Raw genomic sequence first — 57671 nt, 5'->3', positions numbered from 1 at the left:
CCTTCTCTGCCATCAAAAAATCAACGCCGTAATTCTTCTGGCAAAAGCTGGCAATTACCTCTTCAGTACCCGGTTCCTGGCCCCCGAACTGATTGCAGGGAAAACCGATAATCACCAAGCCCTTCTGGCCCAATTCTTTGTGCAGTTCCTGCAAACCTTCGTACTGCGGCGTGAAACCACACTTGCTGGCCGTGTTCACAATCAACAGAACCTTGCCTTGAAAATCCGCGAGGCTCAGCGGCTTACCGTCGAGGGTTTTGCTTGAAAACTCGTACACATTGCTTGCCATGGGAATTGCCTCTCAAGGGTTTGTTGAAAAGCAAGTTTACCTGCAAACCCAAATTGCTCAAGGCTGGTTCGAGCCCGAAATCACACTCATCGCCACTTCTCGAGTAATCCTTCCAGTCATCAAAAGCCGTTGCACCGCCTGCTCCATGGTCTGCATGCCATGCTGAGAACCTGTTTGAATGGACGACAGCATTTGCGCCACCTTGCCTTCACGAATCAAATTTCGAATCGGCGGCGTGGCCATCATGATTTCATGCGCAGCAACTCGCCCGCCCCCCTGCTTTTTCAGCAGGGTTTGACAAATTACGGCACGCAGCGATTCCGACAACATGGCGCGCACCATGCTTTTGTCAGCCGATGGGAATGCATCAATAATACGGTCAATGGTTTTGGGTGCAGAGGAAGTGTGCAAGGTGGCAAAAACCAGGTGCCCGGTTTCAGCTGCAGTCAAGGCCAGTTGAATGGTTTCAAGATCACGCATTTCGCCAACCAGAATTACATCTGGGTCCTCTCGCAGGGCAGAACGCAAAGCTGCACCAAATGAATGGGTGTGCTCACCCAACTCGCGTTGGTTAATCACACAGTTCATCGGTGTGTGCGTAAATTCAATTGGGTCCTCAATGGTCAGAATATGCGCCTTCTGGTTGCGGTTTACATCATCCACCATCGCTGCCAAGGTGGTACTTTTGCCCGAGCCGGTGGGACCGGTAACCAGTACCAGACCATTGGGTTCACGCGCAATTTGACGGAACACGGCGGGTGCCTCCAGTTCCTCCAGCGTTTTTACTCGGCTGGGCACCACCCGAAATGCCGCCGATGCACCCCTGCTCTGCATGAATGCGTTTACCCGAAAACGCGACAAACCATCCACTGAAAAACTGTAATCACATTCATGCGACTGTTCCCAGCCTTGCCATTGCGCTTCTGTCATCGACCCCTGAATCAGTCGATAAATCTCACGGTGTCCCAACACAGATTCACTCAGTTTGCGCATTTCACCGTTTACACGGATCATCGGTGGCATGTCTGCCGACAAATGCAAATCCGATGCATGCTCTTCAACAGCCCAGGTTAACAACTCGGTTAGTGTCATGTGGCTATAATCTCCCTTTAAGCATTGAATTGATGCACCATGAGCCGAGCCACACAATTGGCTGAAATTCAAAACCGAATCACAGCCGCATGCCACAAAGCGGGTCGACCGGGTTCAGCGGTCAAGCTGCTAGCGGTCAGTAAAACTTTTCCCTTGAGCGATATCCTTGAGTTTTACAGCTGCGGGCAAACAGCCTTTGGTGAAAATTACCTGCAGGAAGCGCTGGACAAAATCACCCAGCTGGCTGATCACCCCAATGCGCAAACAATGAATGCCAACCTTGAATGGCATTTCATCGGGCCCATACAAAGCAATAAAACCAAACCAATTGCAGAAAACTTCTCCTGGGTGCACAGCGTTGACCGCTTGAAAATTGCGCAACGCTTGTCAGATCAACGCCCAGAAAACCTCCCACCCTTGAATGTGCTGGTACAAATCAATACCTCGGGCGAAGACAGCAAATCCGGCCTCAGTCCAGCGCTCGCGATTGACTTGTGCCATCAAATTCATGGCATGAAAAACATGGCGTTGCGCGGCCTCATGACCATTCCCAGCAACACAGACAACACCGATCAATTGAAATCTGAATTTTTAAAATGCAAGTCGGTTTTCGATTCGCTCAATTCAAACGGCCTGAGCCTGGACACGCTTTCAATGGGCATGTCCGCAGACCTGGAGTTGGCGATTGAATGCGGCTCAAGCTGCGTGCGCGTGGGTTCAGCCCTGTTTGGTGCACGCGACTATTCAAAATAAACACACGGAATCACTATGCAGAACACTCTATTCATTGGCGGCGGCAACATGGCATTTGCCATTCTTGGCGGATTGATTGGCAGTGGCATACCTGCCAGCACATTTCATGTGATTGATCCCAGCCCGGAAGCAGCCTCAAAAATGTCCACTTTGAATATTCAGTGCACCACCGATTGGCCGAGCAACTTCACCCCGGCAATCGTGGTGCTCGCCGTAAAACCTCAATTGATGCAAAGCGTACTGAACAGCCAAGCAGCCCATTTGAAACAGGTGTTGATGGTCAGCATTGCCGCGGGTGTCAGCGTGGCTCAAATACGGGACTGGAGCCAGCAGAACGATGCACGCGTGGTGCGCTGCATGCCCAACACCCCCGCCTTGGTCTCGCAGGGTATCTCTGGCCTGTTTTTCACCGCGAATTGTTCTGCAGAAGATCGCAGTATTGCCCAGCAAATTTTCAGTAGTTGTGGCGAAGTGCTGGTGCTGAACCAAGAAGATGAAATCAATGCTGTAACAGCCATTTCAGGCAGTGGTCCTGGCTATGTGTTTTTTATGATGGAAGCCTTGGCCATGGCCGCGAAAAACCTGGGATTCAATGAAACGCAGGCCAACTTGTTGGTGAGCCAAACTTTTTTGGGTGCCGCCACGCTGGCCAGGCAGTCGGATGATTCGTTTGCCACCCTGCGGGAGAAAGTCACCAGCAAAGGGGGCACCACCTTTGCCGGTCTTGAACAGTTGCGCGCGCGCGGCGTGCAGGAAGCCATAGTTAGCGCAGCCAAAGCCGCATGTGAACGTGCAGTCGAACTGCAAAAGGGTTCCAGCTAAGCAAGCACACCACAATAGGCAAGCCGCGCTTACAAATATTGAAGTACCAAGCCCGCAAACAATGCGGCGCCCAACCAGTTGTTGTGAAGGAAAGCTTTGAAGCACAGCGCACGGTCGCGATTGCGAATCAGCATGAAGTGATACGCCGCAATACCCACGGCACATACCCAGCCCAACCAAAAAGCCGGGCCAAAGGCCAGTGAAGTAGCCACCCACGCCCAAATCGAAAGGCTGACTGCGTAGCACACCACAATGCCCACTACATCATATCGGCCCAGGGTAATTGCGGCGGTTTTAATGTTGAGTTTCAAATCGTCGGGTTTGTCGACCAAGGCGTATTCCGTGTCGTAAGCCACCGTCCAAAATACATTGGCTACAAACACAAGCCAGGCGTGCAGGGGCACACTGCCCTGCACCGCCACAAAAGCCATTGGAATCGAAAAACCAAAAGCAATGCCAAGGTAGGCCTGTGGCATGGGAAAAAAGCGTTTGGTAAACGGGTAGCTGCCCGCCAGGAAGGCGGCGGGAATACTCATCAAAATAACAGGCCACCCCAGGGGCAAGGTAATCAGCAAAGCCAAAACAGCCAAGCCAGCGGCCAGCAAGAGAGCCTCTTTTTCACCGATCCGGCCACTGGTCAAAGGCCTGTTGCGCGTGCGCTCCACATGCAGATCAATATCGCGATCTGCATAATCGTTAATCGCACAACCCGCAGATCGCATCAACACCACGCCAGCGACAAATATCAGAAGCACATGCCAAGGCGGCACGCCCTCGGCTGCCATCCACAAGCCCCATAGCGTGGGCCACATCAACAGCAAAATCCCGATGGGCTTGTCCAAACGCAGAAGCAGGTAATAGTCTCGCAGGCGCGCCTTACTCAGAACTGCCATCGATTAACGCACCATTTGGGGTGCATCCAGAAACTCCACACCGTTCAGGTCGCATTCCATGATTGCATCGCGCAAGGCCTCCAAGGCCTCACGTCGCCCAAAGCTCTTGCGCCACACCAGTGCAACCGTGCGTCGCGTGTCGTCGTCGGCCAGCGGAATGTAAGTCAACAAACTTTCCTTGGGAACGGGGTTTGGCACAGAACTTGACGGTAACACGGTAATTCCCACACCCGAGGCAACCATGTGGCGAATCGTCTCTAGCGAACTGCCCTCGAAGGTACGTTGAATGCCTTCAGACGATTGCGAGAATCGGGACAGTTCCGGGCACACACCCAAGACCTGGTCCCTGAAACAGTGCCCAGTGCCAAGCAACAGCATGTTCTCGCTGCGAAGGTCATCCGACTTGATCGCTTTTTCGTTGGCCCAACGGTGAGACTTCGGCAAAGCCACCATGAAGGGCTCATCGTACAAAGGCTGAATCACAAAACCCGATTCATTGATCGGCAAGGCCAACACCGCCACATCGATTTCGCCCTGTTTCAACAACTCAAGCAGGCGCACCGTGAAATTTTCTTGCAACACCAGCGGCATGGAAGGTACTCGCTGAATCATGCTGGACACCAGGCCTGGCAACAAATAGGGGCCAATCGTGTAAATGACACCGACCCGAAGCGGGCCTGCCAACGGGTCCATCCCCTGCTGTGCAATGCTCTTGATGGCAGAAGCCTCTTCAAGCACACGCTGCGCCTGAACCACAATGCGCTCACCCACTGGTGTCAACGACACCTCGTTGGAACCCCTTTCAAACAGGGACACACTCAGTTCTTCTTCCAGTTTTTTGATGGCCACAGACAAGGTGGGCTGGCTGACAAAACAGGCGTCCGCAGCGCGGCCGAAATGCTTTTCGCGGGCCAAAGCGACTATGTACTTGAGTTCGGTGAGGGTCATTTAATTTTGCTATCAAAACTGCGAGTGTAATTATTATTGCAAACACGGCCCTATCAAGCAACAGATCTTTTGTTGTAAACCCTAAAGCCGCATGGGCAAAATCACCATTTGCTGGCCTGCATTGTGCAAACGGCGTTGAAGTTCCAACGCAGCCTGGTTGTGCAAAAAGCGGGTCAGAATATTTTCATTTTCAAATACGAGTTTGCTGGTGAAGAAAATTGCGTTGGGGTGATTATCGGCCACTACTTTCGCCAAGTTCGTCAACTCTTCAACCGCATCCGTTCCAAACGAAAGGTAGCTCTTGGCGCGCAAGCCATGGCTGCGGCAAAAATTAACAAAGTAATTCAAAGAAACTGACGCATCCACACGCATGGCCTCCAGCGCCTCTCGTCCTCCGTAAGCCTTGGAATCAACAGTGCGAGCGTTCATGAACACAAAATTCTGAAAGTGGTTGGGAAACATGCGCTGCACCCAAAGCAAAGCATGCAAGCCACCCCCGCGGCTATTGCCCACAATGAATACCGCCGTGTTGCCATCAGGAATCAACTCGGGTGGCGAATGTGCCGAGCCATATTGCGCCATGGCAAACACCTCATCTATCTTCGCGATTTTTTCCTTGGTGTCCCGATAGTGATTGCGCACCCACAAGCACACCAACACCACCACCGTGGTGATCAGCATGGTGATCCATCCACCCTGAAAAAACTGGGTAATGATGGTGCCCAACAAAATGGATGCGGAAACAGCAAAGCCGAGCGAGGCCGACAAAATGCCTTTGATGAAACGTTTCTCGTGGCGATTTTTAAGCCAGTAAACGCACAGCCCCAACATGGACAGGCTGAATACAATAAACACATTGATGGAAAACAGCACCACCAACAAATCGACATTCGCATCGCTCAGGTAAATGGCCACCAAGGCCAAACCACCCATCAGCATGATGCCGTTCTTGGTCACAAAACGGTTGGACAAATAACGAAACTGGTGGGGCAACCAGGAATCAATCGCCATGGTCGACAACACCCGCGGCCCCACCGCAAATGCCACATGGGCAGCCAGCAACAGCACTGCCGTTTCAAGGCCCAGCATCACCAGCAAACCCAAAATAACGTACGGCCAGTCCCAGCCAAGGTCGGTGAATACCCTTTCAAACAGCACGCCATTCAAAGCCATGGTGGGTTCAAGGTTCACGTCCCACAGTGAATACAAGGCTGCAAGACTTGCGGCAGCAAAGGCCAGGGCACAGGCGACATAGGCCAGCATTTTTCTGCGGTTCTCGCTGCTTTGCCTGTAGCGGCTTAACTGCACCGTATCGGAGGCGGCCTCAATACCGGTGTATGTGCCACCACCCAGAAAAAATCCGCGTGCAAAAATTGCCAACACGGGCAACCAACCCAAAGTACTTAAATCGGACTCGGTGGTTTCAATGCTGCGTTTTACAACCCCGCCAATGTCCTGAAAGTGATCCGAGAAACCCACCAGAATAAAAACCAGATGAGTTAACAGAAAAGCCACAAACAAGTACTTGAAAGGTTTCAGGTTCAAGTGCCGCCCCTGAATGTGGAAATTCATCAAGGCAAGCATTAAGGCCATTGAGACCCACACGCGGTACTCGTAAAAATAGGGCGGCAAAAAGCTGAACATCAAGTGGGTTGATGCGCTGATGCCCAAGGCCACCATCAACACATAGTCCACCAAGAGTGCCGCACCCGCAATCAAACCCACTTTTGGGCCAAGCAAATTGGTGGCCATGGCATAGCCGCCACCGCCTTTCGGGAAAAGCTCAGTGACACGGAAATAGGTGAGAGAAACGAGGAGAATGGACAGGGCTGTCAACAAGCCCAAAAACAACAGCAAATGGCGCGATTCGCCCAGTGCCTTGAATGACTCTTCGGGGCCGAAAGCCACTGACGCCAAACCACAGGCCCCTACTGCAACCCACGCGTATTTCTCGGAGAAAATATCATCGCGGTCATCCGCGGCAAGGGAGGTTGACGCCGAGCGCGGCACAGCAGATTGTTTACCAAGCGTGGCGTTGGCCTTGCCTGACTTCGGGGGTTGACTCATGCGTACATTGCAGCGCAACAAACAAGTCGAGTATGGTATACCGTCCCCATGAGCAACACAATGCACCTCTCGGCGTTATCATGGCAACTGAGCGAATTTAGATCCATTTACCCAAACATTAACTGCACTCAAAATGACACAAGCTACTGTTGTTTCCACCTCCAAAGCCCCCGCCGCAATCGGCCCGTACAGCCAAGCCATCAAGCTCGGTAACCTCGTATTCACCTCGGGCCAAATTGGCCTGAACCCCGCCACCGGCGACTTGGTCGGCCCCGGCACCGAAGAGCAGGCACGCCAGGCATTCAGCAACTTGAAAGCAGTGGCCGAAGAGGCAGGCGGCAGCCTGGCCAACGTGGTGAAATTCACCTTGTTTCTGACCGACCTCAGTGAATTCGCCCAAGTCAACGCCATCATGCAAGAGTACGTATCTGCCCCATTTCCCGCCCGGTCTACGGTGGGGGTGGCCAGCCTGCCCAAGGGTGCACGTTTTGAAGTTGAAGCCATTTTGGCCCTGTAACAGCCTACTCAAGTCAAACACTTGACCGCAGCAGCCCCCCAACAACCAACCTGCTTCGAGGAGCTGCTGCCGCTGCCCGTGTCTGTTGCAGACGCGGTGGGCAGCCTGCTGACAGCCCCGCACTGGATGGGACTGGCCTTGCACCTGCCACTTCGTTTTGAAGACAAGGCCTCGATCACGGCCATGGACTCACTTCAGCTTGGGCAAAAGGTGAACTTGCTGGCCACCGTGGTTGGCACTGAAGTGCAATACCACCCACGCAAACAACTGCGGGTTTGGGTTGAAGACGGCGACACCAGCTTGCTATTGCGTTGGCTTCATTTCTACCCCGGGCTGCAGCAAAAACTCAGCGAAGGCACCCGAATTCAAATCAGCGGTCAAATCCGGCAAGGCTACGGCACATTCGAGATGGTGCACCCCACCGTGAAAATTGCCCCGCCCGGATCCCTTGACCAAACACTTAATCCAAAAATCCAGCCAACAAGCGCCAACGCTGTTTTGGAACCGGTTTACCCCAGTACCGGGCAATTGAAACAAAGCGACTGGCACCGCTGGATGAAAAAGCTGCCGGCAGCTTGTTTCATCGATACCTTGCCCACCAAGCTGTGCAAAAAATACAAGTTGCTATCTTGGTCAACTGCCCTGCAAACCTTGCATGGCCAGGCCAAACCCGAAGAACTCTATGACCTGAATTTGCGCACCCATCCTGCCTGGACACGTGTGAAGGTAGATGAACTTCTGGCCCAACAACTGTTGCTTCGTGAATACCGCCAACAGCGCACCCAGGAAAAAGCAAGTCCGCTGAAAGCCTTGAAAACCTCAAAAACCAGCTTGGTCCGGCAGTTCATGGCCCAACTGCCTTTCAAACTGACAGGCGCTCAGGAACGAGCCTGCCAGGAAATTTTCGAAGACCTCGCCAACCCCTATCCCATGCAACGTTTGCTTCAGGGCGACGTGGGAAGTGGCAAAACACTGGTGGCTGCGTTGGCCTGTTTGCGAGCCATCGAGAACGGAAAACAGGCTGCGATTCTGGCCCCTACCGAAGTGTTGGCAGCACAGCATCACCACAAGCTAACGCCATTGTTTGAAGCGGTGGGCGTGCGCTGCGCGAAACTTCAGAGTGCCATGAAAAAAAGCGAAAAAGACCGCACCCTGAGTGCACTTGCTACGGGAGAAATCGACGTCGTTATTGGCACACATGCCCTGGTTCAAGACCATGTCGAGTTCCATGCACTGGCACTGGTTGTAGTCGATGAACAGCACCGCTTTGGCGTGGCCCAACGCCTGTCGCTCATTGCCAAGGCAAGTAATGGGCACTTGGCCCACCAACTCATGATGAGTGCAACACCCATTCCACGTACACTGGCGCAAACCTATTTATCCGACCTTGCGGTGTCCAACCTCGATGAAAAACCACCCGGCAGAAAACCCATCATCACCAAACTTTTTTCCCAGAAAAAACGGGAGCAACTCATTTCAGCCATTGAAGGTGAAATTGACAAAGGCCAGCAAGTGTATTGGGTGTGCCCACTGATCGAAGAAAGCGAAACACTCGACTTACAGGCGGCACAAGCCACCTACACCGACCTGTGCGAACAACTTCCCACCAGGCGAATTGGTCTGCTACACGGCAAACAAGACGCCAAACTGAAGCAAGCCACCATGGCTGCATTTGCAGCAGGTGAACTTGATTTGCTGGTGTCCACTACAGTGATTGAAGTGGGTGTAGATGTGGGCAATGCCAGCCTGATGGTGATCGACCAAGCCGAACGTTTTGGCTTGGCACAGCTTCACCAACTGCGCGGACGCGTGGGGCGAGGCAGCGTGCAAAGTGTGTGCGTGCTGCTCTATGGCGGGGCTTTATCAAACACCTCCAAGTTGCGCTTGAAAGCCATGCACGAAAGCGACGATGGATTTTATCTGGCTGAAAAAGACCTTGAAATTCGAGGCCCTGGCGAGTTACTGGGCAAGAGGCAATCGGGTTTGCCGATGATGCGCTACGCCGACCCATTGACCGACAAAGACTTGCTGGAATTGGCGAGAACCTTGGCTCAACAAATGCCAGCAGATGCAGAGAACACACGCCGACACATACAACGGTGGATTGAAGAAACACCTTGGTGGTTGAGTTAAAAATCAGCTAAACCTGCGTGGGTGGGCGTGTAGAAAACAAAAAGCCAGTTCAGAAAGAACTGGCTTTTTGTTTTACCTGGCTATGTTTTAGCCAGGGTATGCCACCAAGGCGAGTGACAATCAAATGCTTATTCAGCAGATTGCTTGTTCACGCGGTTGGGCAACTTTTCCTTGATACGTGCGGACTTGCCTGAACGATCACGCAGGTAATACAGCTTGGCGCGACGAACATCACCGCGACGCTTCACTTCAATCTTTTCGATGGAAGGTGAATAAAGCTGGAATGTACGCTCTACGCCTTCGCCAGATGAAATCTTGCGAACGATAAAAGACGAATTCAAACCACGGTTACGACGGGCGATGACCACACCTTCGTAAGCCTGCAGGCGTGAACGTGTGCCTTCGATGACGCGAACACTCACGATTACGGTATCGCCGGGGGCGAACTCGGGAATTTCTTTAGCCAAGCGAGCAATTTCTTCTTGCTCAAGTTGTTGAATCAAATTCATTGATAGCTCCAGGTCATCATTCACGGGCTTTTTTGACTCAATGAATTGAGTATGCACCGCCAGAGGATGAAAAAATTAAAAGGTGTCTGCCTGTAAATTGAATACGAGCAATCCACCAACCTAAACCTTCTTGCCAGCCTTGCCTGTTTGATTGTTTGAATCAGAATCAGGGTTACCCAGCAATTCAGGTCGAAAGCGTTCTGTGTAAACTTTCGCTTGCTCAAAACGCCAACTCTCTATTTTGGCATGATTTCCAGACAAAAGCACGTCCGGAACTGCTTTATTTTCAAAAACTTCCGGGCGAGTGTAGTGCGGGCAATCCAGTAAACCCGCCTCAAATGAATCTTGGGTGGCCGACAAGACATGGTTCAACACATCGGGCAGCAAACGTACCCAAGCGTCAACAAAGCAGGCCACAGCCAGCTCACCACCGGAAAGTACAAAGTCACCCAAACAGTAAGTTTGTTCAACATACTCGTCGATAAAGCGTTGGTCCACGCCCTCGTAACGGCCGCACAGTAAAATTGCGCCCGCACCTTGGTCGCTGAAAGCCCGAATGTTTTCCTGTTTCAACAACGGACCATGCGGTGTTAAAAAAACCAAAGGTGCACTGTCACCGCGCGCTTCGCGAATCGCCTTGACGCAACGCACCAAGGGCTCCGCCAGCATCACCATGCCCGGGCCACCGCCGTATGGCCTGTCGTCAATGGTGCGATGGGGGTCATCTGTGAAATCGCGGGGATTCCAGCAGTTCAGTTCAAACAACTGCTTTTTCAAGGCCCTGCCCACCACACCCAACTCAACCAAACTCGGAAACTGGTCAGGAAAAAGGGTGATCACATCAAAGCGAGGGCCCGGCATCAATAATCTTCCTGCCAATCGGCTTGAATCTGTTTGGCCTGCGTGTCCACATTCACAATATACGCGGCAACAAATGGAATCAGCATGTCCTGCTCAGCATCACCCTTGACAGACAAAATGGGGTGAGCCCCATGGTCAACAACCTGAGTGACTGTGCCCAACACCTTACCTTCCAGATTGCTTACCTGGCATCCGACCAAATCGACCCAGTAGTATTCACCTTCAGCGGGTGCAGGAAAGCGTGCGCGAGATACATAAACCCGACGCCCCTTGAACTGGGCAGCCAGTTCGGGCTGCTCTATACCCTCAAGGTGCGCAACAATTCGACTGGAGTGCGGCTTGCTTTGCAAAACACGAAACGGCTCAAACACCAGGTCTTCGAATTTCGGCTGTGCTGTGCGACGCACAGCCGCGCCTTCAGAAGCTGGCAAACGTGAAACCCACCATTGCTTGCTTTTCAACAAGACATCCGGCTCTTCAGATGAAGGCAACACATTTACCCAGCCCTTCAGACCGTAGGGTTCACCAATTCGCCCCAGTTCTACCAAATCGTCGGGTACATTCATGCTCGGTGTCCAAAAATGGGCAAACCACAAAACCAAAAGCAAAAGTCCGCGAACGTAGCATCCACGGACTTTGTGTAACAACCTGCTTTTCGACCTGCGTTTGTTCCAAAATTAACCGGATCAAACTCGCCGGTGTTAAAGCTTGCAGGATTTAGCAGCTTGATTAAGCTGCTTGCTTGGCGTTGTATTCACCAACCAGGCGTTCTACTGTAGAAGAGCATTGTGCACCAACGCTTTTCCAGTAGGTCAGGCGATCCATGGCAATGCGCAGGCCTTCAGAGCCGGCAGGGGCTACCGGGTTGTAAAAACCAATGCGCTCGATGAAACGGCCATCGCGACGGTTGCGTGAATCAGCAGCCACCAGGCTATAAAATGGGCGCTTTTTAGAACCACCACGTGCGAGTCGAATGACGACCATAATTTCCTCTATTAAATTAGTGCCTGCAGCACAAACCTTGGCCACTGCAAACGAATGAATCATTGGGATTTCGACACACGAAATCCGATAACCCGCTATTATAGCCAGCGTAATCCAATCTAACAAGCAGTGTTTTAAAAAATGAATGCATCACCTCAAGAACCCTTCAAATCCAAGCTTTTGTTCTGCTGGCTTGCCCTGCTGACAGGTGCCATCGGCGGTCACTGGATCTATGCTGGCAAAAAACGTTTTTGGTTCTACATGCTGACATTCCCGCTGTCAGCGTTTGCCGGCTGGATAGACACCATGCGCTACGGCCTGATGAAAGACGAACAATTCAATGCATTGCTGAACCCGGAATACCCCGTGGACACACGACAAACCACGGGAGCAGTGGTGGTTTCCGTGGCTTTGTCACTGGCTTTTGGAATGACCGCGCTAATGGCCACCTTGGCCATGGTGTTCCAATGGTATTTCAGCGGCGTAGTAAGCTGAATTGCGAGTTGAGCACTTAAGCAAAGCCACCTGAACAAGCCACGCAAAAAAAAGCCCGCTTTAAAAAGCGGGCTTAACAGGGCTTGAGGAGACAGAGACACTTGCTTGGTCGCAAAGCTCGCCCCTAAGGGGAGTATGCGATTCCACAAGCAGTTGGCCTACCCTTAAAACGTGGGGGAACCCCAACGGTTTACAGGCGACTCGGTTCAAGAGGCCGAATCAACCAACATTAATAAGTGTCAAAGCCACCACTTTAGTTTCATGGTTTCAGGTATTTTTTAATCAACCGGCCCACATAACGCGCCACGCCTTCCTCTACGCTGTAAAAACTGCCGGTGTAACCCGCTGCGCGCAAGTTGCTCAAATCAGCTTGGGTATAGCTTTGGTACTTGCCTTTGAGCGCATCCGGAAACTCGATGTACTCAATAAAGCCACCCTTCACCGCCTCTTGTAAGCTCAGGGCAGCACTGCCCTGACTTTCACGAAGTGTATTCAAGGTAGTCAGGGCCACATCGTTGAATGTTTGGGCACGCCCTGTACCCAGGTTATACACACCGGAAGGTGCGTTACTGGCCTGCTCGAAGAAATACATGTTCACCTTGACTACGTCTTCAATCGAGACAAAATCTCGCTGCTGGCAGCCAGCCTCATAACCACCGTATGGGCCGAATAGCTTGACTGAACCGCCCTCGCGAAACTGGTTGAAGTTGTGAAACGCCACTGAAGCCATACGCCCTTTGTGTTGCTCGCGATCGCCGTACACATTGAAGTATCGAAAGCCGAATACTGGTGCCTTCAGACCAGTTTTCATTTGCCGACGCAACACCTGGTCGAACAAAAACTTGGAGTAGCCATACACGTTAAGCGGTTTTTCAACCTCACGGTTCTCGACGAATTCGGTGCTGCCACCATAAACTGCCGCCGATGACGCATAGAGAAATGGAGTACCCGTACGCTGCGCCCACTCAAACAAGGTTTGGGTGTAGCGAAAATTGTTGGCCATCATGTAGTTGCCGTTGTGCTCCATGGTGTCGGAGCAGGCACCTTCATGAAAAATCGCATCGAACTTGCCAAACTCGCCACGCTCAATGCGCGCGAGAAAATCGGCTTTGTCCAGGTAATCGGAAATTTCACAATCCACCAGGTTCAAAAACTTGTCACCTTTGGTCAAGTTGTCTACGGCCAACACATCGGTAACACCGCGCTCGTTCAGCGCCTTCACCAAATTGCTGCCGATTAAACCAGCGGCACCGGTCACAATCACTTTCATCATCAAATCCTTTAATTTAGCTCTTCCGGCAATATCACCGCTGTGCCCAATTTACCAACGACCACACCACCGGCCTTGTTGGCCAAGGCCACACTGTCCGGCAAGCTCATTCCTGAACCCACCGCACATGCCATAGTGGCGATCACCGTGTCACCAGCGCCCGACACATCAAACACTTCACGGGCCTGCGCGGGCACATGAAAACTCCCGTCAGCTGTAAATAGCGTCATGCCTTCTTCGGAGCGAGTCAGCAACAAGGCACCCAAACTCAGGCGCTCACGCAGGGTTTGCGCTTTTTCAATCAACTGGGCCTCAGTTTTCCAGCTTCCCATAACCTGTTTGAATTCAGACCTGTTCGGCGTAAGAACCGAGGCACCAGCATACTTGCCGTAATCATCCCCCTTGGGATCCACCAAGGTAGTTTTGCCCGCCTTTTTGCACAAGGCAATCATTTCCGCCACATGCTCCAGGCTGCCCTTGCCGTAGTCAGAAAACAGCACCACATCGTGATTGGCGTATTCTTGCTCAAACAACTCCATTTTGGTGGTCAGTTGCTCGGGCGAAGGCCGCTCTTCAAAATCGATTCGAACCAGCTGTTGCTGCCGGGCAATGACACGCAACTTCACCGTGGTGGGGAAATTCGGATCTTTCAGCAAACGGGAACGTACACCACTTTTCTGGAGCAAGGCCTCGACCGTGTGGCCAGGTTCGTCGTTACCCACCACGCCCATCAAGCAAAGCTGTGCACCTAGAGAACTGGCATTGATTGCCACATTGGCTGCACCACCCAAGCGTTCATCTTTGGTACCCACCAGCACCACAGGCACGGGAGCCTCAGGGGAAATACGCTCTACATCCCCAAACCAATAGCGGTCCAGCATGACATCGCCGACCACCAGAATTTTTGCGTCTTTGAATTGGGACCTGTCGACCATTGTTCAGCCTGTTTTAATGGGTGTGAGCTGGGGTATGTGCTGCCTTCTTGGCAGACACAGGATAAAAATCAAGTTCTTCTGCACGACGCGGCACAATTGAATCCCAATTGGCACAGCCAGGGCATTGCCAGTAAAACTTCTTGGCCTGAAAGCCGCAAGACTGGCAACGGTAGCGCTCAAGGCGCTGCGTATGTTTGGAAATCAACTCACGTGTCAGACGCAGGTCTTGCATGCGGTCATCATCAAGCTTGCCTCGCAACTGGTGCTCCAGCAACTTGTCCAGGCCCAGCAGGCTGGGGCGGGCACGCACCTGTTCACGCAACAATTCGAATGCTGCGAACGGCCCTTTGGTTTCTTCAACAGCCTGCGCCAATACAAGCAGCAAATCAATTGAAGGGTACATGGTGCAATATTCCAGCAATGCTGCAATGCCCTCTTCTTCACGCTCAAGCTTCTTGAATGCAGCCCACATATTTGGCCCGACCAAGGGCAAATACCAGGGGTTCTGCCGCTCGGCAGCGCGCCACTGACCAATGGCTTCCTCAAACTGGTTTTGGGTGAAATAGATATCACCCAGCAACAGGGAGGCGCGCACATTTTGTGCATCAGTCAGCAAAGCATTTTGCAACTCGGCCTTGGCTTTGGGTAAATCTCCCGCATCGATAAACTGGGCTGCCAGTTCGCAATAAAAATGCGCGATATCGCCAGCAGGCACGTCCGCGCCATATTCACGAAGCTTGTGAGCTTGGGCAATGGCCTTATCCCATGCTTTTTCCAGTTCATACAGTTCAAGCAACTGGCGCGAGGCCTCGGCTTTCATGTCCGAGCCCGACAAACTGTGGAAAGCCTGCTCGGCACGGTCCAAAATACCTGCCCGCAAGAAATCAACACCCAACTCATAGGTGGCTTTTTCCCGGTCTGCAGGTGTAATTTGTTCACGCGTAGTCAAAAACTGGTGCACCCGAATTGCCCGATCAATTTCGCCTTTCTTTCGAAACAGATTGGCCAGCGCAAAATGCAACTCAACGGTGTGCGTGTCGATTGCCGCCACTTCCAGAAAAGCGTCAATCGCCTTGTCAGGCTGCTCGCTGAGCAAGAAATTAACGCCTTTGAAATAAGAGGCAGGCAATTGGCCACGCACTGATGCATCAGAACGTTTTTCGAGTCGGGCAGCCATCCATCCCAAGCTGAATATCAGCGGAATGAGTACCAACCACCAGGTTTCAAATTCCATGGCTTGGGCCTATTGGCAAAGCCGGCATGGGTTCTTCGACAATAACCGGCGTATTGCCTTGTGCTTTGAGTTGATTCAACTCACGCTCAAAACGTTCCGCATTTTTCGTGGCCACAGAGGCTGCGCGCTTGGCCTTCAACCAGGAGGGCAACAAAGAGATCCATGCGAATACAGCGCCCAACAGCAAGGCAAGTAGCAAGGCCACCACCAGTTGAACCTGAATTTCTAACCCAGGCAACCATTTGACGGTCACTAAATCGGTGTTTCGAATGGAAAATGTGAGAACAACAAGGAAGAGTGCAAGTCGCACAACCCAGGCAAGTATTTTCAAGGTGGTCCCCTGTTTGTAGTTGGATCAACGCCGATTCATTCATCGGCGTGATGACTCAGGCTTCACCGAAGAACGATCGAATTAACTCTCTTTCTTGGAGTATAAATCAACTCGCTCACGTAGCTCTTTGCCAGGCTTAAAGTGGGGCACACGCTTTTCAGGCACAACCACCTGTTCACCAGATTTTGGATTGCGACCCACGCGCTGAGGGCGACGGGTCAGTGAGAAACTGCCGAACCCACGAATCTCAATGCGCTGACCTTCGGCCAAAGCTTGAGTCATGGAATCGAGAATGCTTTTGACAGCGAAATCCGTGTCGCGCACAGGCAACTTGGGGAATCGCTTGACCAGCTGATTGATGAGTTCTGATTTTGTCATTGTTCTTGAAATAAAAAGGCGCTTCCCGAATGGGAAGCGCCACTTCTACGGACTGATTACTGGTTGTTACCCAGTTTTGCTTTCAACAACGCGCCCAAGCTGGTTGTACCAGCAGAGCCTGCGCTTTCTTCAGCAATTTTCTTCATGGCTTCATCGGTGTCAACCTGGTCTTTGGCCTTGATGGACAAAGCGATTGAACGGGCCTTGCGGTCCACATTAATTACCATGGCTGTTACAGCATCGCCTTCCTTGTATGCATTGCGAGCGTCTTCAACACGATCGTTGGAGATTTCGGAAGCACGCAGGTAACCTTCGATGTCGTCGCCCAAATCAACAACAACACCTTTGGCATCCACGGATTTAACCGTGCCGTTTACCATGCTGCCACGGTCATTGGACGATGCAAATACGGTGAAGGGATCGCCAGACAACTGCTTGATACCCAAGCTGATGCGCTCGCGTTCTGTGTCGATGGCCAGTACCAAGGCTTCAACTTCGTCACCTTTCTTGAAGCGACGCACGGCTTCTTCACCGGTTTCGTTCCATGACAGGTCGGACAGATGCACCAAACCATCGATGCCACCAGGCAAGCCGATGAACACGCCAAAGTCAGTGATTGACTTGATCGCGCCGGATACTTTGTCGCCTTTCTTGAAGCTGGTAGAGAACTCTTCCCAAGGGTTGGCCGCACATTGCTTCATGCCCAGGCTGATACGACGACGCTCTTCGTCGATTTCCAGAACCATGACTTCTACTTCGTCGCCCAAGGTAACCACTTTCTTGGGGTCTACGTTCTTGTTGGTCCAGTCCATTTCAGACACGTGTACCAAACCTTCGATGCCTTGCTCAACTTCAACAAACGCGCCGTAGTCGGTGATATTGGTAACCTTTCCGAACAAGCGTGTGTCAGCTGGGTAGCGACGTGACAAACCGACCCATGGGTCTTCGCCAAGCTGCTTCACGCCCAAGGACACGCGGTTCTTTTCCTGGTCGAACTTCAACACTTTTGCTTCGATTTCTTCGCCAACTGTCAGCACTTCGGACGGGTGACGTACACGACGCCATGCCAGGTCGGTGATGTGCAACAGGCCGTCGATACCGCCCAGGTCCACGAACGCGCCGTAGTCGGTGATGTTCTTGACGATGCCCTTGACCACAGAACCTTCCTGCAGGTTGGACAGCAGCTTTTCGCGCTCTTCACCCATGGTGGCTTCAACCACTGCACGGCGTGACAACACAACGTTGTTGCGCTTGCGATCAAGCTTGATGACCTTGAATTCGAGGGTTTTGCCTTCGAATGGTGTGGTGTCTTTCACGGGGCGCACATCTACCAGTGAACCTGGCAGGAAAGCACGGATGCTGTTGACCATCACGGTCAGGCCGCCCTTCACCTTGCCGGTGATGGTACCTGTAACCAGTTCGCCTGATTCCAGGGCTTGTTCCAGGCTCAGCCATGCGGACAGACGCTTGGCCTTGTCGCGAGACAGCAATGTTTCGCCGTAGCCGTTTTCCAGGGCTTCGATGGCCACAGAAATGAAGTCACCATCATTGACTTCGATGTTGCCGTGGTCGTCTTTGAATTCTTCGAGGGGGATGTAGCTTTCGGATTTCAGCCCGGCGTTCACAACAACGTAGTTGTAATCAACACGAACAACTTCGGCTGTGATCACTTCACCTGCGCGCATTTCTTTGCGGTTCAGGCTTTCTTCAAACATAGCTGCAAAGCTATCTGGGGCTTGGGTAATTTCAGTTGTGGTCATAAATTTGAGATTTAACACGCCACTGCGGGAAGCAAGGCGGAGTTCAAAAACGTGATTCTCGGGATTGAAAACCACGGCGTTCTCTTCTAAAAAACCATAGTCGAAGCTCGGCAAGGTTCATTAAATGAGGGATAGTAGTGTACCAAGAAAGCCTTTGCTGATCAAGCGTTTAAATGCGTTCTTGCGCCCAATTCAAAATGGTTGAGACCACCTGATCAATCGGCATGTTGGAACAATCCAACACCAAGGCATCCTCACAGGGCCTTAGAGGGGCCACAGCACGCTCTGAGTCTCGCTTGTCGCGAGCCATCAGATCGCTATAAATTGCCTGAAAGTCGGCCTTCTGACCCCGCCCTTCAATTTGCCTGACTCGACGTTCAGCCCGCACCTGTGCACTGGCTGTTAAAAACACCTTCAGGAAGGAGTCAGGGAAAACAACAGACCCCATGTCGCGTCCATCGGCCACGAGGCCCGGGGCTTGGCGAAAATCACGTTGGCGCTGCAACAAACCGGCCCGAACCTCCGGCACCACCGCCAGGCGTGAGGCCATGACTCCAGCATCCTCTGTACGAATAGACTCGGAGACATCCACACCGCCAAGCAATATCCGATCATCTCGAAATTGCACCGGCAAATTGGCAGCCATGGGAATAATCCGTAGCAAGTCGACAGGCAGATCGGGATTCAAAGCAGCCCGTTCCACGGCTACAGCCAACACCCGGTAAATTGCCCCACTATCCAGATAATGGTAGCCAAGCCTTCCTGCCACCAAAGCTGCAACGGTCCCCTTGCCCGACGCTGTAGGACCGTCGATCGCGATTACCGGACAGTTGGGAATACTCATAAGCCCTAACCCTTGCGAACGGATTGAACCTGCATACCCAGGGAATTGGCCAAAGCAACAAATCCGGGGAAAGAGGTATCGACTGTTTGTGCGCCGTGAATGACCATGGTGCCTTGTGCACGAATGGCTGCAACGCTAAACGACATCGCAATTCGATGATCGCCCTGTGACTCAATGTTGGTGGCCTTGTAGCGCAAACCGTCGACATGACCCAAGCCCTGAATAATCATGCCGTCCTCAGTGGGCTCGGCATCAATGCCGCACTTTTGAAGGCCGTGTGCCATTACAGCGATACGATCAGACTCCTTCACGCGCAACTCTTCGGCACCAGTTAATACAGTACGCCCGGTGGCATTGGCAGCAGCAACAAACAACACCGGAAATTCATCAATCGCCAAAGGCACCAGCTGCTCCGGAATTTCAATTCCTTTCAGGGCTGCGCTGCGAATACGCACGTCGGCCACGGGCTCACCCCCCACCTCAGCATGGTTGCTCAACTCAATATTGGCACCCATAAGCTTCAGGATATCGATCACACCAGTGCGGGTCGGATTCAAACCGACGTGCTTCAGGGTAATGTCCGCTTGCGGCGCGATCGACGCGGCCACCATGAAAAATGCAGCCGACGAAATATCGGATGGCACATCGATTTTGGTGGCTTTCAGTGTTTGCCCACCTTTCACACTGGCCCGTGAGCCTTCGGTGGTCACTTCAACACCAAATCCACGCAACATTCGCTCGGTGTGGTCACGGGTTACGGCAGGCTCGGTTACGGTGGTAGTGCCTTCCGCATACAAACCTGCGAGAAGAACGCAAGACTTCACCTGTGCCGAGGCCATGGGCAACACATAATCAATCGCCTTCAAAGTAGTGCGACCATGAATATGCAGAGGCGGACGCCCTCCTTCTTGCGCCTCTATTCGCGCACCCATCAGCACCAACGGGTCGATTACTCGTTTCATGGGGCGCTTGCCCAGGCTTGAATCCCCGGTCAGCATGCAATCAAAATCCTGGCCAGCCAACAGTCCTGACATCAAGCGCATGGAGGTACCTGAGTTGCCACAGTCGAGTACCTGGCGCGGTGCTTTCAAGCCATGCATGCCCACACCATGCACCTTCACCCTGCCTTTGTCCGGACCTTCAATGTTGACGCCCAAAGCACGAAAAGCGTTCATGGTCGCGAGTGCATCTTCGCCCTCTAGAAAACCTTCAACTTCGGTGGTGCCTTCAGCAATCGACCCCATCATGATTGAACGATGGGAAATTGATTTGTCGCCGGGCACGCGGGCGGATCCCGACATGCTTTGGGTGCTGCTGGCGTGAAATTCGATCAAATTCAGATCTGACATAACAAAGTATCCGTTGAATAATTGGACTGAATTAATTCTGCTTCCAGTGACTGCGGTATTCAGATGCCTGAGCAAGAATGCGTTCAAGTGTGGCACGGTCGCCGTTCTCGATCGCCTTGCGAAGACTCGCAATATTCGCCTCGAAACCGCTTAGCATGCTCAACAAGGCGGCGCTGTTGTTTTGAAAAATATCCGCCCACATTTCAGGCGAGCTGGCGGCAATACGAGTGAAATCCCTATAACCCGCACCACCCTCTTTCATGAATTCTGCGCCCTTGGGGTGACCCAGCACGCTAGCCACATAGCTGAAGGCCAACAGGTGTGGCAGGTGGCTGACTGCACCAAACATTTCGTCGTGATCCATGGCATTCATGGTGCTTAACTTGGCACCAATGGCTGCCCAGAAGTTTTCAACTTTTTTCAAGCCCGCCGGGTTGGTTTGTGGCAAGGGGCAAAGTACACAATTGCGCCCTTCAAACAGATTCGCAACCGCTGCGGCGGGGCCATGCGACTCGCCGCCGGCAATTGGATGGGCCAACACAAACCGGGCTTTCAAACCCGGAAATTGCGGCTCAAGTTCATCCAGCATCACGGCCACATCCGACTTGGTACTGCCGGCATCAAAAATCAGACAATTGGGCGGCAAAGAGGGTAAAAACTGGGTGAGCACCTGTTTGTATTGCCGAACGGGAATGGACAGAACCACCACATCGACATTGCGCACATTCGAATCGCCTGGACCGGCAATGCACTCATCAACAATTCCCAACTTCAGGGCTTCGTGAGCAGTTTCAAGCTTGCGTGAATAACCCAGCACGTGCCCTGCCAAACCCTTTTTTTTGGCAGCCAGACAAATTGAGCCACCAATCAAACCCACGCCAATGGCAAGCATGCGGTTGAAAATTGTTCCCTTGGCCATCACGAAGCCTGCAAGCTGGCCAGCGCTTTGGGCAAGGCCACCAAAAAGGCTTCGTTTTCATGAGGCAGGCCAATGGACACACGCAACCATTGCGGCAAACCGTAGCCATTGACTGGGCGAACGATAACGCCCAAACGCTGAAGAGCGTCGAACACCTTCATGCCCGCGTCATCCGTATTTCCCGCTTTGAACAACACAAAATTGCCATAAGAAGGCACGTACTCTAAACCGAGAAACTTCAAGCCACTTTCGATTTGCTCAAGCCCTTTGAGATTCACCTCATAGGTTTGCTGCAGGAATTCCGCATCATCAATTGCCGCCTCTGCCGCAGCAAGTGCCAATGAATTGACATTGAAGGGCTGGCGAACGCGGTTCATCAAATCGGCCACCTCGACACTGGACACCGCATAGCCCACGCGCAAACCAGCCAAGCCGTAGGCCTTGGAGAAGCTACGTGACACCAGCAGATTGGGGAATTGTGCAACCCACTGGGTGGAATCATACTGATCCTCGGGTTTCAGAAATTCGTTGTAGGCCTCATCAAGCACAACCAACACATTCGATGGCACCTGCTTCAAAAAGGCAAGCAACTTTTCCTGGGGCAGAAAGGTACCTGTCGGGTTGTTGGGGTTAGCGATGAAAACCACATGGGTTTGTGAATCGATTGCGTTCAAAAACCCGTCGAGATCGTGGGTAAAACACACCGCAGGAACCACCTTCGACTCGGCACCACAACCCTGAGTAGCCAGAGGATAAACCGCGAAAGCATACTGCGAAAACACGGCATTGGTGCCCTGCGTTAGAAAGGCTTTCGCTGCCAACTCCAACACATCGTTCGACCCGTTGCCCAAGGTGATTTGTTCGGGTTTCACGCCATGACGAGCGGCCAATTTCGCTTTCAAGGCAAAACCATTTGCATCGGGATAACGGCCCAGATCCATCGCAGCCTGTGCAATAGCTGCCTTGGCTTTTTCACCCAGCCCCAGTGGATTTTCATTGGAAGCAAGTTTGACCACCGTATTCGGATCGAGGCCCAATTCACGGACCACATCAGAGACTGGCTTGCCAGCCTTGTAAGGGGCGATGGCGCGAATGAATTCAGGAGATTGCTCGGTCAGTTTTTGCATGGTGCTGCTTTCAGTTGCGTTGTGCTGCCGGGTATGAACCCAGCACTTTCAAAAAGGATGCATTTTTTCTCAATTGATCCAGGGCCTTGGCCACGGCAGGCTCAGTTTGATGACCTTGCAGATCAATAAAGAAATAGTATTCCCAGCGTCCGTTGCGTGCAGGTCGAGACTCCAGTCGGGTCATGGAAACATTCTCGGCATTAAACGGTTCCAACATTTTGTAAACAGCCCCGGGTTGATTGGGCACTGAGGCAACCAAACTTGTTTTGTCCTGCCCGGAAGGCCCTGTAATTTGATTGCCCAAGACCAGGAAACGAGTGGTGTTGTGCGCATCGTCCTGGATATGCTCTTGAAATGCCTTCAAGCCATAACGCTCGCGCGCCGCTTGGCCTGCAATGGCTGCCACTTTTGCATTTTCGCTGGCCATTTGCGCAGCGACACCGTTGCTGGCCACGGTTTCTTGTTGAATATGCGGTGCGTACTGCGAAAGCCAACCACGGCACTGGGCCAACGCCTGCGGGTGCGCACAAATTTTCTCAATACCGTCCAGTGAGCCGGTTTGACACAACAACTGATGGTGAATAGCCAATTGCACTTCACCACACACCAACGCGCTTGACTCCACCAGCGCGTCCAGCGTGCGAGCAATCGACCCTTCTGTCGAGTTTTCAACAGGCACCACTGCAAAATCAACTTGCTGGGCTTGCAACTGGCGAAATGCTTCTTCAATCGTGTCAACAGGCTCAGCCTGAACGCAATGCCCAAAGAATGACCACACCGCCTGTTCGCTGTAAGTGCCCAAGGGGCCAAGGAACGCCACATGTACCTCGCGCTCCAGGGAGCGGCAAGCCGACATGATCTCCTTGAACAAAGTGTTGACGTGTTGGGTATTCAAAGGCCCGCTGTTGGCCGCATTCAGTTTGTCGAGCACCTGCGCCTCTCGTTCGGGGCGTATGACCGGGGCATCGGTTTTTGCTTTCACATGGCCGATGGACTGGGCCAAGCTTGCTCGCTTGTTCAGCAGCACCAGCATTTGCTGATCGATTTCGTCGATTTGGTCACGAAACTTCAACAACTCGGCGTTGATATCCGGGGTATTCATCAAGCCTCCGTTTTCTCGAAATCGCGCATGAAATCTACCAAAGCTTTCACGCCCTCAAGGGGCATCGCGTTGTAGATCGAGGCCCGCATGCCGCCCACCGATTTGTGCCCTTTAAGTTGCACCAAACCGTGTTCTGCGGCCTTGCTCAAAAAACTGGAATTCAGCGCTTCGTCAGCCAGTGTAAATGGCACATTCATGCGGGAACGGTCTTGCCGGCGAACTGGGCAATTGTACAAATCGCTGTTGTCGATGGTGTCGTACAACAAGGCTGATTTTTCTTGGGCTTGCGCTTGTGCCCATGGAACACCGCCCTTCTCGATCAACCATTCAAACACCAAACCGGCAATGTAAATTGAATAGGTGGGCGGGGTGTTGTACATGGAACCGTTTTCAGCCACGGTCCCAAAGGCAAATGCTGAAGGACAAATTGACAAGGCCCGATTGAGCAATGCTTTGTCGATGATGACGATTGTGACACCAGCCGGGCCCACATTTTTTTGCGCGCCACCGTAAATCAAACCATACTGAGTCACATCAAGCGTTTTCGACAAAATGTTTGAGGACATGTCAGCCACCACCGGGCAGTCTAGCTGACCAGCCAGGGCTTCAATTTGTCCGTTGAATTCGACACCACTGATGGTTTCATTGTCGCAGTAGTGCAGATAGGCCATTTGCTGACCGTTCACACGGTCAAGCAGGGACGCGCACTCAGGTACGTAACACGCCGCTGCGGTGTTGGCCAGGGCGTTCGCGTTGTCGAGCACCACACGGGCCAGTCCGTACTTCGAAAATTCCTTGGTGGTCTTTTTCGACCAAGCACCTGTATTGACGAATGCGGCTTGCTCAAACCCTTGAAGCAAATTCATTGGCACAATTGCATTCATGCCAACAGCACCACCCTGCATGAACAGCACGTCGTGCGTGTCGGGCACATTCAACAGCTTGCGAAAGTCATCGCGGGTTTTCTCGAAAATGCGGGTGTATTCAGGGCTGCGATGGCTCATCTCCATTACAGACAAACCCTTGCCCTGCCAATCCAGCATTTCCTCGGCAGCCCGACGCAAGACTGACTCAGGCAAGGCTGCCGGACCTGCTGAAAAATTCCAAACTCTAGACATGCTCGCCCTGTGCAATCAACCGTTTATTACTCTTCTGTGGCAGCGGGCGCGTCGGGAGAATCCCCCTCTTCCACCTCACCAAGATCCTCAGCATCTGACTCCACGATCCGCTGCAAGCCAGACAACCATGTACCCTCGTCCACGCTGATCAAGGTCACGCCCTGTGTTGCGCGACCCATTTCACGAATTTCCGAGACACGAGTTCGAACCAGCACACCACCGGTGGTGATCAACATGATTTCATCCGTTGGGTTCACCAGCACTGCAGAGACAACTTTGCCATTGCGCTCAGAAGTTTGAATCGCGATCATGCCTTTGGTACCACGACCATGTCGGGTGTACTCGGAAACTGGCGTGCGCTTTCCAAAACCGTTCTCAGTGGCGGTGAGCACTGATTGCTGCTCACTTTCTGCTACCAGCATGGCAATGACTCGCTGCCCTTCTTCAAGATTCATGCCGCGAACACCGCGTGCATTGCGACCCATGGCGCGCACATCATTTTCATCGAAGCGAACAGCCTTGCCGGAATCGCTGAACAACATGACATCGTTGGTGCCGTTGGTCATGGCTGCACCGATCAGGAAGTCACCTTCATCCAAATTCACGGCAATAATGCCGCGCTTCATGGGCCTTGAAAAATCGCTTAACTTTGACTTTTTAACTGTACCCAGGCTGGTGGCCATGAACACGTATTTGTCTTCGTCTTCAAAGCTTTTAACCGGCAACACTGCGGTGATTTTTTCACCCTCGGCCAAGGGGAACATATTGATGATGGGGCGACCACGTGAAGTGCGCGAGCCTTGAGGCACTTCATACACCTTGAGCCAATACACGCGACCGGCGTTGCTGAAGTACAAAATTGTGTCGTGGGTGTTGGCCACGAACAGGTAATCAATCCAATCGTCGTCCTTCGTGGTGGCAGCCTGTTTTCCGCGTCCACCGCGCTTTTGCGCTCGGTATTCAGTCAATGGCTGGCTCTTGATATAACCAGAATGAGACAGAGTTACCACCATGTCTTGCGGGGTGATCAGGTCTTCGGTACCCAGTTCAGTGGCATTGAATTCGATCATCGAACGACGCTCATCGGCAAACTCGTTGCCAATCGATGTCAGTTCATCTTTGATGATCTGATTGATACGCTCAGGCTTGGACAAAATATCGAGCAGGTCAGCAATCTGATCGATCACTTCCTTGTACTCATTCAAAATTTTGTCTTGCTCAAGGCCCGTCAAGCGCTGCAAGCGCATGTTCAAAATTTCCTGCGCCTGCACTTCGCTCAAGCGGTACATGCCATCGTCTTGCAATCCCAGGCGTGCCGGCAAACCTTCTGGGCGGAACGCTTTCGCACCACCCGAATCGCCCAGTTCGGTACGCGACAGCATTTCGCGAACAATCGAGGAATCCCAGCTTTTTGCAACCAAATCGGCTTTCGCCACGGGTGGTGTGGGCGCGGCCTTGATGATTGCGATGAATTCGTCAATATTGGCCAAAGCCACAGCCAAGCCTTCCAAGACGTGGCCGCGATCGCGGGCTTTGCGCAATTCAAACACGGTGCGGCGGGTGATGACCTCTCGACGATGGCGCAGGAAATAGAAAATAAGGTCGCGCAAGTTCAACAAACGGGGCTGGCCATCGACCAGCGCGACCATGTTGATACCGAAGGTGTCCTGAAGCTGGGTGTTCTTGTAGAGGTTATTCAAAATAACCTCGGGCACCTCGCCACGTTTCAATTCAATCACGACGCGAATACCATCTTTGTCGGACTCGTCACGGATGTCAGAAATACCTTCAATCTTCTTTTCAGACACCAGCTCGGCGATCCGCTCAAGCAGTGATTTCTTGTTCACCTGATAAGGCAGCTCATCCACGATAATGGATTGGCGGTTGCCTTTGTCCAGATCTTCAAAATGGGTTTTTGCCCGCATGACCACACGGCCGCGGCCGGTTCGATAGCCTTCGCGCACGCCTTGAATGCCATAAATAATGCCCGCGGTGGGGAAATCTGGCGCAGGAATCAACTCGATTAGGTCATCAACCGTGCACTCCGGGGCATCAATCGCATAAAGGCAGGCAGCAACCACTTCTTTCAGGTTATGGGGGGGCATGTTGGTGGCCATGCCCACAGCGATGCCTGACGAACCATTGACCAGCAAATTCGGTAAGCGCGCAGGCAACACTTTGGGCTCGCGCTCGCTGCCGTCATAGTTTGGCCCGAAATCGACGGTTTCCTTGTCGATGTCCAGCAGCATTTCCTGGGCAATTTTGGCGAGGCGAATTTCGGTGTAACGCATGGCCGCCGCGTTATCACCATCGATTGAACCGAAGTTACCTTGACCATCAACCAGCATGTAGCGCAATGAAAAATCTTGTGCCATACGCACAATGGTGTCGTAAACCGCAGAATCACCGTGTGGGTGGTACTTACCGATTACGTCACCCACAATACGGGCAGATTTCTTGTAGGCTCGATTCCAGTCATTGTTCAACTCATGCATTGCAAACAGCACACGGCGGTGCACCGGCTTTAAGCCATCACGCACATCCGGCAGGGCCCGCCCCACGATTACGCTCATGGCGTAATCGAGATAAGACCTGCGCATCTCCTCTTCAAGGCTGATCGGGAGCGTTTCTTTTGCGAATGAATCCATGTTTCTTCTTGTGTTGAATTATTTGACTGAAGGAATAACAATCTGGGACGCTGCCATTCACGGCTGCGTCACATCCCTGGCGCTACACTTGCAAGCTTTCGATTGTATCAGCCAAAATCGCTGAAACTGGGCGCAATGGTGCGTTCCAAATCATCTAGTGACCCTGCCCATGCAACTGCTGACCCCCCAATGGCTCTTGTGCCTGAACCACACCACTGAAGTACTTGAAAACCAGGCGGTTTTGATTAACCAAGACCTAATTCAGGCCATTGGCCCACGCGAGGAAATGCTGCTGGCGCATCCAGGCGCGGAAAGGGTTGATCTACCGGGGCAGGCACTGATGCCAGGCTTGATCAATTGCCACACCCACGCCGCCATGAATTTGCTGCGTGGTGCCGCTGACGATTTGGCCTTGCATGACTGGTTACAAACCCGGATTTGGCCCCTTGAGGGTGAATTGGCCGATGCCGAGTTTGTGTATGACGGAACAGTGCTGGCCGCCGCCGAGATGCTTCAAGGCGGAATAACCACTTTCAACGACATGTATTTTTACCCCGACCAGGTTGTTCAAGCGGCGCTGGACGTGGGTTCACGCGTATTTGCAGGCATCACCGTGATCGAATTCCCGACCCGCTACGCAGCAGAGGCCAAGCAATACATCGAGTTGGGGATAGCAGCACGCGACAAATTCAAGCTTGAGCCCACCGTACATTGGACCATCGCTCCGCATGCTCCTTACACAGTGAGTGATGACACCTTTCGGCATATGGCGATGCTGGCCGAAGAGCTGGACCTGCCCGTTCACTGCCATTTGCATGAGACCGCGAGTGAAGTCAGTGATGCGGAAAGTCGGGACGGCAAACGGCCGTTTGCCAGGTTTGAACAACTCGGTCTGATTAACGAACGCCTGATGGCGGTTCACGGAGTGCACTTGAATGAGCATGAGTTGCAGGCAATGGCGGCGAAAGGTGCAACGTTGGTGCATTGCCCCGCATCGAACCTGAAACTCGCCAGCGGCATTGCCCCCGTGGCTGCGGCGCTTAAAGCAGGCGTCAATGTGGTAATTGGTACCGATGGTGCCGCCAGCAACAACAAGCTGGACCTGTGGGAAGAAGGCCGATTGGCCTCCCTGCTGTGCAAGGGTGCAAGTGGCGATGCCACCGCCTTCAGTGCAGGTGAGTTACTGAAAAGCATGACCTGCAATGCAGCCAAAGCCCTGGGCGCAGACCACCTGATCGGCCGCATTGCCCCCGGCCTGCAGGCGGACCTGATCACAATCGCAATTGGAGAGGCTGCTCACCAGTTACCCAACCACAATCTGGTCTCGAAACTGGCTTACAGCGGGGCTTCCAGGGATGTGAAGCATGTTTGGGTAGCGGGCGTTCAAGTTGTGCAATCGCAACAACTTGTGGGCAAAAGGGCACAATTAGTCGGGGAAATCATGCGAAAAACCCAACGAGTGTGGCAGACTCGTGTCGAGAAAGTTGGTTGAGAGGGTGATAACTATGACAGCCTCTACTGTAAACTATCAACCAGCTTGAACCCCTATTTAACCCAAGGAGCAACAATGAAAAAAATGTCGACTCTCACGCAAGTTCTGATGGCAATGGCCATTGGTACAGCGTCTACAGCCGCTATGGCCCACACAACAGACAAAGGTGAAGGCCTGTCAGGCTATGTAGTGGATGGCAGCGGCAAGGTTGTTAAAGACGGCTCCGGCGAGTGCATCCGCACCAGCTACTTCACAGCCGCTTTGGCAATTCAGGAATGCGATCCTGACTTGATCCCCAAGAAGCCAGCACCAGCACCAGTTGCTGCACCAGCACCTGCTCCTGAGCCAGCACCTGCACCAACCCCAGTGATTACAAAAGTAAGCCTGGAAGCTGACGCTTACTTCGACTTCGACAAGGCCACACTGAAGCAAGGCGGCAAGGACCGCATTGATTCCGAAATCGCCAAGTTGGGTCAGGTTGACCTGAACAGCGTAATTGCAATCGGCCACACCGACTCCATCGGTTCCGACGCTTACAACCAGAAGCTGTCCGAGCGTCGTGCTCAGGCTGTGAAGGACTACATGGTAAGCAAAGGCGTAGCAGCTGACCGTATTCAGATCAAGGGCATGGGCGAAAGCCAGCCAGTGGCTGACAACAAGACCAAAGAAGGTCGTGCCAAGAACCGTCGCGTTGAAATTGAATTCAACGCAACACAGAAAGTTGTGAAGTAATTCCCAACCTCTGGTTCTGATCAAAAAAGCCCGGCCTAGCCGGGCTTTTTTGTTTCCGCCTTCGGTTAAACTACTGGCTGTTGAATACGCACCACGAGCGTTTACCAAGGAAGATGAGCATGAGCAGTATCGAATCCAACAACGTAGACCATGCAGAACTGGCTAAATTTTCAGCCCTTGCCAGCAAATGGTGGGACCCGAACAGTGAATTCCGGCCATTGCACGAAATCAACCCCCTTCGATTGAACTGGATCGACGAACGCGTCGGTCTGAAAGGCAAACGAGTGTTGGATGTGGGCTGCGGTGGTGGCATTCTGGCTGAAAGCATGGCTCGCCGCGGCGCAGATGTTTTGGGCATTGACCTGGCAGACAAATCGCTGAAAGTAGCTGAACTTCACAAGCTTGAAACAGGCGTGAATAATGTCAACTACCGTTTTGTTTCTGCCGAACAGCTGGCCACTGAGGAGCAAGAAACTTTCGACGTGGTGACCTGCCTTGAAATGCTGGAGCATGTACCCGACCCCGCTCAAACCATTCAAGCCTGTGCAAACTTGTGCAAGCCAGGTGGATGGCTGTTTTTTTCAACCATCAACCGCAACCCGAAAAGCTTTGTTTTCGCGATTGTAGGCGCGGAATATGTGTTGAACCTGCTGCCCAAAGGCACTCACGAGTACAAAAAGTTCATCAAACCGTCTGAGTTGGCCCAGTACGCACGCTTGTCCAAACTGGATTTTTCAGAAATCATTGGCTTGGTGTACAACCCCCTGACCAAGGTTTACCGCCTTGCTCGCGATACCGATGTAAATTACATGGTGGCGTGCAGAAAGCCCGCCTGATCAAAATTGCACAATGGGAATTAACCGTGCCTCTAAAAGGAATTTTGTTTGATCTGGATGGAACGCTTGTAGACACCGCACCCGACTTGTGCGGCACCATTCAAGACATGCAAAGCGACAGGGGTGTTGACATTACACCTTATCGCGCCATGGAGCACCTCGCCTCGGGGGGTGCTCGCGCTTTGTTGAAAGCAGGCTTCGGGCTTGAAATGCACTATCCTGAATTTCCGGCGATGCGTGCGGAGTTTCTTGAACGTTACGAGGCCAGAATCGCCCGCGAGAGTGCTGTTTACAGCGGAATCATTCCCTTACTGAATGAAGTCAAGGCGCGCGGTGCTCAATGGGGCATTGTCACCAACAAGCCATACTATTTGGCCGAGAAATTGGTACGTGAACTGGGCTTGACGCATGGGTGCAGCGTGTTAATTGGGGGAGACACCGCCGAAAAGCCAAAACCCTCCCCACTGCCCTGCTTCATGGCAGCTGGTGAAATGCACCTGCCCACCGAGCAATGCGTGATGATTGGCGATGATGAACGGGATGTAATCGCAGGCCGGGAGGCAGGTATGGCTACTGTGGCGGTTGAATATGGCTACATCGCCAGCCCGATAGACCAATGGGGTGCCGATGCCATCGTAAAAACGGCCCACGATTTGGCCAAATGGCTTGAAATTAGAATGTGAGCCCCCACCTCAAGAGTGTTACAATTAACTTTCCAATGGGGTCGATCTGGTTTCGACGTGGGTTGCAAAGCTATTGGGGCGTGTCGAGGATCAGTTACCTCGTAAATCCATCTGAAAAACTTTAAACGCAAACGACTCTTCGTTTAGCCCCGAACTCAAACTGGCCGCTTAAGCCAGTTTAGTTTGGACTTCCTACACCAGTTCGCCGATGGACTGGGCGGGGTCAAACCCGCAGTGGGATCATCTACATCGGACCGCTTACTGGAATGCTGCCGGCTGGTAAGTTAAATTAGGTGGATCGCGGATGCTGAAGAATGTCGCTTTTCGTCAGTAGCCGTTAAATACAAAGAAGACGACTACACACGTAGAACTGGTAGTGGAGGATTTGCGGACGCGGGTTCAATTCCCGCCGGCTCCACCAAACAAAATAGAAAAGGCTGCCCTTGTGGTGGCCTTTTTTATTTTGAGTTGAAGGATTTGTGGAAATTGAAGCCGCGGACGCAAGCGGCGCGGGGTGAGCCAGGTGGTTTCACGGGCCCAACAGTTTGGGGCCGTGCTGGGCGAACGCCCACGCCCTGCAAGGCGTGGGCCGGGAAATTCCCGCCGGCTCCACCAAATAAAAGAAAGGCTACCTTCGAAGGTAGCCTTTTTCTTTTCATTTCACCGACAAAATATACCGGGCAATCGCCAGCGCATCCTCATCGCTTACCCGTGGTTGCGCCGGCATCGGCGTATTACCCCACACCCCCGCACCGCCTGTTTGAATTTTTTTGGCCAACTTTTCAGCAGCACCTGCCTCATCGGCGTATTTCAAAGCCACTTGTTGATAGGTGGGGCCATACTTCTTTTTGTCCTCAGCATGGCAGGCCGTACAGTTGTAACTTCTGACCATTTCAGGGCTTGCCACCGCATTGCCAAACGCCGTCAGCATTGAACCTGCAACAAGCAAGGCTACATACTTCGTCATGAATACTTCCTCTCTAGAGCCGTGCCACCCAGTCAGGCGGCACGGCGTTAACAGCCCAACTCAAAAAACTCAGTTGGGTTTGATCTGATAAATCTCGCCTTCATCAGTGGCCACATACAGGTTGCCGTCAGGGCCTTGCGCAACCGAACGGAAGCGCCCCGCGGGCATGGGCAAAGGCATGATGGTGCGCTTGGCTGTCAAGCCGTCTTTGCTGATGTCGAGTAAATCAATGCGGTTGCCAACTGGGGTGCCGTGAATACCAATTCCCATGTAGCCCACTGCCATTTTTCCATCCCAGTCTTTCCACTGTTTACCGCTCAGAAAAACACCCGAGGACATGCCTTGGGACAGATTTTCATTGTTCCAGGCCGGTTTCATCGCTTTGGGGTAGGTTTTGGTGTCTGTCATCGGCATGAATGCTGCTCGCTTGACGGGTTCCATGGCGCCCATCTGGTTGGGGCTGTAGCCGCAGTAGGCGTCGGGGCAATCACCACGCCCACCTACATTCGGCCGGGGATCCCAGCCTGCATTGCCACCATTGGTGAGCACAGTCACTTCATCAGAATGCCAAGGTCCATTCTCCGCAGTCACAGGCTGGTTTGTACCCGGACGAAATGCAATACCTTGGGGATTGCGGTGGCCAAATGTGAAAACGCGGGCATCAAAACCTTTGGGAGGCTTGTTGCCAGCAGCCGCCTTGCCGTCACGATCAATTCGCAATACCTTGCCGCCCATCTTGGTGGGGCTTTGCGGCACGGCACCATTGTGTGTGTCACCGGTGGTCACGTACAGAAAACCATCACCAGAATTGAAACGGATCCTTCCGCCATTGTGTGCGCCAGATGAACCGAAGGGATGATCGCTCGCAGCTGTTTTGTAGGGAATGTCATCCACAATATCGGTTCTATCCGAAGTTTTGCTTAAATCAGCATTCACCTTCAAACGAATAACCCGATTCGTTTGAGGACTGGATTTGCTGGACGTGGAATACACATACACGTAGCGATTCTTCGCAAATTCAGGGTCTACAGCCACGCCGTTCATACCAGCCTGACCATCGCAGAACAAATCTGGCATAGAGTCGGCATAACCCTTGGCATCTTTCATTCCCACCAGCTTATTCACTGTCCCGGAGGGCAAGCGAACGGAAAGTCCGTGGCATTTCTCGGTGAAGAACATGGAACCATCGGGCAAAAATGCCATGTCCCAGGGGTTTTCCAACTTGGATAGAACGGCTGTTGCGGTAAGATTGGGTGCTGCTGCAATCGCGACTCCACCAATCGCCAAACTGGCTGAGGCAAGGACGGCGCAGGACAAAAGTTTATTTAGCTTCTTCATTTTGTCTCCTGATTCTGTAGGTAAGGCAAGTGTGCCTTCAATGTTAAGGCGATTGCGAAATCGCCCAACGTCGAAGTACACCTAAAGAAAATTGCACATATTTAACACTCGGTCAATATGGCCTTACCCGGACTGGATCATTCAGTTTTTGAAGACTTGCCTTTCAATATCAGGCTGAAGAAGTTTTTGCCTCTGGCATGCTCACCTTGATCGGAGAGCAATCGCTGAACGCTACAACCCAGCAACAAAATTGTGGATCCGCTGAAGGCCAACAAGCCCCCAATGAGGGACAATGGCCAACTAAGATCGAGAAGCCGAAGCAACAATGCAACAATTACACTGAGTAACACCAACAAACACAAATAGATTTTCATGATCTAACACACCTGTTCAGCTTGCCAAACGCTGGTCTCCAGACCAGTGAATGCACACTGCAATGCAAGGTTTCCTTGCTAACGAACGACGCTCACCTGAGCGTGCCTGGTTGATCGCCAAAAACTATTGCTGTGATTGCCTGTGTTTTTGGACCAGCGAATATTAATGAATATGGCAATTTAGATCCAGAAAATGTAATGTCGATTTGCGGTCAATTTTTTGGCCGCCGGACGAACAAATTTCGTCACAATGCTACTTTGTACAAATTCCTTTTTTTAACAATTTCCGCATACAATTGCTGCAGCGCAAAAAACCACTTGAATGTCTATTTTTCGAACTAGACAAAACTAGAATTCTGGTTATTTTTTTGGCTTCACAATTGTTCACTTTTCGCCACAGCTGAAAGGCATCCACTCCGCAAATTATGCAAAAAGGCATTTTTCTTTCCATTTTGGCTTCAGTGCTGTTTGGCAGCATGTACTACTACACCACACTGCTTGAACCGTTGAGTGGGGAGGAAATTTACGGCTGGAGAATGCTACTAACCCTGCCTGTGATGACCCTATTTCTGATCTGGACCAAAGACTGGGGCTTGATCAAATCGATTGCGCTGCGCCTGAAAACAGAGTGGAAACTTTATCTGGCCTTACCGGCGTCATCCCTGCTTCTGGGCATACAACTTTGGCTGTTCCTATGGGCACCGCTACATGGCCATGCGATGAATGTGTCGTTGGGCTACTTCATGATGCCTCTTGTGATGGTTTTGATCGGTCGTCTGTATTACAAAGACAAACTGAGTCAACTGCAAAAACTGGCAGTCTTGTTGGCACTACTTGGCGTTACAAACGCAGTTATTCAGGCGGGGGGATTCGCTTGGACTTCGCTCCTGGTTTGCCTGGGTTATCCCTATTATTTTGTGCTGCGGTCAAAATTCAAAATAGACAACTTGGGTGGACTGTGGTTTGACATGCTGCTGATGTCACCGCTTGCCATTTATTTCGCTCTGAGCGGCGATGGCTTGGCTCAAATGACGGGGTTACAACTTCAGCTACCTTTGCTGATTATTCTGTTGGGCGTGTTAAGCGCCTCTGCATTGATAGCTTATATTTTGTCGAGTCGAATGCTGCCCTTTAGTTTGTTTGGTTTGCTGGGCTACGTAGAGCCTGTGCTTTTGGTGATTGTTGCATTCTTGATCGGCGAATCAATCGCTCAGCAGGAATGGCCCACTTATCTCGCCATTTGGCTGTCACTGAGTTTACTGGCCGTGGAGGGTTTACTTAAGCTTTGTAAGACCGAATCGCAGTCGACAAATCAGGATCTTGGTTGAAAGCTTCCGTGAAGAAATCAACAAAACTGCTGATTTTGATGGAGGGGCGACGCTCGGGTTGATACACCACATTCAGCGGTAAAGTGCTTGGTTTGTAGTTGTTCAAAATCGTGTTAACACTGCCCTCCCGAATATCACGACCATAAATCCAGGTGGGTGAATAGCATATTCCCAGCCCTTCAAGAACGCCTTGGCGAATTGCTTCGGAACTGTTCGATTGAAAGTTGCTGCCCACACGCACCGTGATGGCCTTGTCTTTACTGCCGTAAAAAGTCCATTCATTGAAGTTGTCGATGCCGGTGTAAAGCAGGCAATTGTGCTCACTTAAATCATCAGGTTTTTGCGGAGCACCATGTCGAGCCAAATAAGATGACGACACAATCACAGCCCTCGCCACCGAGCCAATACGTCGGGCAATCAAACGGCTGTCTTTTAACTCACCCACACGAAAAGCCACGTCGATACCTGCTGCCACAAGGTCAACAAAACTGTCGTCGAGTTGCAGGTCGATACGCATTTTCGGATATCGCGCATAGAATGCCGCGAGCCGGGGCACGATGTGAATTCGGCCAAATGCGACCGGTGCAGCCACTCTCAGCAGGCCGCTGACCTCGTGTTCAGCGCGATGCACTTCACTGCGAGCCTCTTCCAGAGTATCGAGCACCTGTCTACAACGCTGGTAGTAAAGGCGACCCGCCTCTGTTAATGAATGGCTGCGGGTGGATCGCACCAACAACAACACGCCAACATCGGCCTCCAGAGCCTGTACCTGTTTGCTGATGGCCGACTGTGTGGTGTGGGCCTGCCGGGCCACCGCCGAGAAATTACCTGTTTCAACAACTCTCACGAATGTTTCCATCAGCCTCAAGCGATCCATGTAGTGATTCCTTTATATATTCCCGTGAGGAATAAATACTATAACAACTGTTCCGTAGATCTATGGGCTTTGAATACGCATAATGTGCAACATTGCACTGCAACACAAGAGGAGTACCGACGTATGAATGCACCCACCCCACATGTGAATGAACAAATTGCCAACGTGGATGATTTAAAACTGTTCCAACCCGGAAAAATTGGCAGCATTGAGGTAAAAAACCGCGTTGTCATGGCGCCATTGACACGCTGTCGTTCCGACGAAGTGGCCGGAGATATTCCTGGCAGCGACATGAACATTGAGTATTACAGGCAACGTGCGAATGCTGGTCTGATCATCAGCGAAGGCACACAGGTTTCACCAGCAGGGAAAGGCTACATGGCCACGCCGGGGATCTATTCCGAGGCCCAAGTGCAGGGCTGGAAACCGATCACTGAGGCTGTTCATGCCGCTGGCAGCAAAATTATTGCCCAGATTTGGCATGTGGGCCGAATTACTCACCCCGACCTGACAGGAGGTTTGAACCCAATTGCGCCTTCTGCAATCAAGCCCAATGTGGTTGCCTACACTCACAATGGCAAAGTAGACGTGCCGGTACCTCATGAACTGACCGCTGAAGAAATCAAAGTGGTCGTGAACGAGTATCGCCAAGGTGCGGCCAACGCAATCAAGGCTGGCTTTGATGGTGTAGAAATTCACGGTGCAAATGGTTATTTGGTCGACCAGTTTTTGCGTGACGGCGCCAACAAACGCACCGATCAATATGGCGGCTCTTTTGAAAACCGCGCGCGCTTCGCCCTTGAAGTGGTGGATGCAGTGATCGCGGAAATCGGCGCTGGCAAGGTGGGTATTCGCTTGTCCCCGGTTACGCCATTCAACGATCTGAGCGACAGCAATCCTCAAGAAGTGTTTGGCTATCTGATCGAGCAATTGAACCAGCGCGGAATCGGCTTCATTCATATGATTGAAGGCTCGACTGGCGGCGATCGCAATGTACCCGGCTTTGATTATGGATGGGCTCGCAAAACATTCAAAGGCACCTACATTGTGAACAACGGCTACACCCGTGAAATGGCAATCAATGCGCTGGAAACTGGCTGGGCCGATGCAGTCTCTTTTGGCCGGGCTTACATTGCCAACCCCGACCTTGTACAGCGCCTGAAACTGAACGCACCCTTGGCAGAGGGCAACCCGCAAACTTATTACGCACCAGGGCCAGAGGGCTACATTGATTACCCATCACTGACTGCGTAATTGAAAAACGCCAGCCACAAGCTGGCGTTTTTTTTGATACTCTCAGGTCATGAGCAAAGACAGCCTAGAAAAACTTCAACAACAATTGATCGAATTTTCCAATGCGCGACATTGGGAAAAGTTCCATTCCCCAAAAAATCTCAGTATGGCTTTGTCAGTCGAAGTGGCTGAGTTGGTGGAACACTTCCAATGGCTCACCGAGGACGAATCGCGACAAATCAAAGGCAACAAGCTGGATGAAGTCAAAGAAGAAGTGGCCGACGTGCTGCTTTACCTGCTGCAAATATGCAACCAGCTTGAAATCAACCCAATTGATGCTGCCCAGAAAAAACTGGTGAAAAATGCCTTGAAGTATCCCGCAATCGACTAGGGCTATACGGCTTGCTCTGGTGGTTCAGGCAAACGAGCACTGGTACCGCAGGCGTGACAATACTTTGAAAAAGTACTTTTGCGAGAGCCACAGCTTGTGCACTTGTCGTGAAGACCTATTCCGCAATGCGGACAAAAATCAATACCCGTGTCTTTCAAATCAACCGTGCGTTCACAGCCAGGGCAAATGCCTTTGAGTAAACGCGCCAGCGCTGTGTCGTAATCCAGAACTTCACGTCGTTTTGTTTCCGGCTGTTCCTCAGCCAATCGTTGTTCTTCCAGGTAACGGTTCAGGGCAAGAATGGCCTGCCGCCCCACCAACACTGTGATGACAATACCCACGATGTAGCGAATGTAGCCGCCATAACTGGGTAAATACGGCACCAACTCAACGAAAAATACAAACAAGGCAAAGTAGATAAAACCCCAAACAAATGGCCAATAAGTACTTTGGCGTTTGGTTTTATAAAGCCAGCCCGCAACCAGCAGCAGGGGCAGGGTTAAAGCAAGGCGATACGCAAAAACGCGCAATTCCTGGCTTTGAATGGCACTGGTGTACTCACCTTGCGCAGCGCGTTCCAGTTCATTCAAACGCAATTGAGCTTTTCGGTTGGCCTGCTGTGCATCCAGCAGCAATTTCTGCTGCATCTCCAGCTGTGCCAAAGCAACCCGTTCCAAGGCCTGTAAGTTGTCAACTCGCTGGGTTCTCGCAATCAGTTCCTGGTCTTGATCGGGAAGTGCTGTGGCCTTGCGGGTGGCTACCCAAGCCATGAACTTCTCGCGTTCGGAATCGGTGTCAGCCTCGGCAGCACTGTGTTTTAGCCTGGACTGCTCCAAAGCATCGCTCACCTCGCGCTCATTCAGTTCCGTCTTTCGGATTTGTTCCCGAACCGTTTTCAGTTCGATCGGATCCATGAAATCTTCAAGCGTTTGGGTTTGCTCAATTTGAGGCAAATCGCCAACGAGCGTGCCCCCCAAACCAATCAGGAACCATGCGAAAACCACGGCTACAAGCCACAGGCCACGTCGAAACCATTTTTCTGACAACCTCAGTGATTTGCTCATCTGAATCTCATCCTGTTCTTGTATGGTTTCAACAACGCGCAAGTCGCCTATTTCAGATACCGCGCATGGAAACGCAAATGATCTTCAATGAAGCTGGCAATAAAGTAGTAGCTGTGATCGTACCCGGCCTGGTAACGAACCTCGGCCTGATAGCCTGTTTCCTTTAAAGCAGCCTCCAGCAATTCGGTTTTTAATTGCGAAGCAAGAAAATTGTCGGCCAAACCCTGGTCTATCAGCATGGGAAGCTGCTGCGCGCCTGAGCGAATCAACGCCACAGTGTCATGACGCTGCCAGGCTTCAGGGTTGTTACCCAGGTACCACGCCAGGGCCTTCTGCCCCCAGGGGCACTGCATGGGGCTTACGATCGGAGAAAAAGCACTCACCGCGACATAAAGGGCTGGGTTGTTCAATGCAATGGTGAGCGCGCCATGCCCACCCATCGAGTGGCCGAACACGGATTTACATTTACTGACCGGCAAACCCTCTTCAATCAGGGCTGGCAACTCATCAACGATGTAGCTGTACATTTTGTAATGTGAGCTCCATGGCACTTCAGTCGCATCCACATAAAAACCGGCACCCAAACCAAAATCATAGGCTTTGTCTTGGTCATCAGGCACACCGTCACCACGCGGGCTGGTGTCGGGCATGACCACAGCAATGCCCAATTCAGCCGCCACTCGCTGGGCACCCGCCTTTGTCGCAAAATTTTGATCGGTGCACGTTAATCCGGACAACCAGTAAGCCACCGGCACTTTTTGCCCCGCTTGCGTTTGGGGTGGCAAGTAAACACTGAACTGCATGGTGCAGTTCAGCGCGTCAGACACGTGTTCATACTGGTTTTGCAGACCGCCAAAGCATTGAACGCTACTGAGTAATTTCATATCAAAAATGGATTACGGTGCGAATGGATTTGCCCTCGTGCATCAAATCAAAAGCCTCGTTGATGCGCTCCAAAGGCATGGTATGGGTAATGAATGTGTCCAGATCAATTTCATCATTCATGAACCGGTTTACATAGCCCGGCAGTTCGGTGCGGCCTTTCACACCACCAAATGCGCTACCACGCCACACTCGACCGGTCACCAACTGGAAGGGACGGGTGGAAATTTCCTGCCCTGCGCCTGCTACGCCAATAATCACTGATTCACCCCAACCTTTGTGGCAACACTCCAGTGCAGAGCGCATCACATTCACGTTACCTATACACTCGAACGAGAAGTCAACACCGCCATCCGTCATTTCTACAATCACTTCCTGGACCGGTTTGCTGTGGTCTTTGGGATTCACAAAATCGGTGGCGCCCAATTTCCTGGCAATCTCAAACTTGTCTGCGTTGATGTCAATTGCGATAATTCGACCGGCCTTGGCCTGCACCGCACCAATAATTGCCGCCAAACCAATTCCGCCCAATCCAAACACAGCCACCGTGTCACCTGCCTTGACCTTGGCTGTGTTGTGCACGGCGCCAATGCCCGTGGTTACACCACAACCCAGAAGGCACACCTTTTCCAATGGGGCTTTGGGATCAATTTTTGCCAGTGAAATTTCAGGCACAACGGTATGTTCTGCAAAAGTCGAAGTACCCATGTAGTGATAAATCGGCTTGCCGTCTTTGGAAAACCGCGTCGTGCCATCGGGCATCAGGCCCTTGCCTTGTGTGGCCCTAATGGCCTGGCACAGGTTGGTCTTACCCGAGGTACAAAATTTGCACACCCGGCACTCAGCGGTGTAAAGCGGAATTACATGGTCACCCACAGCCAGGCTTGTTACGCCCTCTCCCACCGCTTCGACGATTCCAGCACCTTCATGGCCCAGAATTGCCGGGAAAATCCCCTCGGGATCGTCTCCTGACAAAGTGTAAGCGTCTGTGTGGCAAACACCCGTTGCAACGATGCGAACGAGAACCTCGCCCTTTTGGGGAGGCATCAAATCGACCTCCTCGATTGATAGTGGTTGACCTGGTCCCCAGGCCACCGCGGCGCGTGTTTTGATCGATTGCAACATGTTGTTCCCCCAATGCTGGCGAGTGTTTAATACGAACCTCATTATAGTAGGCGTTCATGACCACCCTGCACGCTGCTGGCCGCATTTGAAGTGTGGTAGTGTCTTGAAACAATTAAAAGCATGCCTTTGTAACCGAATGACCCTTCCTAGCGAACCCAATACTGTGCCCCCTCAGGATGATTTTGAGCTATCGCTCAAGCCCCTTTGGATGCGCGCGCAAGGCGGAGACTCCGCAGCCTACAGGGAAGCGCTGTCGAAAATTGCTCAGCGTCTACGTCGTTTTTACAGTCGCAGGCTTCAAGCCCTGCCCGACGAGGTTGAGGACTTGGTGCAAGAGACCTTGCTGGCTTTGCACATGCAACGTGGCACATATGACGAGACATTGCCCGTGAGCAGTTGGGTGTTTGCAATTGCGCGGCATAAGCTGGTGGATTTATGGCGTAGACGTGGTCGACGAGACAATTTAAACGATTCTCTTGACGACATGACTGAGGACCAACACCCTGCCACGCAGGAGGAACTGCCCTCGAAACGTGATTTGGGAGTATTGCTTGAACAACTGCCTGAACTGCAAAGACAAGCCATTCTGCTCACCAAGATTGAAGGGCTGTCGATGATTGAGGCCTCGGAACGCAGCGGTGTATCTGTAGCCGCTCTGAAAGTACAAGTACACCGGGGATTGAAACAACTGGCAGCTTTGGTCAGGAGTGAAACATGAAAACTGATGAACTGATCACTATGATTTCAAACCAGGCTGGCCCTGCTCCAAAGGTATCGGTAGCCAATCGCCTGGTACCCGCCGGTGTTGTGGGTGGCCTGATCGCTGCGGCGATCGTATTGGGTGTTCTGGGTTTGATACCCGGTGAGATGTTTTCTGAGCCAGGCCCCTGGATCAAAATTGGATACGCCAGCACACTGACTATTGCCGCAGGTTGGCTGTTCACTCGCCTTGGGAAACCGGGCGCCTCCGACAAACAGGCCACATCGGCTGTGGTTGGAGTGGTGTTGCTGATGTTGATGGCGGGGGTACTTTCTTATCTGGGCACTCCAGCATCTGAACGCGCCGCCGCACTCTTGGGACACTCCTGGCTGGTTTGCCCATGGGCCATTTTGGGGCTGTCACTTCCGGTGATGGCTGGTTCATTTTGGGCCATGCGTGGGTTTGCGCCAACCAAGCTGATTTCTGCCGGCACGGCCTGCGGATTATTCTCCGGCTCGCTGGCGGCTTTGGCCTATGCTTTGGCCTGCACCGAACCAGCCGCACCTTTCATTGCTGTTTGGTACACACTGGGTATTGCGTTGTGCGGTGTATTGGGCGCAGCGCTTGGACCCAAATTATTGCGCTGGTAAACAAGACTGCCGCCGCGCCATCCTACATCCTAGGCAGGTGGGTCAATACGCATCGTGCTCGATGTATTTACACGATACCAACCGGCAATGCTATATCGGTGGCGCTTGGCGGGCAGTACTTCATGTGGGAAGTCTTCACTTAAAAACACAGCGAGGGTTCCACCCTGTGGCTGAACAGTTTCCAGAACATCCTGCGTACCTAGGTCTGAATACAAGATCATTTCCCCGCCATCTTCTGGGCCCCATTCCGGGTTCAGGTACAACACCACCGACAAGATCCGATTAGCCTGTCCCTTGAACGCGTCCACATGGGTTCTGTAAAAAGCACCCGGTGCGTAATGTGCGAAATGAGATTCAAAGGAAAACAGGCCCAACATCAAAGTGCGATTCAGGTATTGCTGTAGCTGTGCACTGAATTCAAGCCAGCGACCCGCAGCGCCGCCATGTGTGCTTTCGATCCATGCAATTTCGTCACGGCGAATCTCTGCATTCGATTGCTGGCCGTGCGCGCGCCCAATACCAGCCTGTTTCAATGCTTCAGAGGGTATGTCAGTAAAAGTGTCCAACAGTTCAGAGATCAAGCCACGCGGCAGTGCGTTCTTTTGAATGCTATAACCCTTTGACCGAAGATCACTCGCGATTAAATCAAACATGACTCTTGGAATCCAGAAAAGCACTCGCTTCGAATGATCGAAGTGTAGCGCTTCCACGAGACTTGGAATCAAGCGTGTGCCAAAAGCTGACCGATGGCGTTGGAAAGTGAAGTCGAATCAAACTTTTTCACGTAAATGTTCACGCCAGCCTCAATACCTCGTCGGGCATTTTCCTCAGAAGTTAAAGACGAGTACATGATGATCGGAATGTTCTTGAATCTCGGATCACCCTTGAGCTTTCTGGTCAAGGTGCAGCCATCCATGATGGGCATTTCCTCGTCGACCAACACCAAAGAAACCCGCTCTTCCAATTCTTCTGAATTCTGATTGGCACTGGAAGCAATGGCCAACAACTTTTGCTCGGCCTCAACACCGTTGACCGCATGGCTGTGTTTCAAACCCATGGTGTCCAGCACTTCGCTGATTTTTCGTCGCGCCACAATCGAATCATCCACAAAAAACACAGGCCCAGCCTTGTTCAATTCAAAACCAGTGGTCACAGGTGTCGCATCTTTTTCAGGCAACACGCGGTGACACACGCTTTCAATGTCCACCAAAGACACCAGGCTGCCATCTTCGAGCATCACCACGCCGAAAACGGATCCTTCTTCAGAATCGTACTTTTGCGGAGGCTTTACATCAGACCAAGGCACCCGAATGATTTTGTCGACATCGGTCACCGCGAAAGCAACTGAACGGGACGCAAATTCAGAAATAATCATTTTGGAGTTGGGTTCGCCGGTGGACATGCCAATCGCATCTCCAAGCGAGACAACAGGCAACACTTGTCCGCGCAGCGAAATTACTCCGTTCATGGCACCTTGCTGCCCGGGAATCTGGGTGACCTGCGACAGCTCAGTGACTTCCCGAATCTTGAATACATTCAAGCCGAAAATTTCCTGACCGCCCAGGGAAAAAAGCAGAATTTCAATCATCTCGGTGGATGATTCGCCAGGGGTTCGTTCGTTGTTGTAATTCATGGGTGGATTGACCGTTGACGTGGTTCAATCTTCATTCTGAACCAAGTACAAACGAATCAAATCCTTAGGAAGGGGGATAAAACCGGTCTTTTACGCCTTTAAAAAGACTACAAATTTAGCCTAGATAAGCAGACAGCTCCTCGCGGGGATCGGCAAGTAAAGGACCTACCTGAGGCAAGGCAATTGAACCAATCGGCTGTGCTACGGCATCCAACAAACCGTTCAACACTTCGGCTGACTTGGCATAGTAGTCAACACCGAGCAAGGGCTCGGCAATTGGATCAAGCAACTCAACACCCGTGGCATCGATTGATGAAGACACCAGTTCGCGCCCCACACCAGCAACATTCTCTTGCAGAAACTCGCGAATCCCGGACCCCACCGCCATGCCGGTATCCACCAACAATTCGCGAAACTCACCCTGCCGGCCGCCATCAAAAGTCTCGCCGAACTCTTGTTGAGAGGCCTCGGCCTGCGCTATGGCCTGCTCGATAAAATCAAGCAGTGAAAATCCAGCGCCCACCGTCCCAAGAGTCTCGGGTAGTTCGTCTGTAATCAGGGTAGTCCCAGAAAATCCTGTTTGTTGAATTCCAAACGTACCCTCATCTTCCAGCGACGAACCTTCGAAGCGAGACATCAATTCGGGGTTCTGAATATCTGGTTGGACGAAACCGTTGGGCAACTCAATTAATTCTTCAGGTGTATTCGAAGACACAGGTCGTGAAGTCACCACAGGGGAGAAAGTGTCAATAAACAACTTCTCCAGAGACTGCAAAGTAGACTCGGTGTCACTTCCAGCGCTTTTATCAGTCGAATCGGGAGTGGGCAGGCTGGCATCTGCATGTTGCAAATCAGGCGCTACTGGCGAAACATTCAAGCTGACCGCGCTGTAGGACTGGGCAGTGGCTCCGCCCAAAAGCGCAACGGCTTGGATTGTTTGATCCGAAATTTGATTTTGAATGCCGCTCATTGTTGCTCAATGCCCTAGTACCAAGGCTCAATTTAAACAAAAGCAAAGCAAAGACTCAATCCGGAAAGTGATATATTTCAATCACTTGTTTGTAGGCATTTGATGCGTTTTATTAGGAAAAATTACTTAGTTTCCCCCCATTTGGGGTTATTGATTGGCCACAGCCACGTAAAACCACTCCTGACCGGCCTGCGACAAAGTGTTCGGAAAAACAATAAATCCATCCCGACTGGCCCTCACCTCTTCCCCGCTCTGTCGGATGCCGATTAACTCGCCTTTGCGTATGGGATCAAAACTGGACCAAGCACGTACAAACTGATCGTCAAAATGCTGCTTGTCGTTTACCTCGACCAAACTAAGGTGTTGATACTCACTCACCGGTGGCACCGAGGGCCCTTCAATCAATTCCAGATGAAGCAAGGTGTTGGAGATGGCACGGTAAGCCACATCCGGACCCAAAGGATCATCATGCTGACCACACTCCAGTGTGACTGCATATCCACCGCTGGAGCGCATGCACTCCGTGGTCCCCATGCCATAACGCGGATCTGTATTTAAACCCTCACCCGATTGACCCGTCGCCTTCAAGTAAGCAACACGGTTCGAAACACCTTTGGCATAGGTGTCGAGCCAGCCGTCTACAAATCGACTCACTCCCAGTCGCAAGGCCAAACTACGCTCAGCGCTCTCATGCTTGAAAGACTCAAGTGTGCTGTTGTTGTTCTTTGGTCCAAATAAAGCGAAAGGCACTTCCCCTTTCTGAAAACTGTGTATGTCCAGCAACACGTCATGCGCAGCCAGCAAGGGGCAAAGCCAATTCGCCACATGGTCTTCAAAATCAACCGGGCTGTTGGTCGGCGTCAAATTGCGGTTCAGGTTTCTATCGCCATTGCGCTGTTTGCGGTTGTAAGCCAAAGGATTGGTAATCGGCACAAAAGTCAGCTGCCCTTTGATCAGCAAGCGTTCACCAAGCTCAAACTCCTGAATCATTTTCAGGATAGCCTTGCTGCCCGATACCTCGTTACCATGCACTGCCCCCAGCACGATCAATTTTGGACCAGGCTGCAATGCAGTGAATGTGACTGACTTGAACTGCAATGGATGAGGAATTGTGGGAAGGGCTGGAAACTGCATGGCAGAAATTGGCAAATGAAGGCGATTTGTGGAGGTTACCACAAACCGGTGGCCATAAAAAAAGGGCAGCCCAGGCTGCCCTTGAGTTCGTGACAACACCAATTATCGGCCTGGCGCTTCCACTGAAGGGCCAAACCTCTTTTTCACCGCACCAAAGGCGAACAAACGCACCAGCGCGGGAATAAGCACCACGGCACCCACCATATTCCACAAGAACATGAATGCCAAAAGCAGGCCCATGTCCGCCTGGAACTTGATCGCAGAGAATGCCCAAGTGAACACACCCAGCGCTAGAGTAACCGCGGTCAAGGCAACAGCCACTCCGGTTGAACGCAGGGTTTCAAAATAGGCATCCTTAAAATTCAATCCTTTGGCCAGGAAACTTTCAAGTCGGTTGTAAATATAAATACCATAGTCAACCCCGATACCTACACCCAAGGCAATTACAGGCAGCGTAGCAACCTTGATGCCCAGATTCAGCTGCACCATGATCACCTTACACAACACCTCTGTAATGAACAGGGGAATCATGATGGCGAGCATCACGCGGAAACTCTTGAACTCCCACCAAACCAGAGCCCCCACGATGCCATACACCAACAGCAACATCGTTTTCTGAGCCTGCTCCACAACAATGTTGGTTGCCGCTTCAATGCCGCTGTTGCCGGCCGCAAGAATGAACTTGGCATCTGCGGAATCATTCTCTGCAGCGAAAGCCTGTACCTTGGCCACCACACGCTCAAGCGTCTCGGCTTTGTGATCAGACAAAAACAGAATCACGGGTGTCATCGAACATTCGGAGTTATACAAAGTGGTGGGAATATTCTTGTGCGCACCATTTGAAATGAAGCGATCACGGGAAATGGCCAACCACTTCGGATTACCACCATTGAAACCGGCAATGATGTTTTTCATCACAGTGAACAGAGAAACCGTGCCTTCTACTCCTTCCAGGTTTTCCATTTCCCACTGGAAACGATCTACCACTGAGGCCACAGGGTATGCGCCACATTCACCCGCAGGTGTCTCCACCATCACCACAAACACATCCGAGCTGGTGGAGTAGTTCTCGACCAGAAACTTCACATCCTGGTTGTATCGTGAGTCAGGACGAAGTTCTGGTGCACCAGGGTCCAAGTCACCAATCTTGATGTCGGCCGAGGCAAACAAACCCGCCACCAAAATCAGCGCTGCTGCCGCACTGACGCCATAAGCTACCTTCTTTTCAGTCAAGCGGGACAGAAGGTGTGACACTGTGTGCTTACTGGCTTCCTGCTTGGCAACCTGCTTCAAACCACGCTCGGTCACATCCGTATAACTCATCAGCACTGGCAACAAGAACATCTTGGTGAAAATAATCACTGCCACACCAATTGAGGCGCTGATCGCCAATTCACGGATAACTCCGATCTCAATCACCAGCAAAGTGGAGAAACCTACAGCATCGGCCAGCAAAGCCACTGAACCAGGAATGAACAAAAGGTGGAAAGTTGCTTTCGCAGCGTCTACTTTGTCCGCTCCATGAAAACGTTCAGATGCCATGGTTCGCACGTTCTGAATCGCATGGCTCACACCAATCGCAAATGTCAAAAACGGAACAAGTATGGAGTAAGGATCAAGTCCAAACCCCAACAAGCTCACTGAGCCCAAATGCCAAATCACCGCAAGCGAGCAACAAAAAATAGTGGCTGCGGTACTCTTCCAGCAACGGGAATACCAAAGCAACAAGATCACGGTAAGTACGAACGTGATCGCGAAAAAGCCGGCAATGTCTTTGGATCCGTCGATCAAGTCACCCACTACTTTCGCAAAACCAGTGATGTGAATCGAAATATCGTCGCTTTGGTATTTGTCCCGCACCACCTCTTCAATCTGCGCTGACAACTTGCCATAGCTCAACTTCTCACCAGTGTCGGGATCAACCTCCAGCAGCGGCGCCAAAATAATTGCAGAACGCTGATCATTCGAAACCAGAGAACCGATACGTCCAGAACGTTCCACGTTGGCTTTGACAGCCTCAATTTGTTCAGGAGAACCCGAAAAACCCTGACCAATGACGGGCCCCATCCGCAGCCCCTCTTCGGTCACTTGCCGCCACATTACGTTGGGCGTCCAGATCGAACTCAAATTGCCACGATCAACGCCAGGAATGTAAAAAACCTCATCAGTGATCAAGCGAAGTTTCTCAAGAAACTCCGCCTCGTAAATAGTACCGTTCTTGTTGTGAACTGCAATACGGAGCACGTTACCCAGCGGGCGTAGCTCGTTCTCGTAATTCAAGTAATTTGCAATAAATGGATGCGTCACAGGCACCATTTTCTGAAATGATGCGTCAGGCTTTAACTGCACCGCATGGTAAGCAAAAAACACCGACAACACAGCAAACACGGCGATCACCAGTTTGCGATGCCCAAACAAAATCGACTCAAAAAACCGTTCGACCTTACCCAATTCTTCTTGATTGCTCATGACAGTTCTTCCAGTTAGCGTGGCAGCGCAAGGGTTCTAGGGCCGTTCTGGCCACTCAATACCAAGGTGTTGTTTACAAGGGCCATGCCAGTGACAGGCTTACCCTCTGTAGCGCTCACCATTTTCAACGTAGTGCCCGACTCATCGGTACGCACCAAGCGACCCTTCTGGTCGACAAACAAAACAGTTTTTCCAAGGGTCAATCCCTGAACAAAACTTTCCTTGCTGGGGCTTTGTAGCTGCCACCAGGCACTCGCACCCGCACCCAAGCGGTAAACATTTCCACCAAAACCATATGCAAAAACAATGGGCTGCCCTTCGTCATTGCGCAGTACCGCGGTACCGTAAAAATGGCCGTTGTAACCTGTGTCCGAGCGTGTCCAAGTCGCGCCAAAATCATTGGAAATGTACACTCGGCCGGCTTCTCCTGAAATCAACATCAGCCCTGTTTCATCGCCATATAAACCGTTGTAATGGCGAAAATCGGGATTGTCCAAGCGATTCGCAATCAGGGTCCAGGTCGCGCCGCTGTCTTTGGTTTCAAAAATCTGTCCGTAGCTGCCAACCACCCACCCGGTATTTTCATCCTTAAACCACACATCGAGCATCGGGCGTGCCGGGCCAAACCGGGCGCCCGCTTCAGCATCTTCAAATGCAAAAGTTGCTGCCTCCAAGGCTTCACTCATCTTGTCCTGTTCAGCCACACTTGCAGCATCAAATCGACTCTGCATGTCATCCATTTTCTTCTTCGCGGCAGCAACCACTTGTTCATTGGCTTTGTTGCCATCAAACACTTTGGTCCAACTTGCACCAGCATCAGTCGACTTCAGCACCACGCCATCGTGACCAACCACAAAGGCCAAACTGTCATTCACAAATTGAACACCCGTCAAATTGACTGACACCGGCACCTTGGCTTGAATCCACAGTTTGCCTTCGTTGTCCTTCACACCCTGCGCAACATCGCCAGCGGCAAAGTCCCGCTTCAATATAATGCCCCGCTCACCCACCATCAGCACATTACTGCCTTGGGAAGTCGCATTGAGCGACAAAGCCTTCGCGGCCTTTGGTGCCTGAATTGCAGGTAAATCCAAGGGATCTTTAAATGCGTAACTGAATTGACTTGCACACAAACTCAAAGCGACTAAAGTTGCGCGCAGCAGTGGCTTTCTCATGCCATCTCCAATTTAAAAAACCCAGAGAAGTGATATCTCTGGGTTGCAAAAAATTTAAACCTCAGGTGCCTGGAGCACACTTGCTCCAAACACACTGAAACATCATTACCTACCCATGCGACGCAATGCTGCAGTCGAAAAGTCAGCGGTGGTGTACTTCTTGCCAAATTCCACGGGCTTCTCTTCGTTAGTCAATGCATTGACCAAATATCGGCGTGCCTGCAAATCGTAAATCACCTCACCAGCGGGGCCAAACGCAGGTGCGTCATACAACTGAACGCCATATACCTCGCGCACACGCCACAAGCCACCACGTGCGTCGTACTGGTCTGCGTGCAAAACAGCCCATGAATCTTCATCAATAAAGAACACACGCTTGGAGTAAATATGACGAGCGCCGGGCTTCAATGAGGCCTCTACCACCCAAACGCGGTGCAACTCGTAACGCAAATGGTCGGGGTTCACATGATTCGGCTTGATGATGTCGCTGTACTTCAAAGCCTTGCTGGTCAACTTGAAGTTGTTGTAGGCCACATACATTTCTTTCTTGCCTACCAGCTTCCAGTTGTAGCGATCTGGTGAGCCATTGAAACCGTTGAAGTCATCGTTGGTCCGCAAGCCATCAGCACCAATACCTGGTGAGTCATACGCCAGTTCAGGTGCTCGAATCACTCGACGCTGCCCAGGGTTGTACTGCCAGGCCAAGCGAGGCTCCTGCACCTGATTCAAAGGCTCGTGTACCAAGGCCACCTCACCAGCCGCGTTCGCAGGTGCTGTGGTTTGATTCAGGTAATAGAAGATTCGGTTAGGTTCGGGATCTGCCATGAAAGACGCATAGGAAATTGTTTCCGTACGCTTGCCCACAGTGAAACTTCCATTGGTTTGAACTGGGAAGTCTGCAGAATAACGAGTGATCGAGCCACCCAAATCACGCATCAAATGATTCCAGATCACTTGAATACCATCGGTCGGAATCGGGAAAGGCACATTGGACTTCTTCAAATTCAGAATACCGTTACCACCCTCTGCCAGTTTGATGCCCGCAGCTTCTTCCTTGGCAAACTTGTAAACGTCCGCTCGGTAAGCAGCTGTTCGCTGAGTCGGGTAAACGTTAATCTTGTAGCTGGGATAACGCTTCATCATCTCCATTTGCCCTGGTGCCAACTTGTCTTTGTGCTGCTCCATATTGGCGGCAGTAATGGTCAAGGTGGGCTTATCAGCCGCAAATGGGTCAAAATAACCTTTGGCGGGATCAAATCCTGCGGGTGGCTTGCTCAAGCCACCGTTCCACGCTGGAATCGTACCCGCAGCATTACCCGCTTTCTCTGCACCAATCGGTGTCAGAGTAGTGCCCAACTTTGAAAAATCAGCCGACTGTGCGTGCACCGCTGAGGCAGAGCCCAACAATGCCATGGACACGGCCAACTGCGTGATCTTCATCAATTTCATTTCAATACTCTCCTAAAAACAACTCTTGAATGGCTCACCCTCTGATTCCACCTTTTACAGGTTGGCGCCCACTACCAAAGACAGAAAGTCGCGGTCTTTGAATGGATCGAAATAAGCCTTGTCATTGAACATGCTGTAATTCATTTCAGCAAAATATCGCGCAGACTGGATCTCGGCCCGAACGCCAACACCCAAATTCATGCGGTCCTCCAGAAAAACGCCATCGGCGGAATAACCTTTGAAGTCATGCGAGAAGAAAATTCGAGGCGCCAAAGTAACCCCGAAAATGGCGTCAGGATATTGCGCAACGGACAAAATCCGATAGCCAAACGCGGTTTCAGTTGCATAGCCGTCGACCACACAGTTCTGGGAATTCGGATTGACGCCTGCATTACAATCGCCACCGTTATACGTCGCATGGGCCCCAGCGCCAAAAGCAGGCGAACGGCCAAAGCGCTCGCTGGTGAAGGGATCACCAATTCCGCGCCACATTTGAGCGCCAATCTCGCCAATTACAGCAACCTGGCTTGCTCCCAATCGACGAGGAAACAAGGCAATCGTTGACATCTGCGCCTGAATTTTATCCAACGGTTTGGAGCCGGGCAAAATCGAACCAACCGGGAACTGCGCATTGTCGCCATAGCGCGCCAAAGGACCATCCCCAGTTGCACCACCTTTCAACAAATCTGCGGTGTTGTACGCGGCAGGGAAATCCTTGGTATAACTAACCTCACCAAATACAGAGTAACCAAACAACTCGGTTGCGGCAGACAGGCCCGCAACCTGAATATTCTCTGATCCGTAATCAAAGAAATACGACAGTGGATTCACCACACTCTGACCTGCTAGCTCTAGCCCGTTGAATAAGGAACCGTCAAATCCGGATGGTGTTTTCTTCAAGGACAGATTGGGAATACGCTGGTGATAATTCACAATGTAAGCGCCGAACTCAGTGCCAATTTCGCCCGCATAGTAGCGACCAGACAAACCAATCTGCCCAGAATCTTTGGGTCTGCGATCTGCCAATTGGGCCATCCGGAAATTCAAGCTACTCAGGTCAGCTGGCAAACCCGTGATACCGCCCAAAAGCCCCGCCAAGGGACCCAGACCCGAAAACAGCGTGGTATCGATTGGAATACCGCCAGCAGTAATTGTGCCCCCACCTGAAAAACTCTGTTGATCATCATAGCCAGTGAAATCGATGTCACCCACCGGGGTGCTCAAGATACCTGGGTTGATTGGGGCACCCTGGAAATTACAGTTCAACAAATCAGCCTGTGAAAAGAAAGTGCCGCAACCATCCGCAACCACCTTTTCATGGTTCAACTGAACAAAACCTTCCAGAGACAGCTCATCTGTTGCCTGAATGTTCGCAGAGATCTGGGGAATGGGGAGGAACACCTCTTTCAGCTGCGCACCCGGGCGACGAAGCGCAGCCGAGTCAAAGTTGGAATACTGGTTCACACCACCCAACACAAACAAAGCTTCACCCCATGTCACCACCTGATTACCGATTTTCAGGGTCAGAGGCTTGCCCAAGGGCTCATAATTACCAAAGAAATATGCATCCAGAAACTGTGCGTCTTCGAATTTCGTACCTTTGTCAAACCCGTTGTCATTCAAAGGTTCATTGGGCCTGAAGCCGTTGTTAGATGAACCGTGCGGTACCCTATTGCTTCTGTTGTGAAAGTCCGAGAAGGCTTTGGCACGAATGAAAACACCGTAGTTGTCTTTTTTAAGCTCGAGTTCACCTACAGCCTTGGCCACGGCGTTGAACACATCACCCTTGCTGTAATTCAAATTACCGTCGTCAACCGTACCACTCGAAGCCTTGCCACCATTGCCGATGAATACCAAGGACTCGTCAGCGTCCTTCGTTCGCATGGATGCTCCCACCGTCACTTCCATCGCCCATCGGCCCTCAATGCCTGCAGGCCCCTCAAAGGCACCGGCAGCAACAGACAAACCGTGCATGGACATCAGCGCAGATAGAACAGCGAATTTCAATGTGGAATTCTTGGGCAGAAAACCGGCCATGTATGTCTCCTCAGGGCCTTGCTGGCCTCTTGAATAGATAGTGCGATAACTAATCTAAAGTGTGTAATAGTTACCCCTCATACTAAGACACACTCCATTTAGATTCACAAATCGAACAATACCCACAAGAAATAGAAAAGCACTTGCAAAAATCCATGTAACTTGTGAGTAAATTTCGATTCCCACTGTGCGCCCAAGTTTAAATTTGCGCAAGAAACAGATTGCCCCAACAAGCAGTAGGAACCACACTGACAAAGTGAATAACCATTCAGAACATTGCCGTGACACAATTTGAAACCCACAAGCAATACAAACTCATTGCGAAAGCAATTCAAGTTCTGGAACAACATGCAAGCAACTTTGCAACAGAACACACCGGGATTGAACCCAAATTGGCCATACTGGCCAAGCACTTGAATACGTCGCCGTATCACTTGCAACGCACATTCACCGAGTGGGCCGGAATCAGTCCCAAACAGTTCTTTCACTGTCTGCAAAAAGACCATGCTCGCAAACTTATTTCCTCGGGAAAAAGTATGCTCCACTCAAGCTTGGCACTCGGTCTCTCCAGCAGTAGCAAACTTCACCACCTCATGTTGAAGTTCGAAGCGCTTACGCCTGGCGAGATTAAAAATGAGGGCCTTAACCAAGTATTCACTATTGGGCATGCGCCCAGTCCGTTCGGTCAAGTATTCGTTTGCCTCACGGCCAAAGGCATCAACAGCCTTGAGTTTGAAACTGCTGAATTGACTTATCACCAGTGGAAGGGAGAAATTCGCGGGCTATATCCCAAGGCAACTTTTGTCGAGTCCAGCTCAAAAACAGAAGCACTTGTTGAACAACTTTTTCACCCTACGGGCCATCAAACGGGTGATCTGTATTTGCACCTGCGCGGTACACCATTTCAACTCCTGGTCTGGCAGGCCTTGATCCACCTGCCCATCGGACAACTTGCAAGCTATCAGCAAATTGCCGCATCAATCGGCAAACCATCTGCAAGCCGTGCTGTAGGAAGTGCGATCGCCAAGAACCCGGTCGCTTTTTTAATCCCCTGTCATCGGGTCATACAAGCCACCGGAGAACTGGGGCAGTACCGTTGGCAAAGCGAACGCAAAAAAGCCCTGCATCTGTGGGAGCAGGGCCTCATCTCAACAACAATTAACGCCGCTTGAGTAAACCATCATCGATCATTTGAGCAAAGTGATCGCACAACGTTTCGATCAATGGCCGGTATTTCACACCCAACAAATTAACCGACCGGCTGTTGTCGAAACGCAAGTGATAGCCCACATTCTTCTGAATAAATTCACGACTCACTCCCGCAGCAATCGGCGCAACAAGTTTCACCAAAAACTTGGGCAACTGCTTGGTGGGCAGGGGATACCTCGGGAAACGCGTACGCAAAATCGTTGCCATTTGCAACAAACTGGCAGTGTGCGCACTCAGAATGTAGCGCCCCTCCGCATTGGAATCAAAACCAGCCAGTACATGCGCTGTCGCCACCTCGCGAACGTCAACAACACCGAACTCCAGCATTGGTACACCTGTACGCTGCCGTCCACTGCCCAAGTCGCGCATTACATCAATACTCGTTGATTGGGTTTGGGTGGTCAATGAAGGCCCCATCACCAAACTTGGATTGATTGTTACCAAGTCCCAGCGAGACTGGCTTTTGCACACATCCCAAGCCTTGCGCTCGGCCATCACTTTTGAGTAAGAATAAGGTTGGTGACCTTCACTGCTGGTGTTGTTCCAAAGTTGCTCCGTGAAAATTCCACATGGTGCTTTCAAAATTTCGACTGCATCCCCATAAATAGAAGCAACCGAACTGGTCAACACCACCCTTCGAACCGTTTCCACCTCATTGCAAGATTTCAAGACATTCTCAGTGCCCTCTACAGCTGGACGAATCAGTGCTTCATTGGGATCAGTAAACCCCTTGATCACAAAAGGAGAGGCCGTATGGATCACCAACTCGCATCCCTCAATAGCAGCCTTGAAACTTCCTGGCTGAATCAAATCGGCATCAAACAATTTCAACGTGCCTTTGGAGCCTTCCGCCAGTTTCCAAAGATGCGCAACCGAACTGGCTTTGTTCGAATCACGCACAGTCGCGTGCACCACAAACCCTTTGTCGAGCAAATCCCTCACAATCCAACTGGCGATATACCCTGAAGCCCCTGTAACACACACCGGCTTGTTCTTGTCAATTGTTACCATCGTCATTATCCTGCGTTCAAATTCTGTTTAATATAAAGTATCACCCACAATCAGCACTGTCTGTACATACTACTGTAGCACCCCATGAAATCGACACTGAATCTACTACGTACACTTAAAGTCATCCCGCTAATCCTCTTGGGCGGCTGTTCAGCGCTTCAAGTGGTTAACTCAGTGTCAAAAATTTACACCGCAGAAGTGAAAGAAAACATTGCGTTTGGTGCGCATCCGAAGCTGAAATACGATCTGTATCTGCCCAACAATGCCAATAAAGAGTTCAACCACACACCAGTTGTCGTCTTCTTCTATGGGGGCAGTTGGAATCGGGGCGACAAATCTGAGTACGAGTTTGTTGGCCGGCGCCTCGCATCCATGGGCTACATCACCGCCGTACCCAACTACCGCTTGTACCCTGAAGTGCAATATCCTGATTTTTTGGAAGATGGCGCACAAAGTATTGCTCACCTGAAAAAAGAACTTCAGAAGCCCGAGTACAAGAATCTGAATCCATCGCAACAATATGTTTTGATGGGTCACAGTGCCGGGGCCTACAACGCTGCCATGCTGGCACTTGATCCTCGCTGGCTCAACGCTGCCGGCCTTGAACACCAAACCAGTGTCCAAGGATTAATTGGGTTGGCTGGCGCCTACAATATTTATCCCATCAAAGACACGGATGTGCAGCCTGTGTTCAATCACCCCGACTACCCCCCTAAATCGCAACCGATTGACTACGCGGGGAGTCGCAATGTCCCCGCACTGCTCTTGGCGCCCCAAAGTGACACCTTGGTCAGTATCGAGCGAAACACGAATGCACTACACCAAGCGTTACAGTCAGCAGGCAATCAATCCAAAGTGGAAAGTATTGAAGGGACAAACCACATTACCCTGATTGGCACCCTGTCTCCACTTCTGTTTTTCAAAGGCAGCACCACCAAACCAATTGATCAATTCATGCGAGAACTGCATCAAAAAAACAATCTGAGCGCTTCAAATCCTGAACAAGGCTAGAGAGTTCGCCCTAAAAACTCAATTGACCTGGACTTTGGCTTGGAATGATACTTGTAAGTTACACAAATACTTACAACGACGAGACAAGCCAAATTTATGTTTAAAAAAACAAATACCGTGTCGATTCCACGAAACGTTGGATCAGTTACCCAAATCGACTCCAAAGCAGAAACCAGCCCCTATGACGTCAGCATGACTCGCGACAATATCGAGGCCATCTGGAACAGTGTCGAAAGCTTTTACAGAACTGGTTTACAACCTGGAATGACCATGGTTGTGCGCCGTCAAGGCGAAATTGTACTCAAGCGCTCAATTGGACATGCTAGGGGCAACCCACCCCCAAATCATCCAGACCAGGATGTCGAGCAGGTGTTAATGACACCAGACACACCAATTTGTCTGTTCTCAGCGTCCAAAGCCATTACCGCGATGCTGGTTCACAAACTATGCGAGCAGGGGAAAATTGAACTCAATGACACGATCGGAAAGTACATTCCCGAATTTGCGTGCAATGGGAAAGAAAATATCACCATTGCACAAGTTCTGTCACATCGTGCAGGCGTCCCCCAAATACCGATAAGCAACCCACACCCTTCATTGCTTTTCAAATGGGACAGTGTTATTGACTTGATTAACTCCGGGTACACGAACCGAGGCGACGGCAGCCAACAGGCTTATCACGCTATTGTTGGAGGTTACATTCTGGGTGAATTGGTAAAGAGAATCACTGGTAAATCCGTGGAATCCGCTTTGCAAGAATTCATTGCAAAACCGCTGGGTGCGAAATACCTCACCTATGGTCTTCAGAAAAAACATCAAGAACTGGCCGCGTTCAACTACAGCACAGGTGCAACACCGGTGTTTCCCATCAACGTGCTGGCTAAACGAGCTCTAAACATTGAATTTGAGAAAATAGCTACCATTTCCAACAGCTCCGGTTTTATGGACGCCAGCATTCCCGCAGGGAATATTTACGGAACAGCAGACGAGGTAAGTCGCTTTTATCAGATGATGCTGGATGGTGGTGTTTACAACGGCAATCAAATGTTCGAAGCAAGCACAGTGAAACTGGCCACCCGGCCAGCTGGCCCTTTAACCATCGACCAAACACTCATGATCCCAATTCGGTTTTCAACCGGATTTATGCTTGGGGAAAATGTTTTCTCTTTGTTTGGCATAAAAGCTCGAAAAGCATTTGGGCACCTCGGTCTAATCAACATTGTTACTTGGGCAGACCCATCAAGAGATATTTCGGTGGCATTTCTAAATACGGGCAAATCACTTGATCCACGCTCCCTCCCCGCCCTTGGGAAAGTATTGGTATCGGTCAGCACCAACTGCAGTGTCCTTAAATAGGCTCTGTTTTATCAGACAATGTTTTACTCGCGCTGCCGCGTGATCGGAACAAAAACCAGCCCCAAAGATGAGCTGGTTTTTTTGTAACTTAATTTTGTAACTTAAACATCAATATTTAATCGCAATAGATGTCCAGGATGGACCTGAAATAAAAAAACCCCGCCTCA

Annotated in this window: 54 protein-coding genes and 1 other RNA gene (1 of these 55 running past the window's edge); 18 read left to right on the top strand and 37 right to left on the bottom strand. The window is 51.5% G+C overall.

What is annotated here, in order from left to right; all coding sequences use genetic code 11:
- A protein-coding gene (locus B4C79_RS10785) for a glutathione peroxidase (protein WP_291741720.1) crosses the window boundary here: on the bottom strand, positions 1-289 show its 5' portion. It extends 200 nt beyond the left edge of the window; only the first 289 of its 489 coding nucleotides appear in the window; its start codon is at positions 287-289; its stop codon lies beyond the left edge, outside the window.
- Positions 290-346: 57 nt separating this feature from the next.
- On the bottom strand, positions 347-1381 hold the full coding sequence (locus B4C79_RS10780; RefSeq protein ID WP_105029633.1) for a type IV pilus twitching motility protein PilT: 1035 nt from the start codon (positions 1379-1381) through the stop codon (positions 347-349).
- Between the two features lie 39 nt (positions 1382-1420).
- Between B4C79_RS10780 and B4C79_RS10775 the strand changes: the two genes are divergently transcribed.
- Entirely contained in the window at positions 1421-2134 is a 714-nt protein-coding gene (locus B4C79_RS10775; protein WP_291751144.1) for a YggS family pyridoxal phosphate-dependent enzyme, read from the top strand.
- 15 nt (positions 2135-2149) lie between these two features.
- Positions 2150-2956 (top strand): pyrroline-5-carboxylate reductase, encoded by an 807-nt coding sequence (proC, locus tag B4C79_RS10770; protein WP_291741724.1) that lies wholly within the window; start codon positions 2150-2152, stop codon positions 2954-2956.
- Positions 2957-2985: 29 nt separating this feature from the next.
- Here the strand turns inward: proC and ubiA are convergent, their stop codons facing one another.
- From ubiA to B4C79_RS10755, 3 genes are all read right to left on the bottom strand, one after another.
- Entirely contained in the window at positions 2986-3849 is an 864-nt protein-coding gene (gene ubiA / locus B4C79_RS10765; RefSeq protein WP_291741727.1) for a 4-hydroxybenzoate octaprenyltransferase, read from the bottom strand.
- Positions 3850-3852: 3 nt separating this feature from the next.
- The gene (locus B4C79_RS10760; protein ID WP_291741730.1) at positions 3853-4797 is read right to left on the bottom strand and encodes a LysR substrate-binding domain-containing protein; all 945 of its coding nucleotides are present in this window, start codon (positions 4795-4797) and stop codon (positions 3853-3855) included.
- An 81-nt stretch (positions 4798-4878) separates the two neighbouring features.
- A complete protein-coding gene (locus B4C79_RS10755; RefSeq protein WP_291741733.1) occupies positions 4879-6864 on the bottom strand; it encodes an APC family permease in 1986 nt (661 codons plus the stop codon).
- A 133-nt stretch (positions 6865-6997) separates the two neighbouring features.
- On the opposite strand from B4C79_RS10755, the gene B4C79_RS10750 reads away from it, so the two are divergent.
- Both B4C79_RS10750 and recG read left to right on the top strand, forming a co-directional pair.
- The gene (locus B4C79_RS10750; protein WP_105029638.1) at positions 6998-7381 is read left to right on the top strand and encodes a RidA family protein; all 384 of its coding nucleotides are present in this window, start codon (positions 6998-7000) and stop codon (positions 7379-7381) included.
- A 21-nt stretch (positions 7382-7402) separates the two neighbouring features.
- Positions 7403-9514, top strand: a complete 2112-nt coding sequence (gene recG / locus B4C79_RS10745) for an ATP-dependent DNA helicase RecG (RefSeq protein ID WP_291741737.1) — start codon at positions 7403-7405, stop codon at positions 9512-9514.
- Positions 9515-9642: 128 nt separating this feature from the next.
- Here recG and rplS read toward each other — a convergent pair whose 3' ends face one another.
- From rplS to rpsP, 4 genes are all read right to left on the bottom strand, one after another.
- A complete protein-coding gene (gene rplS / locus B4C79_RS10740) occupies positions 9643-10023 on the bottom strand; it encodes a 50S ribosomal protein L19 (RefSeq protein WP_105029925.1) in 381 nt (126 codons plus the stop codon).
- A 120-nt stretch (positions 10024-10143) separates the two neighbouring features.
- Entirely contained in the window at positions 10144-10884 is a 741-nt protein-coding gene (trmD, locus tag B4C79_RS10735) for a tRNA (guanosine(37)-N1)-methyltransferase TrmD (RefSeq protein ID WP_291751147.1), read from the bottom strand.
- A complete protein-coding gene (rimM, locus tag B4C79_RS10730; protein WP_291740097.1) occupies positions 10884-11450 on the bottom strand; it encodes a ribosome maturation factor RimM in 567 nt (188 codons plus the stop codon). The genes trmD and rimM overlap by 1 nt, the downstream gene beginning before the upstream one ends.
- 163 nt (positions 11451-11613) lie before the next feature.
- Complete coding sequence (gene rpsP, locus B4C79_RS10725; protein ID WP_105029926.1) at positions 11614-11868, bottom strand: 30S ribosomal protein S16; 255 nt, start codon at positions 11866-11868, stop codon at positions 11614-11616.
- 141 nt (positions 11869-12009) lie between these two features.
- Between rpsP and B4C79_RS10720 the strand changes: the two genes are divergently transcribed.
- Positions 12010-12363 carry a TM2 domain-containing protein gene (locus B4C79_RS10720; protein WP_105029641.1) on the top strand — a complete coding sequence of 118 codons (354 nt, stop codon included), beginning with the start codon at positions 12010-12012 and terminating at the stop codon, positions 12361-12363.
- Between the two features lie 259 nt (positions 12364-12622).
- On the opposite strand, the gene rfaD is transcribed toward B4C79_RS10720, so the two are convergent.
- The 13 genes from rfaD to gyrA form a co-directional block, all read right to left on the bottom strand.
- On the bottom strand, positions 12623-13633 hold the full coding sequence (rfaD, locus tag B4C79_RS10715) for an ADP-glyceromanno-heptose 6-epimerase (protein ID WP_105029642.1): 1011 nt from the start codon (positions 13631-13633) through the stop codon (positions 12623-12625).
- A gap of 11 nt (positions 13634-13644) precedes the next feature.
- The gene (gene rfaE1 / locus B4C79_RS10710) at positions 13645-14568 is read right to left on the bottom strand and encodes a D-glycero-beta-D-manno-heptose-7-phosphate kinase (protein ID WP_291740099.1); all 924 of its coding nucleotides are present in this window, start codon (positions 14566-14568) and stop codon (positions 13645-13647) included.
- Between the two features lie 13 nt (positions 14569-14581).
- Entirely contained in the window at positions 14582-15802 is a 1221-nt protein-coding gene (gene lapB / locus B4C79_RS10705; protein ID WP_105029644.1) for a lipopolysaccharide assembly protein LapB, read from the bottom strand.
- Positions 15792-16055, bottom strand: coding sequence for a lipopolysaccharide assembly protein LapA domain-containing protein (locus tag B4C79_RS10700; RefSeq protein ID WP_291740101.1), 264 nt, complete (start codon positions 16053-16055; stop codon positions 15792-15794). The genes lapB and B4C79_RS10700 overlap by 11 nt, the downstream gene beginning before the upstream one ends.
- A gap of 159 nt (positions 16056-16214) precedes the next feature.
- Complete coding sequence (locus B4C79_RS10695) at positions 16215-16523, bottom strand: integration host factor subunit beta (protein ID WP_255411449.1); 309 nt, start codon at positions 16521-16523, stop codon at positions 16215-16217.
- 44 nt (positions 16524-16567) lie between these two features.
- Positions 16568-18271: a 30S ribosomal protein S1 gene (gene rpsA / locus B4C79_RS10690; protein WP_105029927.1), complete on the bottom strand. Its 1704-nt coding sequence runs from the start codon at positions 18269-18271 to the stop codon at positions 16568-16570.
- 169 nt (positions 18272-18440) lie between these two features.
- Complete coding sequence (gene cmk / locus B4C79_RS10685) at positions 18441-19115, bottom strand: (d)CMP kinase (RefSeq protein WP_171100100.1); 675 nt, start codon at positions 19113-19115, stop codon at positions 18441-18443.
- Positions 19116-19120: 5 nt separating this feature from the next.
- Positions 19121-20464 (bottom strand): 3-phosphoshikimate 1-carboxyvinyltransferase, encoded by a 1344-nt coding sequence (gene aroA / locus B4C79_RS10680; RefSeq protein ID WP_291742883.1) that lies wholly within the window; start codon positions 20462-20464, stop codon positions 19121-19123.
- 31 nt (positions 20465-20495) lie between these two features.
- The gene (locus tag B4C79_RS10675) at positions 20496-21383 is read right to left on the bottom strand and encodes a prephenate dehydrogenase (protein WP_168427028.1); all 888 of its coding nucleotides are present in this window, start codon (positions 21381-21383) and stop codon (positions 20496-20498) included.
- The gene (hisC, locus tag B4C79_RS10670; protein WP_291742879.1) at positions 21383-22510 is read right to left on the bottom strand and encodes a histidinol-phosphate transaminase; all 1128 of its coding nucleotides are present in this window, start codon (positions 22508-22510) and stop codon (positions 21383-21385) included. The genes B4C79_RS10675 and hisC overlap by 1 nt, the downstream gene beginning before the upstream one ends.
- Positions 22511-22520: 10 nt before the next feature.
- Positions 22521-23612, bottom strand: coding sequence for a prephenate dehydratase (gene pheA, locus B4C79_RS10665; protein WP_291742876.1), 1092 nt, complete (start codon positions 23610-23612; stop codon positions 22521-22523).
- Positions 23612-24730, bottom strand: a complete 1119-nt coding sequence (gene serC / locus B4C79_RS10660; RefSeq protein ID WP_171100109.1) for a 3-phosphoserine/phosphohydroxythreonine transaminase — start codon at positions 24728-24730, stop codon at positions 23612-23614. The genes pheA and serC overlap by 1 nt, the downstream gene beginning before the upstream one ends.
- Positions 24731-24756: 26 nt before the next feature.
- A complete protein-coding gene (gene gyrA, locus B4C79_RS10655; RefSeq protein ID WP_105029651.1) occupies positions 24757-27378 on the bottom strand; it encodes a DNA gyrase subunit A in 2622 nt (873 codons plus the stop codon).
- Positions 27379-27547: 169 nt separating this feature from the next.
- Here gyrA and B4C79_RS10650 point away from each other — a divergent pair, with 169 nt between their 5' ends.
- The 5 genes from B4C79_RS10650 to ssrA all read left to right on the top strand — a co-directional run bounded on the left by B4C79_RS10650 (position 27548) and on the right by ssrA (position 31542).
- Positions 27548-28870 carry an amidohydrolase family protein gene (locus B4C79_RS10650; RefSeq protein WP_171100111.1) on the top strand — a complete coding sequence of 441 codons (1323 nt, stop codon included), beginning with the start codon at positions 27548-27550 and terminating at the stop codon, positions 28868-28870.
- 75 nt (positions 28871-28945) lie between these two features.
- Positions 28946-29602, top strand: a complete 657-nt coding sequence (gene ompA / locus B4C79_RS10645; protein WP_105029654.1) for an outer membrane protein OmpA — start codon at positions 28946-28948, stop codon at positions 29600-29602.
- A gap of 119 nt (positions 29603-29721) precedes the next feature.
- Positions 29722-30438: a bifunctional 2-polyprenyl-6-hydroxyphenol methylase/3-demethylubiquinol 3-O-methyltransferase UbiG gene (ubiG, locus tag B4C79_RS10640; protein ID WP_171100113.1), complete on the top strand. Its 717-nt coding sequence runs from the start codon at positions 29722-29724 to the stop codon at positions 30436-30438.
- The gene (locus B4C79_RS10635; protein WP_171100115.1) at positions 30420-31121 is read left to right on the top strand and encodes an HAD family hydrolase; all 702 of its coding nucleotides are present in this window, start codon (positions 30420-30422) and stop codon (positions 31119-31121) included. Before ubiG ends, B4C79_RS10635 begins: the two co-directional genes overlap by 19 nt.
- Positions 31122-31158: 37 nt before the next feature.
- Positions 31159-31542: a transfer-messenger RNA gene (gene ssrA / locus B4C79_RS10630) on the top strand.
- 234 nt (positions 31543-31776) lie between these two features.
- On the opposite strand, the gene B4C79_RS10625 is transcribed toward ssrA, so the two are convergent.
- Positions 31777-32088 (bottom strand): c-type cytochrome, encoded by a 312-nt coding sequence (locus tag B4C79_RS10625; RefSeq protein ID WP_291739395.1) that lies wholly within the window; start codon positions 32086-32088, stop codon positions 31777-31779.
- A gap of 69 nt (positions 32089-32157) precedes the next feature.
- Positions 32158-33426: a PQQ-dependent sugar dehydrogenase gene (locus B4C79_RS10620; protein ID WP_291739394.1), complete on the bottom strand. Its 1269-nt coding sequence runs from the start codon at positions 33424-33426 to the stop codon at positions 32158-32160.
- Positions 33427-34225: 799 nt separating this feature from the next.
- Between B4C79_RS10620 and rarD the strand changes: the two genes are divergently transcribed.
- The gene (gene rarD / locus B4C79_RS10615; RefSeq protein ID WP_171100121.1) at positions 34226-35128 is read left to right on the top strand and encodes an EamA family transporter RarD; all 903 of its coding nucleotides are present in this window, start codon (positions 34226-34228) and stop codon (positions 35126-35128) included.
- On the opposite strand, the gene B4C79_RS10610 is transcribed toward rarD, so the two are convergent.
- Positions 35079-36005, bottom strand: a complete 927-nt coding sequence (locus B4C79_RS10610; protein ID WP_171100123.1) for a LysR family transcriptional regulator — start codon at positions 36003-36005, stop codon at positions 35079-35081. The genes rarD and B4C79_RS10610 overlap by 50 nt on opposite strands.
- Before the next feature lie 123 nt (positions 36006-36128).
- Between B4C79_RS10610 and B4C79_RS10605 the strand changes: the two genes are divergently transcribed.
- A complete protein-coding gene (locus B4C79_RS10605) occupies positions 36129-37259 on the top strand; it encodes an alkene reductase (RefSeq protein WP_291751153.1) in 1131 nt (376 codons plus the stop codon).
- 49 nt (positions 37260-37308) lie between these two features.
- Positions 37309-37629 (top strand): nucleotide pyrophosphohydrolase, encoded by a 321-nt coding sequence (locus B4C79_RS10600; protein WP_105029664.1) that lies wholly within the window; start codon positions 37309-37311, stop codon positions 37627-37629.
- A 2-nt stretch (positions 37630-37631) separates the two neighbouring features.
- Here the strand turns inward: B4C79_RS10600 and B4C79_RS10595 are convergent, their stop codons facing one another.
- The 3 genes from B4C79_RS10595 to B4C79_RS10585 are packed head-to-tail and all read right to left on the bottom strand — an operon-like array spanning position 37632 to position 40688.
- Positions 37632-38693, bottom strand: coding sequence for a zinc ribbon domain-containing protein (locus B4C79_RS10595; RefSeq protein WP_171100125.1), 1062 nt, complete (start codon positions 38691-38693; stop codon positions 37632-37634).
- 47 nt (positions 38694-38740) lie between these two features.
- Positions 38741-39577, bottom strand: coding sequence for an S-formylglutathione hydrolase (gene fghA / locus B4C79_RS10590; protein ID WP_171100127.1), 837 nt, complete (start codon positions 39575-39577; stop codon positions 38741-38743).
- Position 39578: 1 nt separating this feature from the next.
- On the bottom strand, positions 39579-40688 hold the full coding sequence (locus tag B4C79_RS10585; protein WP_171101502.1) for an S-(hydroxymethyl)glutathione dehydrogenase/class III alcohol dehydrogenase: 1110 nt from the start codon (positions 40686-40688) through the stop codon (positions 39579-39581).
- A 148-nt stretch (positions 40689-40836) separates the two neighbouring features.
- Between B4C79_RS10585 and B4C79_RS10580 the strand changes: the two genes are divergently transcribed.
- Together B4C79_RS10580 and B4C79_RS10575 are read left to right on the top strand one after the other, a co-directional pair.
- Positions 40837-41418, top strand: a complete 582-nt coding sequence (locus B4C79_RS10580) for a sigma-70 family RNA polymerase sigma factor (RefSeq protein WP_171100129.1) — start codon at positions 40837-40839, stop codon at positions 41416-41418.
- Positions 41415-42050 (top strand): NrsF family protein, encoded by a 636-nt coding sequence (locus tag B4C79_RS10575; protein ID WP_171100131.1) that lies wholly within the window; start codon positions 41415-41417, stop codon positions 42048-42050. Before B4C79_RS10580 ends, B4C79_RS10575 begins: the two co-directional genes overlap by 4 nt.
- A 29-nt stretch (positions 42051-42079) precedes the next feature.
- On the opposite strand, the gene B4C79_RS10570 is transcribed toward B4C79_RS10575, so the two are convergent.
- From B4C79_RS10570 to B4C79_RS10535, 8 genes are all read right to left on the bottom strand, one after another.
- On the bottom strand, positions 42080-42703 hold the full coding sequence (locus B4C79_RS10570; RefSeq protein WP_171100134.1) for a 2OG-Fe(II) oxygenase: 624 nt from the start codon (positions 42701-42703) through the stop codon (positions 42080-42082).
- A 68-nt stretch (positions 42704-42771) separates the two neighbouring features.
- Positions 42772-43683, bottom strand: coding sequence for a chemotaxis protein (locus tag B4C79_RS10565; protein ID WP_171100136.1), 912 nt, complete (start codon positions 43681-43683; stop codon positions 42772-42774).
- Between the two features lie 115 nt (positions 43684-43798).
- Complete coding sequence (locus B4C79_RS10560) at positions 43799-44653, bottom strand: hypothetical protein (RefSeq protein ID WP_171100138.1); 855 nt, start codon at positions 44651-44653, stop codon at positions 43799-43801.
- A 147-nt stretch (positions 44654-44800) separates the two neighbouring features.
- Complete coding sequence (locus B4C79_RS10555) at positions 44801-45787, bottom strand: succinylglutamate desuccinylase/aspartoacylase domain-containing protein (protein WP_105029930.1); 987 nt, start codon at positions 45785-45787, stop codon at positions 44801-44803.
- Between the two features lie 102 nt (positions 45788-45889).
- The gene (locus B4C79_RS10550) at positions 45890-48256 is read right to left on the bottom strand and encodes an efflux RND transporter permease subunit (protein WP_105029672.1); all 2367 of its coding nucleotides are present in this window, start codon (positions 48254-48256) and stop codon (positions 45890-45892) included.
- A gap of 14 nt (positions 48257-48270) precedes the next feature.
- A complete protein-coding gene (locus B4C79_RS10545) occupies positions 48271-49431 on the bottom strand; it encodes a WD40/YVTN/BNR-like repeat-containing protein (protein WP_291751156.1) in 1161 nt (386 codons plus the stop codon).
- Positions 49432-49536: 105 nt separating this feature from the next.
- A complete protein-coding gene (locus B4C79_RS10540; protein WP_291739768.1) occupies positions 49537-50880 on the bottom strand; it encodes a DUF1329 domain-containing protein in 1344 nt (447 codons plus the stop codon).
- Positions 50881-50934: 54 nt separating this feature from the next.
- Positions 50935-52917 carry a DUF1302 domain-containing protein gene (locus tag B4C79_RS10535; protein WP_171100144.1) on the bottom strand — a complete coding sequence of 661 codons (1983 nt, stop codon included), beginning with the start codon at positions 52915-52917 and terminating at the stop codon, positions 50935-50937.
- Positions 52918-53309: 392 nt separating this feature from the next.
- Here B4C79_RS10535 and B4C79_RS10530 point away from each other — a divergent pair, with 392 nt between their 5' ends.
- On the top strand, positions 53310-54089 hold the full coding sequence (locus B4C79_RS10530; RefSeq protein WP_291751159.1) for a methylated-DNA--[protein]-cysteine S-methyltransferase: 780 nt from the start codon (positions 53310-53312) through the stop codon (positions 54087-54089).
- Here the strand turns inward: B4C79_RS10530 and B4C79_RS10525 are convergent.
- Entirely contained in the window at positions 54076-55137 is a 1062-nt protein-coding gene (locus B4C79_RS10525; RefSeq protein WP_291739764.1) for an SDR family oxidoreductase, read from the bottom strand. The genes B4C79_RS10530 and B4C79_RS10525 overlap by 14 nt on opposite strands.
- Positions 55138-55311: 174 nt before the next feature.
- Between B4C79_RS10525 and B4C79_RS10520 the strand changes: the two genes are divergently transcribed.
- Both B4C79_RS10520 and B4C79_RS10515 read left to right on the top strand, forming a co-directional pair.
- On the top strand, positions 55312-56148 hold the full coding sequence (locus B4C79_RS10520) for an alpha/beta hydrolase (protein WP_291739763.1): 837 nt from the start codon (positions 55312-55314) through the stop codon (positions 56146-56148).
- 96 nt (positions 56149-56244) lie between these two features.
- Positions 56245-57504 carry a serine hydrolase domain-containing protein gene (locus B4C79_RS10515; RefSeq protein ID WP_291751162.1) on the top strand — a complete coding sequence of 420 codons (1260 nt, stop codon included), beginning with the start codon at positions 56245-56247 and terminating at the stop codon, positions 57502-57504.
- Positions 57505-57671: the final 167 nt, after the last annotated feature.

Source organism: Limnobacter sp. UBA7229, assembly GCF_002473065.1.
In the GTDB taxonomy this organism is placed as follows: Bacteria; Pseudomonadota; Gammaproteobacteria; order Burkholderiales; family Burkholderiaceae_B; genus Limnobacter; species Limnobacter profundi.
The sequence above is the reverse complement of the archived record's forward strand: the minus strand, read 5'-3'. Positions and strand labels throughout refer to the sequence as shown.

Bases quoted from the DNA above. Each gene is read 5' to 3' on its own strand.
- B4C79_RS10625 (WP_291739395.1), bottom strand. From the start codon at position 32,088: ATGACGAAGTATGTAGCCTTGCTTGTTGCAGGTTCAATGCTGACGGCG.
- pheA (WP_291742876.1), bottom strand. From the start codon at position 23,612: ATGAATACCCCGGATATCAACGCCGAGTTGTTGAAGTTTCGTGACCAA.
- serC (WP_171100109.1), bottom strand. From the start codon at position 24,730: ATGTCTAGAGTTTGGAATTTTTCAGCAGGTCCGGCAGCCTTGCCTGAG.
- B4C79_RS10775 (WP_291751144.1), top strand. From the start codon at position 1,421: ATGAGCCGAGCCACACAATTGGCTGAAATTCAAAACCGAATCACAGCC.
- cmk (WP_171100100.1), bottom strand. From the start codon at position 19,115: ATGAGTATTCCCAACTGTCCGGTAATCGCGATCGACGGTCCTACAGCG.
- rplS (WP_105029925.1), bottom strand. From the start codon at position 10,023: ATGAATTTGATTCAACAACTTGAGCAAGAAGAAATTGCTCGCTTGGCT.
- B4C79_RS10575 (WP_171100131.1), top strand. From the start codon at position 41,415: ATGAAAACTGATGAACTGATCACTATGATTTCAAACCAGGCTGGCCCT.
- lapB (WP_105029644.1), bottom strand. From the start codon at position 15,802: ATGGAATTTGAAACCTGGTGGTTGGTACTCATTCCGCTGATATTCAGC.
- ubiG (WP_171100113.1), top strand. From the start codon at position 29,722: ATGAGCAGTATCGAATCCAACAACGTAGACCATGCAGAACTGGCTAAA.
- ompA (WP_105029654.1), top strand. From the start codon at position 28,946: ATGAAAAAAATGTCGACTCTCACGCAAGTTCTGATGGCAATGGCCATT.
- B4C79_RS10550 (WP_105029672.1), bottom strand. From the start codon at position 48,256: ATGAGCAATCAAGAAGAATTGGGTAAGGTCGAACGGTTTTTTGAGTCG.
- B4C79_RS10755 (WP_291741733.1), bottom strand. From the start codon at position 6,864: ATGAGTCAACCCCCGAAGTCAGGCAAGGCCAACGCCACGCTTGGTAAA.
- B4C79_RS10620 (WP_291739394.1), bottom strand. From the start codon at position 33,426: ATGAAGAAGCTAAATAAACTTTTGTCCTGCGCCGTCCTTGCCTCAGCC.
- fghA (WP_171100127.1), bottom strand. From the start codon at position 39,577: ATGAAATTACTCAGTAGCGTTCAATGCTTTGGCGGTCTGCAAAACCAG.
- rfaD (WP_105029642.1), bottom strand. From the start codon at position 13,633: ATGAAAGTGATTGTGACCGGTGCCGCTGGTTTAATCGGCAGCAATTTG.
- B4C79_RS10750 (WP_105029638.1), top strand. From the start codon at position 6,998: ATGACACAAGCTACTGTTGTTTCCACCTCCAAAGCCCCCGCCGCAATC.
- B4C79_RS10570 (WP_171100134.1), bottom strand. From the start codon at position 42,703: ATGTTTGATTTAATCGCGAGTGATCTTCGGTCAAAGGGTTATAGCATT.
- B4C79_RS10540 (WP_291739768.1), bottom strand. From the start codon at position 50,880: ATGAAATTGATGAAGATCACGCAGTTGGCCGTGTCCATGGCATTGTTG.
- B4C79_RS10600 (WP_105029664.1), top strand. From the start codon at position 37,309: ATGAGCAAAGACAGCCTAGAAAAACTTCAACAACAATTGATCGAATTT.
- B4C79_RS10675 (WP_168427028.1), bottom strand. From the start codon at position 21,383: ATGGCCAAGGGAACAATTTTCAACCGCATGCTTGCCATTGGCGTGGGT.
- B4C79_RS10535 (WP_171100144.1), bottom strand. From the start codon at position 52,917: ATGGCCGGTTTTCTGCCCAAGAATTCCACATTGAAATTCGCTGTTCTA.
- B4C79_RS10545 (WP_291751156.1), bottom strand. From the start codon at position 49,431: ATGAGAAAGCCACTGCTGCGCGCAACTTTAGTCGCTTTGAGTTTGTGT.
- trmD (WP_291751147.1), bottom strand. From the start codon at position 10,884: ATGCCGGGCCCTCGCTTTGATGTGATCACCCTTTTTCCTGACCAGTTT.
- rpsP (WP_105029926.1), bottom strand. From the start codon at position 11,868: ATGGTCGTCATTCGACTCGCACGTGGTGGTTCTAAAAAGCGCCCATTT.
- B4C79_RS10580 (WP_171100129.1), top strand. From the start codon at position 40,837: ATGACCCTTCCTAGCGAACCCAATACTGTGCCCCCTCAGGATGATTTT.
- B4C79_RS10555 (WP_105029930.1), bottom strand. From the start codon at position 45,787: ATGCAGTTTCCAGCCCTTCCCACAATTCCTCATCCATTGCAGTTCAAG.
- hisC (WP_291742879.1), bottom strand. From the start codon at position 22,510: ATGCAAAAACTGACCGAGCAATCTCCTGAATTCATTCGCGCCATCGCC.
- B4C79_RS10720 (WP_105029641.1), top strand. From the start codon at position 12,010: ATGAATGCATCACCTCAAGAACCCTTCAAATCCAAGCTTTTGTTCTGC.
- B4C79_RS10780 (WP_105029633.1), bottom strand. From the start codon at position 1,381: ATGACACTAACCGAGTTGTTAACCTGGGCTGTTGAAGAGCATGCATCG.
- B4C79_RS10760 (WP_291741730.1), bottom strand. From the start codon at position 4,797: ATGACCCTCACCGAACTCAAGTACATAGTCGCTTTGGCCCGCGAAAAG.
- proC (WP_291741724.1), top strand. From the start codon at position 2,150: ATGCAGAACACTCTATTCATTGGCGGCGGCAACATGGCATTTGCCATT.
- B4C79_RS10565 (WP_171100136.1), bottom strand. From the start codon at position 43,683: ATGAATTACAACAACGAACGAACCCCTGGCGAATCATCCACCGAGATG.
- gyrA (WP_105029651.1), bottom strand. From the start codon at position 27,378: ATGGATTCATTCGCAAAAGAAACGCTCCCGATCAGCCTTGAAGAGGAG.
- B4C79_RS10525 (WP_291739764.1), bottom strand. From the start codon at position 55,137: ATGGTAACAATTGACAAGAACAAGCCGGTGTGTGTTACAGGGGCTTCA.
- B4C79_RS10610 (WP_171100123.1), bottom strand. From the start codon at position 36,005: ATGGATCGCTTGAGGCTGATGGAAACATTCGTGAGAGTTGTTGAAACA.
- B4C79_RS10595 (WP_171100125.1), bottom strand. From the start codon at position 38,693: ATGAGCAAATCACTGAGGTTGTCAGAAAAATGGTTTCGACGTGGCCTG.
- aroA (WP_291742883.1), bottom strand. From the start codon at position 20,464: ATGTCAGATCTGAATTTGATCGAATTTCACGCCAGCAGCACCCAAAGC.
- rpsA (WP_105029927.1), bottom strand. From the start codon at position 18,271: ATGACCACAACTGAAATTACCCAAGCCCCAGATAGCTTTGCAGCTATG.
- ubiA (WP_291741727.1), bottom strand. From the start codon at position 3,849: ATGGCAGTTCTGAGTAAGGCGCGCCTGCGAGACTATTACCTGCTTCTG.
- rimM (WP_291740097.1), bottom strand. From the start codon at position 11,450: ATGAATGTACCCGACGATTTGGTAGAACTGGGGCGAATTGGTGAACCC.
- B4C79_RS10605 (WP_291751153.1), top strand. From the start codon at position 36,129: ATGAATGCACCCACCCCACATGTGAATGAACAAATTGCCAACGTGGAT.
- B4C79_RS10560 (WP_171100138.1), bottom strand. From the start codon at position 44,653: ATGAGCGGCATTCAAAATCAAATTTCGGATCAAACAATCCAAGCCGTT.
- rarD (WP_171100121.1), top strand. From the start codon at position 34,226: ATGCAAAAAGGCATTTTTCTTTCCATTTTGGCTTCAGTGCTGTTTGGC.
- B4C79_RS10650 (WP_171100111.1), top strand. From the start codon at position 27,548: ATGCAACTGCTGACCCCCCAATGGCTCTTGTGCCTGAACCACACCACT.
- B4C79_RS10515 (WP_291751162.1), top strand. From the start codon at position 56,245: ATGTTTAAAAAAACAAATACCGTGTCGATTCCACGAAACGTTGGATCA.
- rfaE1 (WP_291740099.1), bottom strand. From the start codon at position 14,568: ATGGTCGACAGGTCCCAATTCAAAGACGCAAAAATTCTGGTGGTCGGC.